This window comes from Streptococcus sp. 79 (assembly GCF_013277425.1).
Taxonomy (GTDB): domain Bacteria; phylum Bacillota; class Bacilli; order Lactobacillales; family Streptococcaceae; genus Streptococcus; species Streptococcus pseudopneumoniae.
In genome coordinates, this window is the sequence record NZ_VMMW01000001.1 from 1 (window position 1) to 57,671 (window position 57,671).

A 57,671-nucleotide genomic window follows, 5' to 3' on the forward strand; every position below is an offset into this window, starting at 1 on the left:
ATAATAAGAGCCATAATCACAAAAAAATAGCAGATGGTCAATTTGACCACCTGTTATTTTTTTACCAATTAACAATTTTATCTACAATATTTTGTTGTTCAGTAGCTGTTTTCCTTAGATAAATTCGAGTAGTTTCTATACTTTCGTGTCCCATCAAATCTGCAAGCAAGGCAATATCATTATACTTCGATAAAAAATTCTTAGCAAATAAATGTCTAAAAGAATGAGGGTAAATTACTTTAGGATTCATTTTGTATTTATCAGCATAATTTTTTAACTGTTGAGCAACTCCTCTTGCTGTAATTGGTTCATTAAATTTATTCAAAAATAAATAACCACTTCGGCGATTTTCTGATTCTAACCAACTAAGACAACTATTTCTTAATTTTTTAGGAATGTACAGTCTACGAATTTTACCACCTTTTGAGTAAATGTCAAAATAACCGATTTCTACATGCTCTACTTTTAGTTTAATAAGCTCACTTACACGAGCCCCAGTTGCACCTAAAAACCAAACGACAAAATGCCATTTTAAAATACCATCTTTTTTCAAACTACGTTTAAGAAAAAGGTAATCAGCATGGCTAATGACATCTTCTAAAAACGGTTTTTGCTGTACTTTGACAAATTTTAATTTCAAATCATCATGACCAATAAAAGTCAGATATTTATTTACTCCTTGTAGTCGCAAATTGACAGTTTTAGGTTTAAAATTGTCTAATAAATATCCCTTGTATTCAAATAAATCTTCCATTTTGAGTTCATAATTCTCCAAGAAAAATCGAACACCATAAAGGTACGAACGCACAGTATTTTCAGCTAAACCAGCTTTCTTCAAATGTAATTCAAATTCTTTCAACGTAAAACTCCTATCTTATGTTTGATAGAAATTCCACCGCACGTAAAACTATTATACTAAATTAGTGCGTCAATATGGGCGAAAAATTGTTCGATTTTATCAACGATTCTGGATTGTTCAGGAAGGGGTGGGAGTGGGATTAGAATAGAAGCAACTTTATCACTATTCAAGTTTTTCACAACAGCTCCACTAATTAGAGATAAAAATTGAGAATAAACTACATTTGATGAAAGAATATAGAATAGGTAATCTCTATTTAATGAGTTTTCATAGTTCGAAATAGCCAACCATCCATCGTGTATTGCACCATCAACATTCAAAATATAAGGTCTACCAAAACTCATAGAATTAGTTAACAAAAATGTACCTTTTTTTACAAATCTAGTTTTGTTAAGCCCTGATTTTTTGATTTTTTCTTTAACATTATTTATATACTTTTCACCCTTTTCAGTATCACCTATTTTTATCCAATTTATTCCATCTACTTCGGAAGTAAGATAATCTTTGATTGGTCGTGGAGAGCCACCTCTGACAATTTCAACCAATGTAGAAAACCTCACCCACTCCCAAGTATCAGGAATATCATAAGGAACATCAATTTCTTGAGTACTTCCATCAGCAAACTTCCCATAATGTTTCCCATCATCACCACGAAATATCTCAGTTTCCTTTTTATCTCGTTTGATTTTTCCTTCACTGATAAGTTTTTCTTTTTCAGCTTTAATTCTCTTTAATAATTCACTTGCAGGTTCGTCATTGGGATTTTGCGGCACTAATTTCCCTTCCATCGCTCTTTGGAGAATACTTGCTTTAAGTTGTTCTGGTGTCATTATTTGTCCTCCAACAACTGCAAAATATCAGCTAATACATTATCAATCTTATGATTTAAAGTTGCTCTTTCCGCTTGATAATTCTGAATCAACTCAAAGGGATTTAAGATTTCCTCTTCCTCTTTTGGAAAGCCACACTGGTCTAAATTATAATTCAACTCAGCCAATTCACTAGGTGTAAATGATTTAGATTTGTAGAACTTACCTTCCAGAATCTCTTCACGATTTTCCCACCAGTCACGAACAGGATTGAAGTGTTCTGACTTCATCGGCTTAGTTTTCGAGAAATTTTTATAACCATCTGGCATATCTAAACGATAAAACCAAGTTTCTTCTGTTTTCTTTGTTTTATCAAAGAAAAGAATGTTCGTATGGATTCCTGTATACGGTGCAAAGACACTATGAGGCAACCTAATAATCGTATGCAAGTTGAACTCATCTACCAGTTTTTGTTTCAAGCGAGTTTTTACACCTTCACCAAATAGAAAACCATCAGGTAAAATAACTCCAACACGACCATTTTCTTTCAAACGATACATAATGACAGCCATAAATAAATCAGCTGTTTCAGAACTCCGTAATTCTGCTGGAAAGTTATTTTTTATTGTTTCTAATTCTGACCCTCCAAAAGGTGGATTCATCATAATAATGTCAAATTTTTCATCATCCGTATATTCACGAACATTTTTCTCCAAAGTATTTCCATGAACAATTTTAGGGTCATCAATTTCGTGAAGAAACAGATTTGTAACTGCTAAAAGATGAGGAAATGCTTTCTTTTCAATACCAAAAACAGCTGTATTATATTTTTTGGTATCTTCACTAGTTTTACGTTGACTACTTAAACGGTTCAGAGTCGAAGTCAAGAAGCCTCCTGTTCCGCAAGCAAGGTCTGCCATTGATTCTCCAAGTTTTGGGTTAAGAACTTCGGCAATAAAATCAGTCGCTGCACGTGGCGTATAAAATTCTCCTGAATTTCCAGCATTTTGAATATCTTTAAGAATTTTTTCGTAAATATCATTAAACGAATGACGATCTTCAGGGCTATTGAAATCAACTTCATCAATAACATTGATGACTTGGCGTAACAAGACGCCATTTTTCATATAGTTGTTCGCATCTTCAAAAGCTGATTTAACAATCGTTTTTCGAATAGGCATATTTGAAGTTATTTCAAGCTCTTTCAACTCTTTGAATAACTTGTTATTGACAAAATCAAGTAATTCATCGCCTGTCAATACCCGCTCTCCATTTTGAGCATGAGCCCAATTCCGCCATTTTAATTCCTCTGGGATAATTGACTCATACTCGTCTTCTTCTAATTCCCAAACCATTTCACGGCTATCATAAATTTTTAAGAATAATAACCAAGACATTTGCTCAATACGTTGAGCATCACCATTAACACCAGCATCGTTTCGAGTGATATCTTGAATTCTTTTTACAAATGATGTAATTGACATACTTTCCTTTCATTAAGCTACTGTAAATAGCTCTTTCTCCAATTCTTTAATTGCTTGTAAATATCGTTTTTTATCTCCAAAATAAGTATTGATGATTTTGAAGGTTCCACCATATATCTGAAATTCTGGAAGTTTTAATGTTTCAATGCTTTCGAGTTCTCCAATACCTTTATCCATGTATTTGTCCAGTAAAATTTCCAAAACAGCACGCGCTTCCTCACTATATTTATATAAATATCCGCTTTGTTTGAGTTTATTGATACGTTCCGTTTTGGTTAATTCTTTTTGACCATAGGCAAGTTTTAGGAGTAAATCAAAATCATCGATTTCTTGTTCTGATATTCCCTCCGACTCTCGAATAGCATCTAGATAAACTCCTTTTTTATAAAGTTCGTCTAAGATAAGCTTCTTTTTATCCGCCGTATGCCAAACTGTGATAAAATCGTTCAAAGTGGCGTAGCTACCTAAGATATTCTTCCGAGTGTAGTCGGTCAGGCTTTCGGTAATCAGTTTCCCGTTTTCATCCAATACTTGAACAGTAGAATTAAGAATGGTAACCTGCTTGTCTGTAACGATATATTTTTCTACTGGGTCACCACCTTCGTTTACAAAACCAGGTGTAGTACCATTGTTTGTTTTTGCGCCCGTTTCCAGAACCTTCACTGGTTCACCATCAAAATCAGGGTCAGCAAACAAATTGGTAACATTTCGAAAATCAATAATCGTAAAAAATTCTTTCCCCTTTTGAGGATAAAGACGTGTGCCACGACCAATAATTTGTTTAAATTCAGTCATGGATTGGATATTAGAGTCTAAAACAATCAAACGACATGTTTTAGCATTAACTCCTGTCGTTAATAATTTAGACGTTGTTACAATAGCGGGAAAATTAGAATTGACATCCATAAAGTTATCCAGTTGAGCTTTTCCTTCAGCGTTGTCACCAGTTACTTGCATGACATAACGATAGTCTTCTTGGACTAAGTCTAGATTCTCTTTTACAAGTGCAGCACGCATTCGCTCGGCATGGTCAATATCAATACAAAAAACAATTGTTTTATCAAATCGTGCATTGTTTTGCTTCATATAATCAGAAACAAACTTGGCAACTCTTTGCGTTCTATCATCAATGACAATGGTTTTGTCAAAATCTTTCCTGCCGTAGTACCTATCTTCTATTAATTGTCCGTTAGCATCAACTTTTCCAGTTTCTGGACGATAACCATCCACATCCACATCTAAATTAACCCTCATAACACGATATGGAGCCAAAAAACCATCCTCGATTCCCTGTTTTAAACTATAAGTATAGATTGGCTCACCAAAGTATTCCGTATTGGAAGCATTCTTGGTTTCTTTAGGAGTAGCGGTCATCCCAATCTGTGTCGCAGAACTGAAATAATTAATCACCTTACGCCAGTTACTGTCTTCCTTAGCTGAACCACGGTGCGCTTCATCAATTACGATTAAATCAAAGAAGTCTTTGTCAAATTTTTGATAATGTGTTTCAGTTCCATCTTCACCAGTTAGTTGCTGATAAAGCCCTAGATAAATTTCAAAAGAATTTAATTTTTCAGGAGCAGTCAAAAGTTTTGGTGTAATTTTCGTCATTACCTTTTCGAATGGCCTAAAGTCTTCAGCCATCGTTTGGTCTACTAAGATGTTTCTATCTGCTAAGAATAAAACTCGTTTAGCCAAACCAGCTTTTCGAAGGCGATGAATAATTTGAAAAGCCATGAACGTTTTCCCCGTTCCTGTTGCCATCACAAACATTACTCGTTTTTGTCCTCTGGCAACTGTTTCAATAGTACGGTTGATAGCTATTTGCTGATAATAGCGTGGCGTTTTCATTGAGAAGGCGTCTGTATAGTATGGAGTTGAGATAGCTTCTGTAATTTCGTACGTCAATCCTTTTTCCTTCGTCATACGAGAAAATAATTCTTCACGAGTAGGGAATTCGTCTAACTCCAGCTCACGTTCTTCTCTCGTGATACGGTCGTGTTCAATAAAGCCATCACCATTCGAAGAATAAACAAATGGAACATCTAAAATCTCTCCATATTCAATAGCTTGTTGTAATCCTGCTCGAACGCTGTGTTTATTATCCTTTGCCTCAACAATTGCAATTCGAGTTCCAAATTGGTAATACAGTGAATAGTCTGATTTTTTTCCTTCTTTACGACGAGCCTTATCTCCTCTAACTTCAATTCGACCATCAGTGAAGTATTCTTCGTAAGCGATATGCTCACCATTTTTCCATCCTTTGGCTACAATAGCAGGAGTGATGAAATTTGCTTTAATATCCTCCTCACTCATTTCTTTCTTAGACTTTATAAACTCAACCATATTGAACCCTCCGCATTCTAAAAATCTACTTCTCCATAAAATAAACTATCAGAACAAATTATACTTCTATTATATCACACTTATAAAAATACTCTGCTAAATTGTTGAAAATAAGTATGCAATATATTTTCGCATCGCGTCAGATTATCTCCGCATAACACCGCTATTTTTCACTGTTTTCGGCAGGCGACTTATTATCATTCTATAAGCACTTTCAGTCGGGCTGGTGAGCTATTTTTCAAAAATAAATAATCACATTTAAACATTTTGAAAGTATAAAATATCTACATCAGCCGTTCAAAAACTGGCGTAAATTTTGCCATAATATTTTCGTTTAAATAAAGATTTTTTTATGCCAAACGGATTTTAACGAGGCGGATGCTTCCTATTTTGCTTCTCTTTTTAGCTCTACTACCGGTTTTCTCAAAGTTTGTCAGTGGAGCTAGTTCTTTCAGTTGGGAAGTATTTTTGATTTTCATAATAGATTGGGTTTTATTGATAGTTTTTGCGGTTCAGATTTCTTATATTTTTTGGAGATTGAGTCAAAAGTGGAAAGAATTATCTAATAAATAACACCAGGCATGTTTTCTAATTTTGGGGTAAGACAATGAATAGCAGAGTAGAATTTCGGATTTTCACCATTGTTGATTTGGACAAGGAAGAAGAGTATTTGCATGAGATGCATTTGAAAGGTTGGAGATATAGAACGGGTCGTTTTGGTTTGTTCTATCTTGACCAATGTCAACCAGACGATGTCATCTACCGTATCTATGATTCTAGATTTCTTAAAAAATATAAGCATGAACTGCAAGATTTTAGAAATAGAGGTTGGGAATTGATAGGAGCAGGTTTTTGTTCGATTCTTCGTAAATTGGCTTCTGATATACTTTCAGAGGATCAAGTCTATATGAGTAATAATCTCAGGTGGGAAGTTATGCGATATAGACTTCGTTCATGTGCAGCTACTTTCTTAGGAGGTTTTGTTGTTTGTATGAGTTTGTTTCGAGAAGAACTGTCGCAATCTTTCTTTGTTATTTTTGCTCTATATGCCTTTATGATTTCTTATCTAATCTATGGTTATTTCAGACTAAAAAGTAAATACCGAGTAGATGGAAGGTAGGGTTCTAGGTCTTCAGACTGATTTTTAGCACTCTTGATAAAAGAGTGCTAATTTTTTGAATTTTTATCTTGACATTCTCTTCTAAGGGTGTATAATAGAATCATAAGTTAGCACTTGAACGTATCGAGTGCTAATTTATCAGACAGAGAGGAGTGATGAGATGGTTACAGAGCGTCAGCAGGATATTTTAAATCTGATTATTGACATCTTTACCAAAACGCACGAACCTGTCGGATCCAAAGCCTTGCAAGAGTCTATTAACTCTAGCAGTGCAACCATTCGTAATGACATGGCGGCTCTAGAAAAGCAAGGTTTGCTTGAAAAGGCTCATACTTCAAGCGGTCGGATGCCAAGTATTGCTGGTTTTCAGTACTATGTAAAACACTCACTGGATTTTGATCAACTGGCTGAAAATGAGGTATATGAGATTGTCAAAGCCTTTGATCAGGAATTCTTCAAACTGGAGGATATTCTGCAAGAAGCTGCTAATCTACTGACAGACCTGAGTGGCTGTACGGTAGTGGCACTGGATGTTGAGCCGAGCAGGCAACGTTTGACAGCCTTTGATATCGTTGTTTTGGGGCAACATACAGCCTTGGCAGTATTCACCCTAGACGAGTCGCGAACGGTTACCAGTCAGTTTCTGATTCCAAGGAACTTCTTGCAGGAAGATTTGCTGAAACTGAAGAGTATCATTCAGGAACGTTTCCTCGGGCACACCGTTCTAGATATTCACTACAAGATTCGGACGGAGATTCCGCAGATTATCCAGCGTTACTTTACAACAACGGATAATGTGATTGATCTCTTTGAACATATCTTTAAGGAGATGTTCAACGAAAACATTGTGGTGGCGGGCAAGGTCAATCTCTTGAATTTTGCCAATCTGGCAGCTTATCAGTTCTTTGACCAACCGCAAAAGGTGGCTCTGGAGATTCGTGAGGGGTTGCGTGAAGATCAGATGCAAAATGTCCGTGTTGCAGACAGTCAAGAGTCCTGTCTAGCAGACCTAGCGGTGATTAGTAGCAAGTTCCTCATTCCTTATCGGGGAGTTGGAATTCTAGCCATTATCGGTCCAGTCAATCTGGATTACCAACAGCTAATCAACCAAGTCAACGTAGTCAACCGTGTTTTGACCATGAAGTTGACAGATTTTTACCGCTACCTCAGCAGTAATCATTACGAAGTACATTAAGATTGAAATCATTAAAGGAGGCGAAAATGGCCCAAGATATAAAAAATGAAGAAGTAGAAGAAGTCCAAGAAGAGGAAGTTGTGGAAACGGTAGAAGAAACAACTCCTGAGAAATATGAGTTGGATTTGGCAAATGAACGTGCAGATGAGTTCGAAAATAAATACCTTCGCGCTCATGCGGAAATGCAAAATATCCAACGCCGTGCCAATGAAGAGCGTCAAAACTTGCAACGTTATCGTAGCCAGGACTTAGCAAAAGCAATCTTGCCATCACTCGACAATCTTGAGCGTGCACTCGCAGTTGAAGGTTTGACAGATGATGTCAAAAAAGGATTGGAGATGGTTCAAGAAAGCTTGATTCACGCTTTGAAAGAAGAAGGAATCGAAGAAATCGCAGCTGACGGCGAATTTGACCATAACTATCATATGGCCATCCAAACTCTCCCAGCAGACGATGAACACCCAGCAGATACCATCGCCCAAGTTTTCCAAAAAGGCTACAAACTCCATGACCGCATCCTACGCCCAGCAATGGTAGTGGTGTATAACTAAGATACAAAGCCCGTAAAAAGCTCACAGTAAAAATAGGAGATTGACGAAGTGTTCGATGAACACAAGAAAATCTATCTTTTTTACTCAGAGCTTAGGGCGTGTTCGATTCGGCAATTCTGACGGTAGCTAAAGCAACTCGTCAGAAAATGGCAATCGCTATGGCATTTGCCTAGCCTCCTTATTAACTCGTCGTCGAAATAAAATCGATTTCGACTTCTCGTGTCGCAATTTACATAATAGAAAACTTGTCCGAAACGACAATAAACTATGAAGAAAGATAAGAGGCAAGCCGGAGGCTTGCAAGGAAGATATTTCCCGCCGTGGTAAAAGTTTCAGTAGCTTTTGCTACTGAAATAGGGGATTTTTGAGACAATAGGCTCAAAAATAAGTGATGAAATCCCGAAGGGAGTTGCTCACGTCCCCACCACTTAAGGGAAATATAAAAAAAGAAAATTAACTAACAAGGAGAAAAACACATGTCTAAAATTATCGGTATTGACTTAGGTACAACAAACTCAGCAGTAGCAGTTCTTGAAGGAACTGAATCAAAAATCATCGCAAACCCAGAAGGAAACCGCACAACTCCATCTGTAGTCTCATTCAAAAACGGCGAAATTATCGTTGGTGATGCTGCAAAACGTCAAGCAGTTACAAACCCAGATACAGTCATCTCTATCAAATCTAAGATGGGAACTTCTGAAAAAGTTTCTGCAAACGGAAAAGAATACACTCCACAAGAAATCTCAGCTATGATCCTTCAATACTTGAAAGGCTACGCTGAAGACTACCTTGGTGAAAAAGTAACCAAAGCAGTTATTACAGTTCCAGCTTACTTTAACGATGCTCAACGTCAAGCAACAAAAGACGCTGGTAAAATCGCTGGTCTTGAAGTAGAACGTATCGTCAACGAACCAACAGCAGCAGCCCTTGCTTACGGTTTGGACAAGACTGACAAAGAAGAAAAAATCTTGGTATTTGACCTTGGTGGTGGTACATTCGACGTATCTATCCTTGAATTGGGTGACGGTGTCTTCGATGTATTGTCAACTGCAGGGGACAACAAACTTGGTGGTGACGACTTTGACCAAAAAATCATTGACTACTTGGTAGCAGAATTCAAGAAAGAAAACGGTATTGACTTGTCTACTGACAAGATGGCAATGCAACGTTTGAAAGATGCAGCTGAAAAAGCGAAGAAAGACCTTTCTGGTGTAACTTCAACACAAATCAGCTTACCATTCATCACTGCTGGTGAAGCTGGACCTCTTCACTTGGAAATGACCTTGACTCGTGCGAAATTTGACGATTTGACTCGTGACCTTGTAGAACGTACAAAAGTTCCAGTTCGTCAAGCCCTTTCAGATGCAGGTTTGAGCTTGTCAGAAATCGACGAAGTGATCCTTGTTGGTGGTTCAACTCGTATCCCAGCCGTTGTAGAAGCTGTTAAAGCTGAAACTGGTAAAGAACCAAACAAATCAGTAAACCCTGATGAAGTAGTTGCCATGGGCGCTGCTATCCAAGGTGGTGTCATCACTGGTGATGTCAAAGACGTTGTCCTTCTTGATGTAACACCATTGTCACTTGGTATCGAAACAATGGGTGGTGTCTTCACAAAACTCATCGACCGTAACACAACAATTCCAACATCTAAATCACAAGTCTTCTCAACTGCGGCAGACAACCAACCAGCCGTTGATATCCACGTTCTTCAAGGTGAACGACCAATGGCAGCAGATAACAAGACTCTTGGACGCTTCCAATTGACAGACATCCCAGCTGCACCTCGTGGAATTCCTCAAATCGAAGTAACATTTGACATTGACAAGAACGGTATCGTATCTGTTAAGGCCAAAGACCTTGGAACTCAAAAAGAACAAACAATTGTGATCCAATCGAACTCTGGTTTGACTGACGAAGAAATCGACCGCATGATGAAAGATGCAGAAGCAAACGCTGAAGCAGATAAGAAACGTAAAGAAGAAGTGGACCTTCGTAACGAAGTAGACCAAGCAATCTTTGCGACTGAAAAGACTATCAAGGAAACTGAAGGCAAAGGCTTCGACGCAGAACGCGACGCTGCCCAAGCTGCCCTTGATGACCTTAAGAAGGCGCAAGAAGACAACAACTTGGACGACATGAAAGCAAAACTTGAAGCATTGAACGAAAAAGCTCAAGGACTTGCTGTTAAACTCTACGAACAAGCAGCAGCAGCCCAACAAGCTCAAGCAGGAGCAGAAGGTGCACAAGCAACAGGAAACGCAGGCGATGACGTCGTAGACGGAGAGTTTACGGAAAAATAAGATGAGTGTATTAACAGAAGAGTATCTAAAAAGTACACGAAAACTTTATAATGATTTTTGTGATAAAGCTGATAGTTATGAATCTGCAAAAGATTTTATAGATAATATTCCAGCAGTATATTTGGCTAGATATAGAGAAATTATATTAGCTGAACATGAGAATTGTGTCAAAAATGATGAAGCGGTAAGGAATTTTGTTACTTCAGTATTGTTGTCAGCGCTAGTATCAGCACTAGTATCAGCAACCATACAAAAACCAGAATTTATAATATCGTTTATAATGGGCATGATTTGGGTTGTCGGTGTATTCCTTCTAATCTATTGGAATTTTATAGCAAATACTAAGAAGAGACAAAAATATATAAATATTTCTGTACTTATAGGATATTTAAAATCAAAATAAAGTTAATTTACTTATTTGCAGAGGTTGCAACCCAGCCTCTGTTTTTCGATAAAAAGGGACGGAATATCATTTGTTTGGGTTTTGTCTCATCAATATGAAAGAAAGGAACAAATGTGTTCAGGGAATTGAACACGGGTTCCCAAATTTCTTACTTAATATAACAGAAAGGAATTGAACCCGACCTAAATTCTCGGAAAAAAGAGAAATCTGCCTAGGAGCATCGCTCCAGCGTCAGATTTCCTATTTTTCAGTCGAATTTTACGGTCTTGGTATCTTGTATGAACAATACTGAATTTTATGATCGTCTGGGGGTGTCAAAAAACGCTTCGGCAGACGAGATCAAAAAGGCTTATCGTAAGCTTTCTAAAAAATACCACCCAGATATCAACAAGGAGCCTGGTGCTGAGGAAAAATACAAGGAAGTTCAAGAAGCCTATGAGACTTTGAGTGACGACCAAAAACGTGCAGCCTATGACCAATATGGTGCGGCTGGAGCCAACGGTGGATTTGGTGGAGCTGGTGGTTTCGGCGGTTTCAACGGGGCAGGTGGCTTCGGTGGTTTTGAGGATATTTTCTCAAGTTTCTTCGGCGGAGGCGGTGCTTCGCGCAATCCAAACGCTCCTCGTCAAGGAGATGACCTCCAGTATCGTGTGAACTTGACCTTTGAAGAAGCTATTTTTGGAGCTGAAAAAGAAGTCAAGTATAACCGTGAAGCAAGCTGTCGTACATGTAATGGCTCTGGTGCTAAGCCAGGAACAAGTCCAGTCACTTGTGGACGCTGTCATGGCGCTGGTGTCATTAACGTTGATACGCAGACTCCGCTTGGTATGATGCGTCGCCAAGTAACCTGTGATGTTTGTCACGGTCGCGGAAAAGAAATCAAAGATCCATGTACAACCTGTCACGGAACAGGCCATGAGAAACAAGCTCATAGCGTACATGTGAAAATCCCTGCTGGTGTGGAAACTGGTCAACAAATTCGCCTAGCCGGTCAAGGTGAAGCTGGATTTAACGGTGGACCTTATGGTGACTTGTATGTAGTGGTTTCTGTGGAAGCCAGCGACAAGTTTGAACGTGAAGGAACCACTATCTTCTACAATCTCAACCTCAACTTTGTCCAAGCGGCTCTTGGTGATACAGTTGATATTCCAACTGTTCACGGTGATGTTGAATTGGTTATCCCAGAGGGAACTCAGACTGGTAAGAAATTCCGCCTACGTGGCAAAGGAGCTCCGAGTCTTCGTGGTGGTGCAGTTGGTGACCAATATGTTACCGTTAATGTCGTAACACCGACAGGCTTGAACGACCGCCAAAAAGCAGCGCTTAAAGAATTCGCAGCTGCTGGTGATTTGAAAGTCAATCCAAAGAAAAAGGGATTCTTTGACCATATTAAAGATGCCTTTGAAGGAGAATAAAGCAAAAAGAGCTGTCGGGCTCTTTTTACTTTATAGATTTTTTAAGACTTTTCTAAGTAATGACGGACGGTAGCGACCTTCTTTGAAGTTCTATACCTAAACTTTGAGCCTAGGTCTCAAAGTTTCCGGACACCTGAAACCAAGCTGTTTCAGGTGTTTTCATTACGGCGGAAAGCCTGGGAAAGTCTTCAATTTAGTTATGAAATGGTGAATAATACTCTTCAAAAATCTCTTCAAACCACGTCAGCGTCGGCTTGTCGTATATATGTTACTGAATTCGTCAGTTCTATCCACAACCTCAAAACGATGTTTTGAGCAGCCTGCGCCTAGCTTTCTAGTTTGCTCTTTGATTTTTATTGAGTATGAGTTGCCTAAATTATGATGTATAGTTGATGGGATATAACTTGTTTACCTTTTAAAAAAGAGCCGTTGGGCTCTTTTTACTTATCTTCGATTTCCTGTGTTTCTTTAATCACAGCTAGTCTAGTCTGGATATCCTTTTCCAAGACCTTAAACTTGTACGTTAGGTCTTCTTGGTATTCCTTGATGAGTTCTTTTTGTTGGTCGATGATTTGCAGGCTATTTTGGATAATATCTACATCGTCCTTGATAGCTTGAACGCGGTCAGTGGTATTCAAGACTTCATCTGTGATGGTTTGGCGATTTTTTGTGACCAGATAACTTCCAGCTGCAGCTCCTGCAAATAGCAGTAGATTAGATAATTTCATGGCAACTCCTTAGGCGTTTTTGATGGTTTCAGCGACTTGAGCGAGTTTGTCAAAGTCTGGTTCGTGGGCGATAAAATCAATCTTGAGGTCATCGTCCACACTGTAACGAGGCACGAGGTGAACGTGGGTATGAAAGACGGTTTGCCCTGCGATTTCTTCACAGTTGGCAATGATATTCATGCCAGCAGCCTTGGTAGCTTTCATGACTTTTTGAGCAATTGTTGGCACTTGGGCAAAGAGTTGGCTGGCGCTAGTGGCGTCCATTTCCAAAAGATTGCGATAGTGCTCTTTTGGTACGACCAAGGTGTGTCCTGGTGTTACTTGAGAGATATCAAGAAAGGCAAGAACCTGCTCATCTTCATATACTTTTGAAGCAGGAATTTCCCCTGCAATGATTTTACAAAAAATGCAATCTGACATAAAATCTACCTCTACTGTATTGAATTTTGATATAATATAGCTACATTATACCAGATTTGGAGAAAATATGTTAGAAATTAAAAACCTGACAGGTGGCTATGTTCATGTTCCTGTCTTGAAAGATGTGTCCTTTACTGTTGAAAGCGGGCAGTTGGTTGGTTTGATTGGTCTCAATGGTGCTGGTAAATCGACGACTATTAATGAGATTATCGGTCTGTTGACACCTTATAGTGGTTCTATCAATATCAATGGCTTGACCCTGCAAGAAGATGCGACAAGTTACCGCAAGCAAATTGGCTACATTCCAGAAACGCCTAGCCTGTATGAGGAATTAACCCTCAGAGAGCATATCGAAACGGTTGCCATGGCGTATGGTATTGAGCAAAAAGTGGCTTTTGAGCGAGTGGAACCTTTGTTGAAAATGTTTCGTCTGGATCAGAAATTAGACTGGTTCCCTGTTCATTTTTCAAAAGGGATGAAGCAGAAGGTCATGATTATCTGTGCTTTTGTGGTGGATCCAAGTCTCTTTATCGTGGATGAGCCTTTCCTTGGTCTTGATCCGCTGGCTATTGCGGACTTGATTCAGCTTTTGGAAGTGGAAAAGCAAAAGGGCAAGTCCATTCTCATGAGTACCCACGTGCTGGATTCGGCGGAGAAGATGTGTGATGCCTTTGTCATTCTCCACAAGGGTGAGGTGCGTGCTAAGGGAAATCTCCTGCAACTGCGCGAAGCCTTTGGTATGCCTGAGGCTAGTTTGAATGATATCTACTTGGCTCTGACCAAAGAGGAGGAGCTATGAAAGACTTGTTTTTAAAGAGAAAGCAGGCTTTTCGTAAGGAGTGTCTTGGTTATTTGCGCTATGTTCTCAATGATCACTTTGTCTTGTTCCTGCTAGTCCTGCTGGGTTTTCTAGCCTACCAGTACAGTCAACTCTTGCAACATTTTCCTGAAAATCATTGGCCTATCCTTTTATTTGTAGGAATTACCTCTGTTTTACTTTTGCTTTGGGGAGGAATTGCCACCTATATGGAGGCTCCAGACAAGCTCTTTCTCTTGGTCGGAGAAGAGGAAATCAAACTCCATCTCAAGCGTCAAACTGGCATTTCCCTAGCCTTTTGGCTCTTTGTCCAGACTCTTTTCTTGCTGTTATTTGCGCCCTTATTTTTAGCCATGGGTTATGGTTTGCCTGTTTTTCTGGTCTATGTGCTTTTATTGGGAGTAGGTAAATATTTCCTCTTTCGTCAAAAGGCTAGTAAATTTTTCACGGAAACTGGACTGGACTGGGACTATGTCATTTCCCAAGAAAGCAAGCGTAAGCAAGTTTTGCTTCGTTTCTTTGCCCTTTTTACGCAGGTCAAGGGAATTTCAAACAGCGTCAAGCGTCGTGTCTATCTGGACTTTATCCTAAATGCCGTTCAGAAGGCGCCTGGGAAGATTTGGCAAAATCTCTATCTGCGTTCTTATCTGCGAAATGGAGACCTCTTTGCCCTCAGTCTTCGTCTTCTCTTGCTTTCCATACTGGCGCAGGTCTTTATCGAGCAAGCTTGGATTGCGACAGCAGTGGTAGTTCTCTTTAACTACCTCTTGCTCTTCCAGTTGCTGGCTCTCTATCACGCCTTTGACTACCAGTATTTGACCCAACTCTTTCCACTGGACAAGGGGCAAAAGGAAAAAGGCTTGCAGGCTGTAGTCCGAGGGTTGACCAGTTTTGTTTTACTGGTGGAATTAGTTGTTGGGCTGATTACCTTCCAAGAAAAACTAGCCCTTCTAGCCTTGCTAGGAGCTGGTTTGGTTTTACTAGTCTTGTACCTACCTTATCAGGTAAAACGTCAGATGCAGGACTAAGATGCTTATATGACACTAAAAAAGAAGTTGAGTTCAGTTTGTCTCAACTTCTTTTATTTTCTACAAGATAATGGTTGGTCCGTAGAGACTCAACTTGGTCTTGACTTGGTCAAAGTGGAAGCGGTCATAGGCTCGCCAAGCAGCGCGAGTTGGAGCATCTGGATCAAGAGCGCTGAGTCCCATGAGAAGACTGGAAGTCTGGTAAAATTTTTCCAGTTCAATCAAGAATCGATTATCCACTGTCTCAGCCTTGGCTAGAAAACCAAGAATAGAGTCTAATTGCTCTTGAAAGCGGACATCGTCAGCGGTTGCCTGTTTGCATGCTTGGTAGGCTTTGTTTAAGTCACTAATCAAAGTCTGAGCTCTTTTGATAGGGTCTGTATCTGTCATGAGAATTCCTCCTTTAATCTGGGTGCCAGTCTTGTTTCTAGCAACTGTGTTTTGATACTGTTAGTCTATCACTTTTATCTCCTTTTTCACCTTCAAATCTTTAATTGTCCTTGAAATGTCTTGAATTGCGCTGAGTGAATTTTATGATAAAATAGTTGTAAGCTCGTCATGATGTTGTAGAAAAATAGTCCTTTTAGGAGTTTTCAAAGACTGTTTAGGATTGGGTGCGCTTGTGTGAGAACTTTTCTGTTATTCTTTTCTTAGGAGGAGAATCCAATGAAACATATGATTATTCAGACACAGAAAACAGTTTATAAAGTAAACATCGACGATGTCTACTATATCCAAACACATCCAACTAAAGCCCATACTGTACAGATTGTTACAGAAGAAGCTAGTTTTAATATGGTTCAAAATTTAAGTGATCTTGAGAACCAATATGGGAAAACCTTGATGAGATGTCATCGAAATTGTTTGGTCAATCTTGATAAAGTGAAATCGATTGATTTTCAAGAAAAAATCCTTTTTCTCGGAGAAGAAGGTCAATACGCTGTCAAGTATGCCAGACGTCGCTATAGAGAAATTCGTCAAAAATGGTTGAAAGAAGGAGAGTAGGAAGATGAGAATATTTGTTTTGGAAGATGATTTTTCCCAACAGACTAGGATTGAAACGACGATTGAGAAACTTTTGAAAGAACATCATATCATTCCCAGCTCTTTTGAGGTCTTTGGTAAGCCAGACCAGCTACTGGCAGAGGTGCATGAGAAGGGCGCACATCAGCTATTCTTTTTGGATATTGAGATTCGAAACGAGGAGATGAAGGGGCTAGAAGTGGCTAGAAAGATTCGAGATCGGGATCCATATGCCCTGATCGTCTTTGTGACGACTCACTCGGAGTTTATGCCCCTGTCCTTTCGCTACCAAGTGTCTGCTTTGGACTATATTGATAAGGCCCTTTCGGCAGAGAAGTTTGAATCTCGTATCGAGACAGCCCTCCTCTATGCCAATGGTCAAGACAGTAAAAGTCTGGCGGAAGATTGCTTTTATTTTAAATCAAAATTTGCTCAATTCCAGTATCCTTTTAAAGAGGTTTACTATCTCGAAACGTCCCCAAAATCTCATCATGTTATTCTCTATACCGAGACGGACAGACTGGAATTTACAGCGAGTTTAGAGGAGATTCTCAAGCAGGAGCCTCGTCTCCTGCAGTGCCATCGCTCTTTTCTTATCAATCCAGCAAATGTGGTGCATTTAGATAAGAAAGAAAAACTGCTTTTCTTTCCCAATGGTGGAAGCTGTCTAATCGCGCGTTATAAGGTCAGGAAAGTGTCTGAAGCTATCAATAACTTACACTGATTAAGGAGAAATTATGGCTGTTGCTTGGATATTGTTGTATACGCTTGTTATTAATGGACTAGAAATTGTCATTTTCTTTAAGGTAGATGGAATTGGTCTCACTTTTGAGAGGATTTTCAAAGCTTTTCTTCTGAAATTTCTTCTAGGAGCCATTTTTGCGACTTTTCAATTTTTGGATGTAAGTGAATATTTGTCCTATTTTATAGAACCTTTGTTCGGTATAGGTCTATCTTTCTTATTGTTAAGAGGGCTTCCTAAAAAAATCCTTATTTTTTATGGTCTCTTCCCAATGATATTAGTAGAGCTCTTTTACAGAGGTGTTTCCTATTTTGTGCTTCCATTTTTGGGGCAAGGAATTGTAGATGGGGATGGCAATCCTATCTTTGTATTGATTATGATATTCGTTTGCTTCATAGTTTTAGTCTTTTTGAAATGGTTAGACTATGATTTCACTAGATTGAGAAAGGAGTTTCTCGATAAAGGTTTTCAAAAGTCTCTTACTAAGATTAACTGGGTAATGGGGTCTTATTATCTAGTGATGCAAAGTCTATCTTACCTTGAATATGAACAAGGTATTCAATCAAAGACTGTTCGCCATCTGATTCTAGTGTTTTACCTCCTCTTTTTTATGGGGGTTATCAAGAAATTAGATACCTATTTGAAGGACAAACTCCATGAGAGATTGGACCAAGAGCAGGCCTTGCGCTATAGAGATATGGAACGCTATAGTCGGCATATAGAGGAGCTTTACAAGGAAGTACGGAGTTTTCGCCATGACTACACCAACCTCTTGACTAGTTTACGTCTGGGTATTGAAGAGGAGGATATGGAGCAGATAAAAGAGGTCTACGGCTCCGTCTTAAAAGATTCCAGTCAGAAATTGCAGGACAATAAATATGACCTTGGGCGATTGTTGAATGTTCGGGACCGCGCCCTCAAAAGTCTCCTAGCAGGGAAATTTCTAAAAGCTAGAGAAAAGAACATTGTCTTTAATGTTGAAGTTCCTGAGGAGATTCAGGTTGAGGGGATGAGCCTACTTGATTTTCTAACCATTGTGTCTATCCTTTGTGATAATGCTATTGAAGCCAGTGCAGAGACTAGTCAACCTCATGTTTCAATTGCCTTTTTTAAAAATGGAGCACAGGAGACCTTTATCATTGAAAACTCCATCAAAAAAGAGAGCATAGATATTTCTGAAATCTTCTCCTTTGGAGCCAGTTCTAAAGGGGAGGATAGAGGAGTTGGTCTCTATACCGTCATGAAGCTTGTGGAAAGCCATCCCAATACCAGTCTAAATACCACCTGCCAAAATCAAGTATTTCGTCAGGTGTTTACTATAATACATACAGAATGATAAAAAATAAGACCGAGAGTGCTTGTTTCTCGGTCTTATTTTTATAGCTGAATAGGTAGTTCAAGTGCTTTTGTGATTTTAAATTTACCTAAAATTGTTTCATGTAAGAGTTCTTCCCACCATCCTCCACCTGTAATCTGGTTGAGTTCAGTAGTTGTTAGTTTTTGAAATGAAGTTAGGTTTTGTTTCTTATCCATGTTATGATTCTCCTTTTTGATAAGATAATAAATAGTTATAGAGTGTTATCTGAAAATTAATCAGAATGGGTTAAAATTTTATCTTTGAAATAATCAAAATATGTTTTCTTTGCAGTTACACTAGTGACGCGACCTTGTAAGCCATATTGGATAAGTTTACTATCCTCATTAGATAGTTTTGCAAGAGCGGTTAATTTAAAGAGATTACCTTGCTCTGTTCTGGTAGGAGTTTGGTCAATTGTCTGAAGTTGGCCGATGATGGTAATGCCGTGATTTCCAATCTTCTCCAGTTTTAATCTTACAGTTTGTCCTTTATCTAGTAGAGGTAGATAGTCAGAAGATACGTAGTAAGTGATTAGTACTTCTCTTGTATCTGTGATGACAGGGAATATTTGAGCAATTTCTGTACCAGTTGGAATTCTATTTTTACCTTCAAATTCGCTGTTCAGATGAACGATACCTTTATTTGGGGCGGTTAAGGTATTGTTTTCTAAGCGCTGTGTCGCTTGATCTAGCTGTACTTTTAATTCTGTTAATTGGTTCTCCACGGTTAGTTGTTGCTGAGAAGCTGTCTGTAAAAACTGAGTGCGGAGTACTTCAATTTTGGTTGCTAAACTATTATCATAAGTTGCTACACTTCCGATACCAGCTTGCTGAATTTTGAGGCTTGCGATAGATGATTCAAGACCTGCAATACTTTGATTAATTTGAGATAAAAATGGCTCCTCTGCAGTTCCTTGTGTTTGTCCTTGTGAGGCTACAAGATAACGATTCAAAATTGACTGGTGCGGATTGCCAGTTGGTAAGCGAGCCCTTTTATTTATGATAGTATCTCTCAATTCTCGATATTCTCCAATTTGTTGTTGAACTTTTGTAATTTCTTGTTCGATGGCTGATGAACTGCTATTGGCAAGATTAGCTTGATTTGAAACCTCAGTGTTAGTCTTTGTGATACCCAGTTCAATATCATGAGCTTGTTTAGTAAAATTCCTAAAGGTATTATGGTAGCCAAATTCATCCTCGCCAGAAAAAAGATCAGTCGCTTTTTCTAAGCTTTGTTTCAAAATTCCAAGTCCTTCTTTTTGCTTCTCAAGTCTTTGTAATTGAGTTTCTAAGGCAGTTTTCTGACTTTCTTCCATTGTTTCAGAGTATTTGATGAGTAAGTCACCTTTTTCAACTACTTGATTTGCCACTAAATGATTAGCAAGGATAGGATTATCACTGGTTGACTGAATGGATGCAATGACACTTGTAGGGGCGATTTCTCCTTGGGAAGTAACAGTAATTTCTTTTGTGGCAACAAGGGAGAAAATCAAGATGAAAGTAAATAGTAATGAAAGAGGTATAATTAACATTGTCGCATAGTTATGGTAACGTCTCTGATAAAACTCGACGCTTCTAAAAAGATTAGGATTCATGACATTCTCCTTATTTATTGAACAGATGATGGTAGAAGCCTTGCGCCTGCATTAACTCTTGGTGACTACCAACTTCAATGATTTTCCCCTGGTCAAGAACAATGACACGGTTGGTTCGTTCGGCTATACTGAGACGATGGGCTACAAAGAGAATGGTTTTATCAGTTAGGGACATAAGATTATCTATAACTTTTTTCTCAGTCAAGACATCAAGACCGCTAGTAGCTTCATCTAGTATTAGAACAGGAGCTTTAGTTAAAAGAGCACGAGCGAGGGCTATTCGTTGCTTTTGTCCTCCTGATAGACCAGCTCCATCAGAGAGCTGAGTTTGATAGCCCATAGGCATTCTTTCAATGTCTTGACGGATTTCAGCTAATTCACAAGCTCTTAGAATATCTTCTTGGCTAATCATATGATTACCGCCCAAGGTTAAGTTTTCCAAGATAGAGCCATTAAAGATATAGGCTTGTTGAGGTAGGTAATTAATATGACGGCGCAAGACTTTTTTATCAATGTTTTTAATATCCTGATGATTGATGGAAATATGTCCTTTGTAAGGTTCAAAGAAATTGACAATCATTTTGGCTAAAGTTGTTTTACCAGAACCACTAACTCCAACTAGGCTAACCTTATCTCCTTGTTTAATCGTGAGATTAATATCTGTTAAGGTATCTCGTCCAAAACCATACTTATAAGAAAGGTCATCAAATTCAATATCGCCCATCAAAAAATGTGAATGAACAGGGTTTTCTTGAACTTTAAATTCAGATTCGACTAGATAGACTTCGTTCAAACGGTTATTAGCAACCTTCGCAGATTGGAGTTTGGTTTGGAGGTTGATAATATTTTCCATAGGAGTTGTAAAGTAAGAAAGAAGCGTGTTAAAGGTAATCAGCTGACCGATAGAAATTTTACTCGACATGACTAATTGAGCGCCAAACCATAGGATAAGGATATTCAGAACTAATTTTGTTCCCTGCTTTAAACTCGTTTGTAAAATAGAATATTTACTGAGCTTAAAGGATTTTTCCAAATAATCTACAAATTCGCTGTCTATATTTTGATAGCGATTTTCTTCACTCGTGAGCGACTTGATAGTTTCAATCCCGTTGATATCTTCGATAATGGCAGAGCTAACCATAGAATTACTTTGCATGACATCATGGTTCATTTTTTCGAAAGGCTTCATAAAAGAAAAGATGATGAACATGTATATAGGAATGGAAATAAGAGAAAGAAGGAAGAGATTAGGGTTTTGTGCCAGTAAGACTCCCCCTACAAGAATCAGAATGGAAACATCCAGAAAAAGAGAAAGAATGGTAGAAGCCAAGGCATCTATAATAGAGTTAGCATCTGTGAACCGTGAAATGATTTCTCCTGTACGGCGTGTCGCAAAGAAAGACATAGGAAGTTCAAAAATATGGCGAATATAGGATAAAATCACATCAATGCTTAATCTCTGACTCAGAACAGTTAGGAGATAATCTCTGGAGAAGCCCATGACTTGTTGGAGGATATAGGTGATAACCAGACCAACTGAGACGATTCCTAAAGTTGATTTCATCTGATTTGGAATGTATTCATCCAAGATTCCTTGAAGATAATAAGAACCACCTATATTGATAATCGTGACCAATAAGCTTGAGAGAACGATGTAAGCAATGAGAGATTTTTGTTTGAAAATCAGAGGAAGGAAGCTTAGTAGACCATTCTTTTTATCTTTATGGGGTTGATAGCTGGGTTTGGGAGCTAGAAAAATAGCTACTCCAGTCCATTCAGAGAAAAAGCGTTCTTTTGACATTTTAGTGATTTTTACAGAAGGGTCAGGATCACCAATAATCAGATAGTCTTTCTTTGTTTGATAGACAACATAGTAATGTTGGAGTTTTCCTTCTTTGTTAACGTGAACGATAAATGGATAGGGGACATCACTCATGTCAAAGAGCGTTTTATCTGCTTGGACAGGTCTTGTTTCAAAGCCCATTTCATCAGCGGCTTTTACAATGCCAAGAGCAGTCGTTCCTTCTTTATTGGTCTTTGCAAGTTCTCTCAAGTGAGCTAGAGAAAAATCTGAACCATAGAATTTAGCAATCGAGGCTAAGGCAGCAACACCGCAGTCTCTAGCATCTATTTGAGGAACAAATGTACGTTTATAAGAAGTCATTGGCAATTCCTTTCATATAGTAGATAGGTATATTATGCCATAAAAATAAGTTCATATTTTATGAAATCTTGAATAGTCATTGAAAGTTCCTGAATGGTAAAAAAAGTGATTAGAAATTATCTTTTTAAAAAAATTTAGAGGTAGTTTTAAATAAAAAAGCTAATTTAAGACGTTTCGATGACAATTCAAGATTTGGATGAAAAATTTTAAAAAACAATGATATACTAAACTTGTCAAAGTTGCAACAAGACAAAAATTAAAAATAAAAAAGGAGGGATTCATCATGAATACTCTAGTATTTGATACTTCAACATTTATGACACTTAGTCAAGAAGAGTTAATGGAAATTGAAGCAGGAGCCAATTGGGATCGTGTTTTTGGAGGCACCTCAGTTTATTTAGGGGCTACAATGGCTGTATTAATGACAAGTACTCCAATTGGTTGGGGGGCAGCAGCAGCTTATCTTGCTACATGTGCAGCATCAGGAGCTTATGTAGGCTACGGATTGGCAACATGATACTACCATAAAATATAGAATTCGAGGTGAAAACAGTGCGAAATAAGAGTTATTTTATCATTTGCTCTGCAATCGTGATACTCACTAATGTTCTAATGTTTTCTTTATTTAATAACGGCGAAGAGATTGGTTCAAATTTGTTTGTCATAGCAGTTACATTGATTTTATTACCATCGTTCTTATTTTCAGTTGAAAAGCAAGGGACTTATTTTATCAGATTGGAATCATCAGGACTACTCTTAATGACTGCTTTATCTTTAATTCGTTTTGTTAATCGAATTGATAGAACACCTACTATATTAAATTCTTTAATAGTTGTTCTAGCTTTGGGCTGTGGTATTGTCTTGATTAGTGCTTATATTGCAAGAATATATTTAAGCAAGAAGAAGTAAGAATAATTTCAGTTGTCTGTTACATTTATTATCTTTTTGCTTCTAGATTTCATTTTGTCAAGTTCCCTTAGGGCAAGTATGTTTTTCATGCTTGCTTTTTAAATTTTTAACAATTCAAGATGTTTTGATGACTATTTATGATTTGAGTGATTCAAGGTCAAAATGAGTGCTATACTAGCAGTGTAAAGGTTCTTGCTCAACTAATACTCTTCGAAAATCTCTTCAAACCGCGTCAACTTCGCCTTGACGTATATATGTTACTTATTTCGTCAGTTCTATCCACAACCTCAAAACGGTGTTTTGAGCAGCCTGCGGCTAGTTTCCTAGTTTGCTCTTTGATTTCCATTGAGTATAAGATAAAGCGTACATTTAGGAGGAAATTTTATGAAGAAAAAAATACTGATTATTTTCATCTTGTATTTGATCATGTCCATCTTTCTTTATCCGCTTAGAGAGAGTATTTGGTATAATCTATTTTATACCATAACCTATTTGATTGCAGTTAAGATCTATTTTGCTTTAACTAAAAAGAAAGGAGCAAAGAAATGAAAACTTTTCTTGCTAAAAAACGGAATATCTTCCTTGCGAGATTGTTCCTAGGTCAGTTGCCCTTGCTTGTCTCTACTTATCTATTTCTATCTCGTCAGTTTTTAAATTTTTCCTTGGTTTTCCAATTTCTCTTAGTGGTTATTAACTTGGCTTCTATTTTGGTCACTGTTTATCTCACTAGGGAAATGAGGATAAGAGAGTTTGAAGATGATGATTTGGTTAGTCCTAGAACCAATCAACTCATGTTCATCGGCTTGACAGGTTTCATGTCAATTATTTGTTTGTATAGAGGTATCACAGCAGGAGAATTCTACCAACAACTAATCGCTTATATTGGTGCTATTCTATGCTTGATTATTATGCTTTTGCTCATTTGGGGCTTGAAGTATTATAAAAAGTAGAGCTTAATGAAGTATAAAAGAAAAGGGTAAGTGTTTTCGCAATACTTACCCTTTTATAATGAAGTTTTTGCAATTCAAGATGTTTTGATGACAATTCAAGATTTGGATGAAAAATTTTAAAAAACAATGATATACTAAACTTGTCAAAGTTGTAACAGGACAAAAATTAAAAATAAAAAGGAGTATTTGTCATGAATACAAAAATGATGGAACAATTTGAGATTATGGATACTGATATGCTTACTTGCGTTGAAGGTGGCGGATGCAATTGGGGAGATTTTGCCAAAGCAGGTGTTGGAGGAGGAGTAGCACGAGGTCTTCGGCTAGGAATTAAAACAAGAACATGGCAAGGTGCAGCAGCTGGTGCTGCAGGAGGAGCTATACTTGGAGGTGTAGCTTATGCAGCCACATGTTGGTGGTAATTATGGATTTTAAAAGTTTTATTATTGGTTTAGTAGTTGGTATGTTAGGCCCCTATATGGATGATTTAATTAGAAAAATATTTTCAAAATCTCCCAAAAAGAATAAGGATAGTACTTTCTAAAGAATCAATTTCTCCCCTGTATTTGCTAGATTAATTTACAGGGGAGTTTCTTTAATATTATTTCGTCTGTCAAAGTGATATGGGATAGCAGGGTGAAAAGTTTACCAACAAGTCGGTATCAAGACAATATAAAGAGGAAAGTATGTTTTTCATGCTTGCTTTTTTTAATTTTTTTACAATTCAAGATGTTTCGATGACAATTCAAGATTTGGATGAAAAACTTTAACAAATAGTGCTATACTGAAATTGTCAAAGTTGCAACAGGACAAAAATTAAAAATAAAAAAGGAGTATTTGTCATGAATACAAAAATGATGGAACAATTTGAGATTATGGATACTGATGTGCTTGCTTGTATTGAAGGTGGCGGTTGGATAAAATGTGGACTCGGTGTAGTTGGAGGTGCATTGACTGGAGGAGTTGCTGGTGGTGCTGTGGGCACTGTAACGCTACCTATCATTGGTACTGTATCTGGAGCGGCTGCTGGTTTTTGGGGTGGAGGTGCAACGGGTGCTGCTACCTTCTGTTAAAAATCGCTCTTCGTTGATAAGATGGACTGACTTGGAATGGAGTGAATAATTATGGATAAGAAAAAAATAGTTTCGACTATAGTATTGTTAGTATTTCTTATAGTGTCAGTGGCTAATTTTTTTAGAGACTTAAACCCATTACTGTTCATTTTAAATATTATTGGCCTGTCTTGCTTTTCAGTGCTAACATACATTAACATAAAAGAAATGCTCTTAAATATACGTAAATGATGATTTGGTTAGTCCTAGAACCAATCAACTCATGTTCGTCGGCTTGACAGGTTTTATGTCTATTATTTGTTTGTATAGAAGTATCACAGCAGGAAAATTCTACCAACAAATAATCGCCTATATTGGTGATATTCTCTGCTTGATTGTCATGTTTTTACTCATTTGGGGCTTGAAGTATTATAAAAAGTAGAGCTTAATGAAGTATAAAAGAAAAGGGTAAGTGTTTTCGCAATACTTACCCTTTTATAATGAAGTTTTTGCAATTCAAGATGTTTCGATGACCATTTAAGATTTAGATGAATTTGTAATCTTAAATAAGGTAAGATAAAGATAACAAATGTAAAGGAGTATTCTTATGAAGAAACAAAATATAAAATCGCTATTACTTGTACCACTTGTATTTGCATCTATTACTACGGGTGTTGTATATGCAGAAGAACATCCTACTACTTCATCTATCCAGGCGAATGATAGTTCTGTTGTGGCACCAGATTTGCCATCGGCTAAGGAAAAGGTGGAGCATAAACCTTCTGTTGTAACTCCAGAAGAATATGAGAAGAATGTTACGGACTTTAAAAAGATAGATATTGAAGCTGTTCGTCAATCTTTTACAGAGGATCAATTGGAACATACTATTTATTTTGGTAGAAAAACTTGCTCTCATTGTCGTCAATTTTCTCCTGAATTGAAAGAATTTAATAACTTGATTGAAAAGAAGTTAGAGTATTATGATTTGGATGGTAAGGATTTTGATGAGGAAGCGAGAGAGTTTCTATTTAAAAAAGTCGGTATTCCAGGAACACCAACAATTTTGTATTTAAGAAATGGACATCCGACATCTGGATGGGTTGGTGGCGGAGCAACTGCACAACAGGTGTATGATTATATGTACTCGAGAAACTCACCTAAGCAAACGGAGACAGTGAAATCTTCTGAGGAAACAGTAACTGAAAGTGTCCGTGATGAGAATACTAGAAGTGACAGCATGAATATTAGTGATAAAGTTGTAAGTGACAGCAAAGGTATGAGTGATGAAAAAAGAACTGAAATGAAAATATCCAATGTTAATCCCAATTCTAATAGTGAAAATAGTGGGAAAGTGAAGAGTACAAACTCAACTTCTGAAGCTAAAACTACTCAATCTGACAATTTAGCAATGTTAGACAATAAGAATCAATTGGAAACTCCTAAACCTATTTTTGATGTTGCTCAAGAAAATAAAACTCCTTCAACTGATGTTAAGGGGACTGATTATGTAAGCAAATCTATTACTTCGAATGAAAAATTATTACCGAAAACAGGAGAGGAAGAAAGTTACCAACTGCTTCGGCTGGCTGTCGCGTTTTTTATGACTTCTGTAATGATTAAAGTGAAACAAAAAATTCATAAATAAAAATAGATGGTAAACAGGTGCAATGATACTATTTGTTTGTAATAATATATGGCTAACATTTGCCTATAGACAAGAGTGAAAGGGCAAGTATGTTTTTAATGCTTGCTTTTTAAATTTTTTAACAATTCAAGACGTTTCGATGACAATTCAAGATTTGGATGAAAAAAATTAATAAACGATGATATACTAAACTTGTCAAAGTTGCAACAAGACAAAAATTAAAATTAAAATTAAAATTAAAAATAAAAAAGGAGGTATTCCTCATGGAAACAAAAACAACGACTCAATTTGCAGTTATGGATAATGAAATGCTTGCTCGTATAGAGGGTGGGGATGTATCTGATATTTATAGAGGGTACGCTAATCAGGTAAGTCCATTCGGTTCTTACCCTCCTATATTAAAAAATTCAGGTCCTTTTCCAGTAAGTGGTTACTGCCCGCGCGGTTATCATGACCGTGGTTATATAGGAGCGGGTTTTCATTTATGTGGAATATAGGCTGAAATACAAGAAATGAGGAAGAATTTCTATGAAAAAGTATCAACTTCTATTCAAAATAAGTGCAGTCTTCTCTTACTTATTTTTCGTATTTGGTCTTTCTCAGCTGACGCTTATCGTCCAAAATTATTGGCAATTTTCTTCCCAGATTGGCAATTTCGTCTGGATTCAAAATATCTTGAGTTTACTATTTAGCGGAGTCATGATTTGGATTCTGGTTAAGACAGGTCATGGTTATCTCTTTCACATTCCAAGAAAAAAATGGCTTTGGTATTCGATTTTGACAGTATTAGTGCTAGTGCTCCAGATCTCTTTTAACGTTCAGATAGCTAAACATGTTCAGTCAACTGCTGAAGGTTGGGCCGTATTGATCGGTTATAGTGGGACCAACTTTGCTGAGCTAGGTATCTATGTAACCCTGTTTTTCCTGACTCCACTAATGGAAGAGTTGATTTATAGAGGATTACTGCAACACGCCTTTTTTAAGTATTCGAGATTTGGCCTTGATTTGCTTCTTCCGTCAATTTTATTTGCTCTTCCTCATTTTTCAAACTTACCTAGTCTGTTAGATATTTTCGTCTTTGCGACATTTGGCATCATCTTTGCCGGTTTGACCCGCTATACCAAGAGTATTTATCCATCCTATGCGGTGCATGTGATCAATAATATTGTAGCGACCTTCCCGTTTTTGCTGACTTTTCTACATAGGGTCTTGGGGTAAAAAAAGCAAAAGGCTTGCTTTTCAGCCATAGAGGAGGTTATCATGTATAAACGCTTATTTTTCCTAGATTCCAAAACCTTAGACTGGTTGACACCCTATATTCTAGTCTTGGCTTCTGACACCATTGCCTTTAATGTTTTTGTGCTAACCTTTGTATCTGCGGTGGTCTTTAATTTCCTAAACCCCATGCTATCTTTAATGGCTATCTTTTTAGGGGGTGGTTATGTGGTCGGATTTTGGTTACTCAAATGGTTTGTTTTGGAAAGGCTAGAACTAAAGAATAACGCGTAGGAAGTCTGTTTGGTGAGGAGGATAATTTTATGGAGTTTTTTGATAAATTTCATGCCTTGTGCTTTGGATTTTTAGTACTAATAATCGTCATTACAGTTCCTTATACGATTAACCATGGGGACTTTTTTCAAAATGAATTTGCATTGATTCTTGTAAGTCTTCTAGTAACCTCGCTGAGCGTTGCTTATGCTAGAAAGTTTGATATAATTTCTTTTGGGATGTTAAGCAAGAAAGACCTTTTGCTTTTCATTGCAATCTTTCTTCTAAGTGTACTTGAGACGCTGGTTTATATTCATTTCTTCGCTATTTCTTCTGGCGCAGGAGTTCAACACTTGGCGGAAGTCAGCAGAGGAATTTCTCTGTCTTTGATTTTGACTTCCTCAGTTTTTGGCCCCATCCAGGAGGAACTCATTTTCAGAGGACTTCTTCAAGGTGCGGTTTTTGACAATTCTTGGTTAGGGCTTGTGCTAACTTCCTCTCTCTTTTCTTTTATGCATGGTCCTTCTAATGTCCCTTCGTTTATTTTTTATCTACTTGGGGGCTTGTTACTGGGATTTGCTTATAAAAAGAGCCAAAACCTATGGGTTTCTACTCTAGTTCACATGTTTTACAATGCTTGGCCACTCTTATATTATTTATAAAAATCATGAAAGGTAAGCAGAAGACGGTGCTTGCCTTTTTCTTTCTATAATGATACCCAAGCCAATCCAGAGGCTTTTCTTTGAGAATCGGGTGTGGAGCGGTTGACGAATAGGCCAAAAACTAGTAGAATAGTAAGGAAACTTTATACGGAGGAAAGAAATGGATTTGGGTGATAATGAGCTAACACTGACTCCCATACCTGGGAAAAGTGGCAAGGCTTATATGGGTAGCTATCCTGATGGGAAGCGCATCTTTGTAAAAATGAACACCTCTCCAATCCTACCTGGTCTAGCTAGAGAACAAATTGCTCCACAATTATTATGGAGTCGCCGTTTGGCAGATGGGCGTGATATGTGTGCTCAAGAATGGTTGACAGGCAAGATATTGACCCCCTATGATATGAATCGTAAACAAATCGTCAATATTTTAACCCGCCTTCATCGCTCACGTCCTTTGATGACACAGTTGAGTCGTTTGGGCTATGCCATGGAAACACCTGTAGATTTACTACAGTCTTGGCAGGAAACGGCTCCAGATGCTTTGCGTAAAAATCATTTTATCAGTGAAGTGATGGCTGATTTACGTCAGACTATTCCAGGATTTAGAGAGGACTATGCGACCATTGTCCATGGAGATGTACGACATAGTAATTGGATTGAGACAGATAGTGGCTTGATTTATTTGGTAGATTGGGATTCGGTTCGCTTGACCGACCGCATGTTTGATGTGGCCCATATGCTCTGCCATTATATTCCAGAACATCAGTGGAAGGAATGGTTGACCTACTACGGTTACAAGTATAATCAAACGGTATTAAGTAAATTGTATTGGTACGGTCAATTGTCTTATTTGAGCCAGATTTCCAAGTATTATATGAACCAAGATTTAGAAAATGTTAATCGGGAGATTCATGGCTTGCGTCACTTCCGAGACAAGTATGGAAAGAGAAGATGAGAGTTAGAAATCGTAAAGGGGCGACAGAATTACTAGAGGCAAATCCCCAGTATGTGGTCCTCAATCCCTTGGAAGCCAAGGGGAAATGGCGGGACTTGTTTGGCAATGACAATCCCATTCATGTGGAAGTTGGAAGTGGGAAGGGTGCCTTTGTTTCAGGTATGGCAAAGCAGAACCCTGACATCAACTATATCGGGATTGATATTCAAAAGTCTGTTTTAAGCTATGCTTTAGACAAGGTTCTTGAAGTTGGAGTGCCTAACATCAAGCTCTTGTGGGTAGATGGTTCTGACTTGACTGACTACTTTGAAGACGGTGAGATTGATCGCTTGTATCTGAACTTTTCAGATCCATGGCCGAAAAAACGCCATGAAAAGCGTCGTTTGACCTACAAGACCTTCTTGGATACCTTCAAACGTATCTTGCCTGAAAATGGAGAAATTCATTTCAAGACGGATAACCGTGGCTTGTTTGAGTACAGTTTAGTGAGCTTTTCTCAGTATGGCATGAAGCTCAATGGTGTCTGGCTAGACTTACATGCCAGTGATTTTGAAGGCAATGTCATGACAGAATACGAGCAAAAATTCTCCAATAAGGGGCAAGTTATCTACCGAGTTGAGGTAGAATTTTAAGAAATAGCCTGAAATCAGGCTGTATAAGTGCTTTTGCTTTACATAAGTTAGCAAATGTGATATACTAAGAGTAAGAATATGAAAAGTGAGGCGGGGAAATATCTTCGCCTCTTGCTTATGAGGAGGTGGACGCAATCGCAACAATCGTAGAATTAGTCAGAGAAGTTGTAGAACCTGTCATAGAAGCTCCTTTTGAACTCGTGGATATCGAGTATGGAAAGATTGGCAGTGACATGATTCTCAGTATTTTTGTAGATAAACCCGAAGGAATTACCTTGAACGACACGGCAGACTTGACAGAAATTATCAGTCCTGTCCTAGACACCATCAAGCCAGATCCCTTCCCAGAACAATATTTCCTAGAAATTACCAGTCCAGGTTTGGAACGTCCTTTGAAAACCAAGGATGCCGTCGCTGGAGCGGTTGGAAAATACATCCATGTCGGGCTCTACCAAGCCATCGATAAGCAAAAGGTCTTTGAAGGAACCTTGTTGGCCTTCGAAGAGGACGAGTTGACTATGGAATATATGGACAAGACGCGTAAGAAAACCGTCCAAATTCCATACAGTTTAGTATCAAAAGCACGTTTAGCAGTTAAATTATAGAAAAAGAAAGGATAGCTTTTGAGGATTCAAAAGTGAAGAAAACATGAGTAAAGAAATGCTAGAGGCCTTCCGCATTTTGGAAGAAGACAAGGGAATCAAAAAAGAAGACATCATCGACGCAGTAGTAGAGTCGCTTCGTTCCGCTTATCGCAGACGCTATGGTCAGTCAGACAGCGTAGCTATTGACTTCAACGAAAAAACAGGTGACTTTACAGTTTATACTGTCCGTGAAGTTGTTGATGAAGTATTTGATAGCCGTTTGGAAATCAGCTTGAAAGATGCTCTTGCCATTAATTCAGCTTATGAACTTGGAGACAAAATCAAGTTTGAAGAAGCACCAGCTGAGTTTGGTCGTGTAGCAGCCCAATCTGCCAAACAAACCATCATGGAAAAAATGCGCAAGCAAACACGTGCCATCACTTACAATACTTACAAAGAACATGAGCAAGAAATCATGTCTGGTACAGTAGAACGCTTTGACAACCGCTTTATCTATGTCAACCTTGGTAGCATCGAAGCCCAATTGTCAAAACAAGACCAAATTCCTGGAGAAGTTTTTGCTTCTCATGATCGTATCGAAGTTTATGTTTACAAGGTTGAAGACAACCCTCGTGGTGTGAACGTCTTTGTTAGCCGTAGCCATCCAGAAATGATCAAACGTTTGATGGAGCAAGAAATTCCAGAAGTTTATGATGGAACTGTTGAAATCATGAGCGTGGCTCGTGAAGCAGGTGACCGTACGAAGGTTGCTGTTCGTAGCCACAATCCAAACGTGGATGCTATCGGTACAATCGTTGGACGTGGTGGTGCTAATATTAAGAAGATTACTAGCAAATTCCACCCAGCTCGTTACGATGCTAAAAATGACCGCATGGTACCAATCGAAGAAAATATCGATGTTATCGAGTGGGTAGCAGATCCAGCTGAATTTATCTACAATGCCATCGCTCCTGCTGAGGTTGACCAAGTTATCTTTGATGAAAACGACAGCAAACGTGCCTTGGTGGTTGTTCCAGATAACAAGCTTTCTCTTGCCATTGGTCGTCGTGGACAAAACGTGCGCTTGGCGGCTCACTTGACTGGTTACCGTATCGATATCAAGTCTGCTAGCGAATTTGAAGCCATGGAAGAAGCTGGTTCGGTAGATTTGGAAGCAGAAAACGATACTGTAGAAGAATAAAAGCTGCTAGAGGAGGGAAAGATGAAAACAAGAAAAATCCCTTTGCGCAAGTCTGTCGTGTCCAACGAAGTGATTGATAAGCGTGATTTGCTCCGCATTGTCAAGAACAAGGAAGGACAAGTCTTTATTGATCCTACGGGCAAGGCCAATGGCCGCGGCGCTTATATCAAACTAGACAATGCAGAAGCCCTAGAGGCGAAAAAGAAGAAGGTCTTTAACCGCAGCTTTAGCATGGAAGTGGAAGAAAGCTTTTATGACGAGTTGATCGCTTATGTGGATCACAAAGTGAAAAGAAGAGAGTTAGGACTTGAATAAGCAAAAGATAAGTAATCTCTTGGGACTTGCTCAGCGAGCAGGGCGGATTATATCGGGTGAAGAATTGGTGGTCAAGGCCATTCAAGACGGCAAGGCCAAGTTGGTCTTTCTAGCTCATGATGCTGGACCCAATCTGACCAAGAAGATTCAAGATAAAAGTCATTATTATCAAGTGGAAATTGTAACCGTGTTTTCAACACTGGAATTAAGCATAGCAGTCGGGAAATCGAGAAAGGTTTTGGCTGTAACAGATGCTGGATTTACAAAGAAAATGAGGTCTCTTATGGAATAGAAGAGGAGGACATGATTTGTCTAAGAAAAGATTGTACGAAATCGCAAAAGAACTTGGAAAAGAAAGTAAAGAAGTTGTAGCGCGTGCAAAAGAGTTGGGCTTGGATGTGAAAAGCCACTCATCAAGTGTGGAAGAAGCTGTCGCTGCAAAAATTGCTGCCAGCTTTAAGCCTGCAGCTGCTCCGAAAGTAGAAGCAAAACCTGCAGCACCAAAAGTAAGTGCAGAAAAGAAAGCCGAAAAATCTGAGCCAGCTAAACCAGCTGTAGCTAAGGAAGAGGCAAAACCTGCTGAGCCAGTCGCTCCGAAAACAGAAAAAGTAGCAGCTAAACCGCAAAGTCGTAATTTCAAGGCTGAGCGTGAAGCTCGTGCCAAAGAACAGGCAGAACGACGCAAGCAAAATAAGGGCAATAACCGTGACCAACAACAAAACGGAAACCGTCAGAAAAACGACGGTCGCAATGGTGGAAAACAAGGTCAAGGCAACCGCGATAATCGTCGCTTTAATGATCAAGCTAAGAAACAGCAAGGTCAGCAAAATCGAGGAAATGAACGCCGTCAACAAGAGGATAAACGTCCAAATCAAGCGGCTCCACGTGTTGACTTTAAAGCCCGTGCAGCAGCCCTAAAAGCAGAGCAAAATGCTGAATATGCACGTTCAAGTGAGGAACGTTTCAAGCAGTATCAGGCTGCTAAAGAAGCCTTGGCTCAAGCTAACAAACGCAAGGAACCAGAGGAAATCTTTGAAGAAGCGGCTAAGTTAGCTGAACAAGCGCAACAAGCACAGCAAGTTCAAGCAGTGGTTGAAGTCGTCCCTGAGAAAAAAGAACCTGCAGTGGATACACGTCGTAAAAAACAAGCTCGACCAGACAAAAATCGTGACGATTATGATCATGAAGAAGATGGTCCTAGAAAACAACAAAAGAATCGAAGTAGTCAAAATCAAGTGAGAAATCAAAAGAATAGTAACTGGAATAACAACAAAAAGAACAAAAAAGGCAATAACAAGAACAACCGCAATCAGACTCCAAAACCTGTTACAGAGCGTAAATTCCATGAATTGCCAACAGAATTTGAGTATACAGATGGTATGACCGTTGCGGAAATCGCAAAACGTATCAAACGTGAACCAGCTGAAATCGTTAAGAAACTCTTTATGATGGGTGTCATGGCCACACAAAACCAATCCTTGGATGGGGAAACCATCGAACTCCTCATGGTGGATTACGGTATCGAAGCCAAACAAAAGGTTGAAGTGGATAATGCTGACATCGAACGTTTCTTTGTCGAAGATGGTTATCTCAATGAAAATGAATTGGTTGAGCGTCCACCAGTTGTAACTATCATGGGACACGTTGACCACGGTAAAACAACACTCCTAGATACCCTTCGTAATTCTCGTGTTGCGACAGGTGAAGCAGGTGGTATCACTCAGCATATCGGTGCCTACCAAATCGTGGAAAATGGCAAGAAGATTACTTTCCTTGATACACCGGGACACGCGGCCTTTACATCTATGCGTGCGCGTGGTGCTTCTGTTACCGATATTACGATTTTGGTCGTAGCGGCAGATGACGGGGTTATGCCTCAGACTATCGAAGCCATCAACCACTCAAAAGCGGCCAATGTTCCAATCATCGTAGCTATCAACAAGATTGATAAACCAGGTGCTAACCCAGAACGCGTTATCGGTGAATTGGCAGAGCATGGAGTTATGTCAACTGCTTGGGGTGGAGATTCTGAATTTGTTGAAATCTCAGCTAAATTCAACCAAAACATCGAAGAATTGTTGGAAACAGTCCTTCTTGTAGCTGAAATCCAAGAACTCAAGGCAGACCCAACAGTGCGTGCAATCGGTACGGTTATCGAAGCGCGCTTGGATAAAGGAAAAGGTGCGGTCGCAACCCTTCTTGTACAACAAGGTACCTTGAATGTTCAAGACCCAATCGTTGTCGGAAATACCTTCGGTCGTGTCCGTGCTATGACCAACGACCTTGGTCGTCGTGTTAAAGTTGCTGGACCATCAACACCAGTCTCTATCACAGGTTTGAACGAAGCACCGATGGCGGGTGACCACTTTGCCGTTTACGAGGATGAAAAATCTGCGCGTGCAGCAGGTGAAGAGCGTGCCAAACGTGCCCTCATGAAACAACGTCAAGCTACCCAACGTGTTAGCCTTGAAAACCTCTTTGATACCCTTAAAGCTGGGGAACTCAAATCTGTTAATGTTATCATCAAGGCTGATGTACAAGGTTCTGTTGAAGCCCTTTCTGCCTCACTTCAAAAGATTGACGTGGAAGGTGTCAAAGTTACCATCGTTCACTCAGCGGTCGGTGCCATCAACGAATCAGACGTGACCCTTGCCGAAGCTTCAAATGCCTTTATCGTTGGTTTCAACGTACGCCCTACACCACAAGCTCGTCAACAAGCTGAAGCTGACGATGTGGAAATTCGTCTCCACAGCATTATCTATAAGGTTATCGAAGAGATGGAAGAAGCCATGAAAGGGATGCTTGATCCAGAATTCGAAGAAAAAGTTATTGGTGAAGCGGTTATCCGTGAAACCTTCAAGGTGTCTAAAGTGGGAACTATCGGTGGATTTATGGTTATCAACGGTAAGGTTGCCCGTGACTCTAAAGTCCGTGTTATCCGTGATGGTGTCGTTATCTATGATGGTGAACTCGCAAGCTTGAAACACTATAAAGACGACGTTAAGGAAGTTACAAACGGCCGTGAAGGTGGATTGATGATCGACGGCTACAATGATATTAAGATGGATGATGTGATTGAGGCCTATGTCATGGAAGAAATCAAGAGATAATAGAGAAACGATAGCTCATTTGACTCGTCGTCAACAGCGCCTTGATGAACTTCAGTTCTATCTAAGGCTTGTTTCCTAGATTCAAATGGCTCTAGTTCCTCTATCTAATAAAAATAGCTAGGTCTGCTGGCCTAGCTTTTGGTTCAAAGTAGAGAAAGGAATATCATGGCAAATCATTTCCGTACAGATCGTGTGGGCATGGAAATCAAGCGTGAAGTCAATGAGATTTTGCAAAAGAAAGTCCGTGATCCACGTGTCCAAGGTGTGACCATCACAGATGTTCAGATGCTGGGTGACTTGTCTGTTGCCAAGGTTTATTACACCATTTTGAGTAACCTTGCTTCGGATATCCAAAAAGTCCAAATCGGGCTTGAAAAAGCAACTGGTACCATCAAACGTGAACTTGGTCGCAATTTGAAATTGTACAAAATCCCAGATTTGACCTTCGTCAAAGACGAGTCCATCGAGTATGGAAACAAGATTGACGAGATGCTACGCAATCTGGATAAGAACTAAAGAAGAGGGGCAACCCTCTTTTTTGGTGGAGAAAAAGGCAATAAAACATGATGGGGGAATCTTTCTAGACTTATACTCAATGAAAATCAAAGAGCAAACTAGGAAACTAGCCGCAGGCTGTACTGGAGTAGGGCAAGGTGAAGCTGACGTAGTTTGAATTTGATTTTCGAAGAGTATTAAAAATTATTAAAAAGATTTATAAAATTTAGATAGTGTGATATTATGAGATAAAGATACAAGAGAAAGAGGTATTTATATGGCTGAACAAGACTTAGCTATGCAAGTATTGCAACAAGTGGTGAAACTACCTGTTGTTAAGGTTGATCGTTCGAAGTTTTTAGTGGATAAGTTTTCCAAAGAATTAGATTCACAGGACATTCCTACCTTATTAGAACAAGGCCCAACGTCTCTCTTATCTTAAGAAATCTTAGATCGAGTGGCTAATGTCTGTATTAGGGATAATGTTTTATTAGCGAGTGGGACTTCTGTTGTTGCAGGATTACCAGGTGGACTTGCCATGGCAATTACCATACCAGCGAATATAGCTCAATTTTATGCTTTTTCTTTAAAATTAGCTCAAGAACTAGGGTATATTTTATGAGATATGTGAGAAGGAAATATAAAAGAGAATGATGAAATACAAATGTAATAGGTACATATATGTGGTATGCTAGTTATAGTAGATTTTAATTGCTTATATCGAGTGAATTCTCATATTAGTGAGGAATTTTTAAATGGAATTACAATTTAATTTAGAACTAGTAGAAACCTATAAAAGTAATAGTCAGAAGGCACGTATCTTAATGGAGGATTGGGTTTATCGTCAGTCTTATTGCCCTAATTGTGGGAAAAATCCTTTAAATCATTTTGAAAATAATAGACCTGTAGCAGATTTTTACTGTAATCATTGTAGTGAGGAGTTTGAACTAAAGAGCAAAAAAGGAAATTTTTCATCAACAATCAATGATGGTGCTTATGCAACGATGATGGAGCGTGTGCAGGTAGATAATAATTCTAATTTCTTTTTTAACTTATACAAAAAATTTTGAGGTAAATAATTTTCTTGTCCTTCCGAAGCAATTTGTTACACCGAAATCAATTATTCAAAGGAAGCCACTTGCGCCAACTGCTAGACGAGCAGGTTGGATTGGTTGTAACATTGATTTATCACAAGTACTTTCTAAAGGAAGAATATTTTTTGTGAAAAATGGACAAGTTAGAGATCCAGAAAAAGTTACAAAAGAATTTAAGCAAAGTTTATTTTTAAGGAAGAACTCTCTTTCAGTAAGAGGTTGGACAATAGAAATTCTAAATTGTATAGATAAGATAGAGGGTTCAGAATTTACCCTTGAAGATATGTATCGTTTTGAAAGTGACCTAAAAAATATCTTTGTTAAGAACAATCATATCAAAGAAAAGATTAGGCAACAGCTTCAAATATTAAGAGACAAAGAAATAATAGAATTTAAAGGTAGAGGAAAGTATCGGAAATTATGAAAACTTATGTGTAATGGTTTATACTTTATCAGACCCTGATTGTGTGAGGTGGTTGTCTGAAAATATGGAGTTTGGTGATGAGAAACAACTTTTTTTATTGAATAAAAAATATAGCTGGGAATATGGAGATGAATTACCAGAGTGGTTGGAAAGCCCAAAACTATATAGATTATTGCTAATAAGTGAATGATTGGAAAGCAATTTAAAACTGAAAAAGTATACAGTAGAAATTACAGAAACTTTATCACGTTTAGTAAGTATAGAGGCTGAAAATCCAGATGAAGCCGAACGACTTGTAAGAGAAAAGTATAAGAGTTGTGAAATTGTTCTTGATTCAGATGATTTTCAGAACTATGACACTAGCATATATGATTAGATAGATGTTTTTATTTTGTCACACAAAAAAGAGGCTCGCACCTCTTTTTTAGTTTCAGATAAATCAATCAATTTCTTTAATAAACTTAGCAATTTCCTTTACAATCTCAGTAACCAAAGCATTTCCCATAAAAAACATTCTCATTTTATCAGATACCTCTACAATAGAACCATCAGATAATTTCTTTTTAGCTGTCCAATCATCTGGGAAATCCTGAAGTCGTTCAGCTTCAATGGGGGTAATTAATCTATATTTATTGTTTACAAATAATAAATGTGTAGAACGATTAACCGTTCCTTCGGATGTAAGCATTGTTCGTCCAGGAAGGTTTAAATCATCATAAGGGGACATTCCTCCTTCTGAATAGATGTATTGATGTCCGTCAGAGGATGTTCGTTCAATTTTCTTAGGTCCTCTAAGATATTGAAATTTTTCCAATTTTGACTGATCAGTTAAAAAATATTTTTCAGGTACTTCAGACTCATCTTGAAGAATTTCTCCTAGAGTGATAGGATTGCCATTGTAATTAGGTTCTGTATCAATAGAATAGTATTTTCCATGTCTCATAATTCCTGTATTCCAAACAGTACCAGTAAAAGTATCTGAAACTTCAACTATATCATTTGGTAACTCATAAAACACATGACGATTTTTAACTGCTATAGGTTTAATAGGAAATTGTTTTGCAAATAGACCTTGATTGAAAATATAGTCATCATACCTATTATCTTCAAAGATTTCTTCATTTTTTTCGTAAAGATTGTCATTTTTTTGGGCAAAGACTGTATCATTTCGATATACGAAAAAGAATACACGACGTCTTCGTTGGCTTCTTCCATACTCAGCAGCATTAATAACTCTCCACTCTACAGAATATCCAAGGTTATTAAAAGCTGTTAGCATGATTGCAAAATCACGTCCTCTCTGTTTTGAGGGCGCTTTTAAAAGCCTATCCACGTTTTCCAGAATTAAGTATTTGGGTTTAATGATTTCAGTTGCTCTAATGATTTCCCAAAATAAAACTCCTTTTTTTCCTTCAATACCTTTTTCATCTTTCTTGCTACGCGCAACAGAGTAATCTTGGCAAGGAAAACCACCGACAATCATATCGGCATCCATTTTGGAAAATTGTTCGTCTGTTACATCAGAGATACTAATATTGATGTTTTCGCTATTGGGGAAGTGATAATCATAGACCTCAAATGCGTCTTGAGATTTACGAGATGGTTCCCATTGGTTTGCCCATTTTGTTTTAAAGAGTTGCTTATCGGCATTTTCTAATCCTATCCGAAAACCGCCAACTCCAGCAAATAGTTCGAGAACTTTCATCTTTTCTCCTTCATTTTTTTACAGTTTAATCCATTATATACTATTTTCAATGATTGATCAAGTATTAATGTTTGCTTTAGTTTAATTTGATATAATATAAAAGATAGGAGAAGAAAATGGATTAAAACTTATTTAACTATAACGATGAAGATATCGATAGTGTTATTGAATATTCTCACAAACTATTAAATAGAAAATTTTCCGATGTTATGGAGGAGTATAATCGTTCGCTTTATAAATCATATGACGATTATAATGATAGAGTAGTCTCTGAGGTACAAGATAAAGCAATTAGTATGAAGTCAAAAGGGCAGTATGGAAATTATATTGAAAAATATTTCTATGGTTACCAGCCAAATAGTGACTCGGAAGCTGACTTTGAAAAAATAGGTGTAGAGTTAAAAGTTACTCCTTTTAAGATAAACAAAAATGGGACACTTAGTGCAAAAGAACGACTTGTATTAACAATACTAAACTATATGGAGGAAAATTTAGAGGATTTTTACTCCACTCATTTATGGAAAAAATGTGCAAAGATTTTGTTATTGTTTTACAATGGCTTAATTCCTAATCAAACAATGAAGGACTATGTCATTGAAAAAATATTTTTATATGAATGGTTTGAGGAAGATATGGCAGTCATCCTTGAAGACTATCAGAAGATTACAGATAAAATCAAAAATGGAAAGGCACATGAATTATCAGAATCAGATGGAAACTATTTATCAACTTGTACAAAAGGGGCAGGTAAAGGAAAGGATTTAAGACAACAACCTTTTAGTCATGAATTAGCAAAACAAAGAGCTTGGGAATTAAAATCAAGTTATATGACCTATCTGATAAATCATAAAATCTTTAATCAATCAGATCAAGAAAGTGTTCTGGCTAATTTTAGGGGTGAGAAAAAATCATTTACTGAGGTTATTGCAGAGAAGATTCTTTCCTACAAAGGTTTTTCTGAACAAGAGTTATATGATAGATTTGAAGTGAATTCCAAAGCAAAAGGTAAGAATAGTACTCTGATTAGAAAAATTTTAGGCTTAACAGGGGATTTAGATAAGACAAAAGAATTTCAAAAAGCAAACATGAATTTGAGAGTTATTCGAGTAGATAAGAATAATTTACCTAAGGAAGACTCTCCATTTAAAACTTATTGTTTTAAAGAATTAGCAGAAACAGATAGTTGGGAATCATCACATGTTTATAATGAAATTTATAATAAACGATTCCTTTTCGTTATTTTTAAGGAAATTGAACCTAAGCTATTTGTATTAGATTCTATCAAATTTTGGGGATTTCAGGATAGACAATTAGAAGAAATCGAAAGAGTGTGGCAGGAAACTAGACAAATTATTTCTGACGGAGTTAAATTAACTCAAAATGGTAATAAAGTTTCAACTAATTTCCCTCAAAGTAAGATAAATAGAATTCTATTTACGAAATTACATGCTACCAATGCTTACTATGAAATTGAAAAAGGAAAATTTGTTGGGAAAGGCTCATTATCTGATACAGATGAACTTCCAGATGGACGTAGGATTACAAAACACTCCTTTTGGATGCCTAAGAAGTTTATAAAAGAAATATTAGATGGGAATTGGGATTGATAGTATTTATAATCAATTTGTGATAAACAAAAAAAGAGGCTCGCACCTCTTTTTCTTATTGCTTTTTATGATTTAATACAGCATTGAGTACAATGGCGAGTAGGCTAGCTACGACGATTCCGTTTGAGAAGAACATTTGGAAGGCTGTCGGCATGCTGATGAAGAGATTACTATTGTTGAGTCCGACACCTGCAGCGATGGATACAGCTGCGATAAGGAAGTTATGTTCATTGTTAGCAAAGTCAACACGGGCGAGGATTTGCATTCCTTGAATGGATACAAAACCAAACATCACCAGCATGGCACCACCGAGGACAGGGCTCGGAATGATTTGGGCAAGGGCGCCAAACTTAGGAAGGAGTCCAAGGAGAACCAGGAAACCAGCTGCGTAGTAGATTGGCAGGCGAGTCTTGATACCTGACAATTTAACCAAACCAACGTTTTGTGAAAATCCGGTGTAAGGGAAGGTGTTAAAGATTCCTCCGAGAAGTACGGCCAAACCTTCTGCGCGGTAACCGTTGCGAAGTCGCGTGCTGTCGATTGGATCCTTTGTGATATCAGACAAGGCCAGATAAACACCAGTTGACTCAACCATAGAAACCGTTGCGATGATACACATCATGACAATAGATGAGATTTCAAAGGTTGGCATCCCAAAGTAGAGGGGAGTTGGGACATGGACAAGTGGTGCTGCCGCAACAGGCGAGAAGTCAACCAAGCCCATGCTAGCAGCAATGGTAGTTCCAACAACCAGACCAATCAAAATAGAGATAGACTTGATAAATCCTTTGGTAAAGATGTTAATCAAGAGGATAATCAAAACAGTGATAGCTGCAAGCAAGAGACTTTGACCAGTTGGCTCTGGAACGTTATTTCCCATATTTCCAATAGCGACAGGAATCAAGGTTAAACCAATCGTGGTAATAACAGATCCTGTTACGATAGATGGGAAGAGATTGGCCACTTTTGAGAAGATGCCTGAAACAAGAACAACGTAAATCCCTGATGCGATAAGGGCACCAAACATAGCACCACTACCATGGCTTTGCCCAATCATAATCAAGGGAGCGACCGACTGAAAGGCGACTCCAAGAACGACTGGTAGCCCAATACCAAAGTGTTTGTTGAGTTGGAGTTGGAGGAAGGTTGCCACACCACACATGAAGATATCTGTGGAAATCAGGTAGGTCAACTGCTCCGTTGAATAGCCAAGGGCTGTCGCAATCATGATGGGAACCAGGATGGATCCTGAGTACATGGCTAGTAAGTGCTGCAAGCCAAGAACGGCTGCTTGCGAATGTTTTTCTTGAGTTTGCATTAGAGATTTGCCTCCTTAAATACGACTTGACCATTTTCAAAACGATCCAAACGAGCGAGTGATAGAACAGGGTAACCTGCTTTTTCAAGCAAATCACGGCCATCTTGGAAAGATTTTTCAATTACGATACCGATAGCTTCGACTGTGGCTCCAGCCTGTTCGATGATCTGAATCAAGCCTTTAGCAGCTTGGCCGTTAGCAAGGAAATCGTCGATAATCAATACCTTGTCCTCTGGTGAGAGGAATTTTCCAGCGATAGAAACGGTGCTGGTCACCTGTTTGGTAAAGGAGTAGACTTGAGCAGTTAAGATGCCTTCATTCATGGTGATGTTCTTAGCTTTTTTGGCGAAAATCATGGGAACGTTTAAGGCTTCAGCTGTAAAAACGGCTGGGGCAATACCCGACGCTTCAATGGTCACAACCTTAGTAATGCCAGCAGCAGCAAATTTTTCCGCAAAAACCTTACCAATCTCTCGCATCAAGCTAAAGTCAACTTGGTGGGTTAAAAAGGAATCCACCTTGAGGATGTTATCACCCAAGATATGCCCATCCTTGAGGATGCGCTCTTCTAATAATTTCATAAGACCTCCTAAAGTCTAAAAGCCAATCCTTTTGCTTGTTTCAGATTTCTATCCAGTAAAACGGATAGAAAAAGAACCTACTTAATCTCTAAGTAAGTCCCCAAAATAGGCATGGCAAAAACGGCCATATCTCACTGCTGACTTACTTATTGTTAGGTGTTCCGGCACCTTGTAGAAACGTCGTGCCAATTCACGACATAAACAAGTAAAATGATATTCAATTTTAAATAGGCTTGAGCCAATGTTTTTATTTTACACTAAATCACTTTAGAAATCAACTGTTTTGTTAGCGTTTTGGTTTAAAAAACGAACAAATATAATAAAAATGGGGAAAAATCAACTTATTGGCTAACATTTATACTCAATGAAAATCAAAGAGCAAACTAGGAAGCTAGCCGCAGGCTGTACTTGAGTACGGTAAGGCGACGCTGACGTGGTTTGAAGAGATTTTCGAAGAGTATTAGAAGATTTTTTCATCATAAAAGACATATTATCAAGATTTTTCAAGACTTGACAATATGCCTTTCTCTAACTTTAAAGATTTTTTCCCAATCTTTATTATTCTACTCGCTAAATCTTAAAAAATAACCATCAGGATCCAAAATCGCAAATTCATGAGGGTAAATAAAGCTATCTCCCACTCGAAATTCTCTTTTAGTCAAAGGACGATGAATAGGATAGTTAGCTTCCAGCAGTTTTTGGTGGAGCTGAGGAACATCTGTAATGCCAAAGGAAATATTGACACCGCGCCCGAATGGATAGGTCAGCTGAGCTAATTCTTCTGCGCTGCCTTCTTCTAGCATAAGTTGGCAGTCTTCAAGCGAGAGGAAGAGAAATTTCTCCTCTGGACGCTCGTATTCGACAGAGAATCCTAGCAGGTCGCAGTAGAAGTGGCGTGATTTTTCGATGTCAGATACTACAAGTTCAGGAATGACAGCTTGATAGTCCATTCGTTTTCTCCTTAGAGTTCAATCTCCATGACAATGGGTGTATGGTCTTGGCGAGCACCTGAGTCAATCATATCAGATTTAGTGACCTTGTCAGTGATACGGTTACTTGTGAGCCAGTAGTCGATTCTCCAGCCTGTATTGTTGATTTTAGAAGTCTTGCTGCGCTGTGCCCACCAAGTGTAGCGTTCAGGAACATCGCCATGAACATGGCGGAAGGTATCAGTAAATCCAGTTGCCAATAGGTTGGTAAATCCAGCACGTTCCTCGTCAGTAAATCCAGGTGAACTGCGGTTGCTAGCAGGATTTGCAAGGTCAATCTCATTGTGGGCCACGTTGTAGTCACCGGTTGCAAGGACTGGTTTTTCTTTGTCTAGTTCAGCCAAGTATTCAGCATATTTGACATCCCAGACTTGACGTTCTTCCAAGCGTTTGAGACCATCGCCAGCGTTTGGAGTGTAAACTTGGGTCACGAAAAATTTATCAAATTCCAAAGTGATGATGCGGCCTTCCAAGTCCATGGTAGAAGGGGCACCGATTTCTGGGAAAGTGACAGTAGGTGTGAGTTCTTTCTTATAGAGGAACATAGTACCAGCATAGCCTTTGCGGGCAGGTTCTTGAGAAGAGCGCCACGTGTTTTCGTAGCCTGGGAAGAGTTCTTCTAAAATTTCCAAGTGTTTCTTTGTAGGCCCTTTGGCAGAAAGCTTGGTTTCTTGGATAGCGATAATATCAGCATTTTCAGCGACCAAGGTTTGTAGGACTTCTTGGGACAATTTGGCACGAGCTGAATCACTAGTTAGGGCAGCGTTTAGGGAATCAATATTCCATGAGATAAGTTTCATAAAGTTACCTTTTTCATTCAGATTATAGATTTTATTATACCAAAAAAAGGTCTATTTCCCCAACGTATGGTTTGAAAAATCACTCTTTAGACTTTATCCTGAGAAAATAAAAATTCCCTAAACTATTTAGAAAAAAATCTAAATAGCTCTTGTGTTTAGAATAGAAAGGTGTATAATGTTATTTAGAAAAATATCTAAATAGAAAGTGAAGTTACATATATGTCAAATAAGAGAACAATCCTTCTTTTTGTGGTCTTGGCTTATGCCCTTGCTTGGATAATATGGTTGGCACTATGGATAGGTGGTGTTGGTCTAAATTCTCCATGGAGTCAACTTGCTAGTATTGTAGCCATGTGGATGCCTGCGCTTGCAGTCTTTCTCTTAGGGAAAATCACGAATCAACCTAGTGGAATCAAATCTAAATTAGTTGTAAATCTCAAGAGCAACTGGCGCTTTTACTTACTAGCTATCTGGTTACCAGCAGTTATCAGTTTTTTAGGAGCGGGACTTTATTTTCTTGTATTTCCTAGCAATTTCAGCCTTGGTTTTGAATCTATTCAAGCTATTTTACAAGAAAAAGGTGTCTCTCAATCAGCCATTCCCTTATCTTTCTTGGCTTTGATTCAAATCCTAGCTAGTTTGACTTACGCTCCTTTTCTTAATAGTTTCTTTGCATTAGGGGAGGAAATTGGTTGGCGTGGCTATCTTTACCCAGTGCTAAGAGGACGCTTTTCAAGAGTCCAGACTCATGTCTTGCTTGGTCTCATTTGGAGTCTTTGGCATCTACCAATCAATTTGCAAGGCTATAATTATGGACTATCTTATTTTTCTTATCCCGTTTTAGGAGTTGTCGCCATGTTTCTATTTTGTTTTAGCCTAGGAATATTGTTAAGCTGGTTGTTGGAAAAGACAGGCTCTATCTGGGCTTCAGTCCTATTTCATGGGGCAATCAATGCAACTGCAGGTATTGGGTTACTCTTTCAATTACCAGGAGAAAAAGTTTCAAGCCTCTTGATTTTAGATCCATCACCGACAGGAATGCTATCAGTTCTACCTTGCTTAGTCCTAGCCCTACTAATATTACAAAGGGAAAGGAGTCATTATGAGTTTTGCAAATAGCTTTAAAGCCTTATCTCATTCAGTTAGGAGAGAGATTTTGAATTTACTCAAAACAGGTAGATTACCTGCAGGAGAAATTGCCAGTCAATTCGAGTTGACTAGTGCAACTATTTCACACCATCTCACGATTTTGAAAGCAGCGGATTTGATTCATGAAATGAAAGAAAAAAACTTTATTTATTATGAGTTAAATACATCGGTTTTAGAGGATATAATGGTTTGGTTAGCAGATCTGAAAGGAGATCATTTTGATGAAGATAAAAATCAATAAGAAATTGCTATTATTTACGAGCATTCTCATCCTACTACCTTCCCTTGTAGGTTGTGTTTTCTGGAATCAATTACCAGAGGAGATACCCACTCATTTTAATCTACTGGGTCAAGCAGATGGCTACAATCATAAAATGTCTGCTATCTTTGGATTACCGACTCTCATGCTTTTGATGCATTGGTTGCTTCTATTTTTAATGATTAAGGATCCTAAATCTAGCAATATCAGTTCAAAAATACAAGTTTTGATTTACTGGATTATTCCTTTTGTATCTTGTCTATTAATGATTTCTATCTTCGGAGAATCTTTGGGTTATTCCATGATGAGCGGGATTCTAGCTCAGATTTTTATGGGAGTCGTGATGATCGTAATTGGAAATTATCTACCAAAAACACACCGAAATTATATAATCGGTATTCGACTTCCGTGGACCTTGGAGAGTGATAAAAACTGGAGAAAAACACATCGATTAGCTGGAAAAATTTGGGTATTAGGAGGATTGTTATTGTTTCTAAACTCCTTTGTGCAACTATATGTTTACTGGGTATTCTTCTTGACACTTTTCTTTGTAGTGATAATTCCTAGTGTCTATTCTTATCAATTATCAAAATTAGAATCTTGAAACAGGTATTTGAGTCATTAGTTAGAGAAGTTGGTCTGATAAGTCTATTTCCCCAACGTATGGTTTGAAAAATCATCCTCTTTTGTTTATAATTAAGAATGATTTTATGAAAGGGAGTGAAAATACATGAAATTCTACTCTTATGACTATGTACTCAGCCAAATCGGTCAGCAAAATGGTATCATGGTTGGCTTTGGGATTGTGCTCCTAGCTATCACAGGATTTTTTGCCTTCAAGGCGTATCGTGATAAAAAAGGTGACTAGATTTTGTGAATTGGTCATGATTTTTGTCTTGACTTTGATAGCCATGCTTTTGGTGACAATCTCAAAATACCAGACCAATTAAGCCTCTAACAACCAATTTCAAACTTCATTTCATAGAGGTTGTTTCTAAAGACTTGGGAGTGGATAAATCAGAAGTTTACGTCAATACTTCTGCAGTTACTGATGGAGAACTTGTCAAGGTCGGTTCAGATTTCTACCACGCCATGAACGAGAGCGAATTAGACAAGTATCTTTTAAAGAAATTAGAATTGCATCAAACAGACGTTATTGAATTGGTGAAGGTAAACAAGTGACACTCAACTGTATGGAAATTGTAATCGAACTGGCCTTGGGGCTCTTCTCACTTGTTTTGTTATCAATGTGACAGGAAAGGGGAACTTAGCACCTAACTCTGCGACAGATTAAATTCAGAATTATGTTCTCTGTGCTATCATTGGTGGGGTGATTTACAATAGTTCTATCAGCATTTTGCAGTACGAGGTGATTTTACTGATGTGGACTATTTTGGTTTTGACCCTCAAGTGGCTTCATAATATTCGTTTTGTGAAATGTTTGATTGATGGTAAGCCAACTCTCCTCATCAAACATGAGAAGATTGACCTAGAAGCCTGTCGTTCGGTTGATTTGTTTGGGGTGGATGTAACCCTCAAACTTCGTAGCCAAGGGATTTTCCAGATGAAGCAAGTTGAACGAGCTGTGCAGGAGCAAAATGACCAACTCATCGTGGTCCAAATGGGAGATGAAAATCCTAAGTATCTAATTGTGACTGATGGTGTTATCCAAGTAGAAGTCTTGGAATCGCTTGGCTGTAGCGAAGAGTGGTTGATTGATAATCTCGGCAAACAAGGGCATGACAATGTAGCCAATATCTTTATCGCTGAGTATGACAAAGGTGACGTTACAGTTGTAACCTATGAATAAGAAAAACCTGGGGTCGGGGTCTCAGGTTTCCATTTGGAACTAGAAAGGAATTTTATGTCCATTATTCAAAAACTCTGGTGGTTTTTTAAGCTAGAAAAACGCCGTTATCTAGTCGGAATTGTGGCCTTGGTCTTGGTTTCTGTCCTTAACCTCATTCCCCCAATGGTCATGGGGCGAATCATTGATGCTATCACATCGGGGCAATTAATTCAGAATGAACTACTTATTTACCTATTTTACTTGCTTCTTGCGGCCTTTGGTATGTACTATCTGCGCTATGTTTGGCGTATGTATATTCTTGGGACATCCTACCGTCTGGGGCAGATTATGAGGTCTCGCTTGTTTGAGCATTTTACAAAGATGTCTCCAGCCTTTTATCAAACCTATCGGACGGGGGACTTGATGGCACACGCAACCAATGATATCAATTCTTTGACGAGTCTTGCAGGTGGTGGTGTTATATCTGCGGTGGATGCCTCTATTACAGCTTTAGTGACTTTGCTGACCATGCTCTTTAGCATTTCCTGGCAGATGACTCTAGTTGCAATTTTGCCCCTGCCTTTTATGGCATATGCGACCAGTCGTTTGGGAAGAAAGACTCATAAGGTCTTTGGAGAGTCACAGGATGCCTTTTCTGAACTCAATAACAAGGTTCAGGAGTCTGTATCAGGTATCAAAGTGACCAAGTCTTTTGGTTATCAGGCAGATGAGCTGGAGTCCTTTCAGGCAGTCAATGAATTAACCTTCCAAAAGAACCTCCAAACCATGAAATACGATAGACTCTTTGACCCAATGGTTTTCTTGTTTGTTGGATTATCCTATGTTTTAACACTCTTAGTCGGCTCTTTGATGGTTCGGGAGGGGCAGATTACAGTTGGAAATTTGGTCACTTTTATTAGTTATTTGGATATGATGGTCTGGCCTCTCATGGCTATTGGTTTCCTCTTTAATATCACTCAGCGAGGAAAGGTTTCTTACCAGCGGATTGAGAATCTTTTGTCTCAGGAATCATCTGTAAAAGACTCCGAGTTTCCTCTGGATGGTATTGAAAACGGGCGCTTGGAGTATGCTATTGATAACTTTGCTTTTGAAAACGAGGAAACGCTAATGGATATTCACTTTAGTTTGGAAAAAGGGCAAACTCTGGGCTTGGTTGGGCAGACAGGCTCTGGGAAAACATCCTTGATTAAACTCCTCTTGCGTGAGTACGATGTGGATAAGGGAGGCATTTATCTAAATGGTCACGATATTCGCGATTATCGTTTGACAGAGCTTCGTAGTCTTATGGGCTACGTCCCTCAGGACCAGTTCCTCTTTGCGACTTCGATTTTAGACAATATTCGCTTTGGCAATCCTAACTTGCCCATTTCAGCGGTCGAGGAAGCGACTAAGCTAGCTCAAGTTTACCAAGACATTGTAGCCATGTCACAGGGATTTGATACGTTGATTGGTGAAAAGGGAGTCAGTCTTTCTGGTGGGCAAAAGCAGCGGCTGGCTATGAGTCGGGCTATGATTTTAGACCCTGATATCTTGATTTTGGATGATTCTTTGTCGGCCGTGGATGCCAAGACAGAGTATGCGATTATCGACAACCTTAAGGAGACGCGAAAGGACAAGACAACCATTATTACGGCTCATCGCCTCAGTGCAGTTGTCCATGCAGATTTGATTTTAGTCCTGCAAAATGGTCAAATCATCGAACGAGGCAGGCACGAAGACTTGCTAGCTTTGGATGGCTGGTATGCCCAAACCTACCAGTCTCAGCAGCTGGAAATGAAGGGAGAAGAAGATGCAGAATAAACAAGAACAATGGGCTGTATTGAAGCGCTTGATATCTTATCTCAAGCCTTATGGTCTTCTGACCTTTTTGGCACTCAGCTTTCTCCTAGCGACTACGGTCATTAAAAGTGTCATTCCCCTTGTGGCTTCCCACTTTATCGACCAGTATCTCAGCAATCTCAATCAACTCGCTGTGACAGTGTTGCTGGCCTACTATGGTCTCTATATCCTGCAAACTCTGGTTCAGTATGTCGGAAATCTTCTCTTTGTACGGGTGTCTTACAGTATTGTGAGGGATATTCGTCGCGATGCCTTTGCCAATATGGAGAAGCTAGGCATGTCTTATTTTGACAAGACGCCAGCAGGCTCTATCGTCTCTCGTTTGACTAATGATACCGAGACAATCAGTGATATGTTTTCGGGGATTTTATCCAGTTTTATCTCAGCAATTTTTATCTTTTTGACAACCCTTTATACCATGTTGGTGTTGGATTTTCGTTTGACAGCATTAGTCCTGCTCTTTCTCCCTTTGATTTTCCTTTTGGTCAATCTCTATCGTAAAAAATCAGTCAAGATTATCGAGAAAACCAGAAGTCTCTTGTCAGATATCAATAGTAAGCTGGCAGAAAATATCGAAGGAATTAGGATTATCCAGGTCTTTAATCAAGAAAAGCGCCAGCAGGCAGAATTTGATGAGATTAACCAAGAACACTTGGTCTATGCCAACCGCTCTGTAGCCTTTGATGCCCTCTTGTTGCGCCCTGCTATGAGTTTGTTGAAACTCCTAGGTTATACTGTCTTAATGGCCTATTTTGGCTACCGTGGTCTTTCTATCGGGATAACGGTCGGGACTATGTATGCTTTTATCCAGTACATCAATCGTCTCTTTGATCCTCTGATTGAAGTAACGCAAAACTTTTCAACCCTGCAAACGTCTATGGTGTCTGCAGGCCGTGTCTTTGCCTTGATTGACGAGGCAACCTATGAGCCTCTTCAAGAAAATAGTCAGGTTGAGGTTGAAGAAGGCAATATTCGTTTTGAACATGTGTGTTTCTCATATGATGGCAAACATCCTATTCTGGATGATATTTCTTTTTCGGTCAACAAGGGTGAAACCATTGCCTTTGTAGGTCATACAGGTTCGGGGAAATCTTCGATTATAAATGTTCTCATGCGCTTTTATGAATTCCAGTCAGGGAGAGTTCTCTTGGATGATGTGGATATCAGGGATTTCAGTCAAGAAGAGCTGAGAAAAAACATCGGTTTGGTCTTGCAGGAACCCTTTCTCTATCATGGAACTATTAAGTTCAATATCGCCATGTACCAAGAAATCAGTGATGATCAGGTTCAGGCTGCGGCAGCCTTTGTGGATGCAGATTCCTTTATTCAAGAACTTCCTAAGGGGTACGACTCCCCTGTGTCTGAGCGTGGATCGAGTTTTTCAACTGGTCAGCGACAGCTTCTTGCCTTTGCCAGAACAGTTGCCAGCCAGCCTAAAATCCTGATTTTGGATGAAGCGACCGCCAATATTGACTCTGAAACAGAAAGCTTGGTTCAAGCTTCTCTGGCGAAGATGAGACAGGGCCGAACAACTATTGCTATCGCTCACCGCCTTTCTACTATTCAAGACGCCAACTGCATCTATGTTTTGGACAAGGGGCGCATTATCGAGAGTGGAACTCATGAAGAACTCTTGGCCTTGGGAGGAACCTATCACAAGATGTATAGCTTGCAGGCAGGGGCCATGTCCTAACACTCTTTGATTTTCATTGAGTAAAAGAAGGAAATCCTTCAAATTACAGATTTCTTTCACCGCCTTTTCCATTTTGTGGTATAATGAAAAATGTTGACAAATAGTATAATAAAAACAAAGGAGAACAGCATGCTGAAATGGGAAGACTTGCCTGTGGAAATGAAATCAAGCGAGGTTGAGTCTTACTACCAGCTTGTCTCTAAAAGGAAGGGTTCGCTGATTTTCAAGCGTTGCTTGGACTGGGTTTTGGCCTTGGGCTTACTGGTTCTGACCTCTCCCATCTTTCTCATCTTGAGCATTTGGATCAAGTTGGATAGCAAGGGGCCAGTGATTTACAAGCAAGAGCGTGTGACCCAGTACAACCGTCGGTTCAAGATTTGGAAGTTCCGTACCATGGTGACGGATGCGGATAAAAAAGGAAGTCTGGTGACTTCTGCTAACGATAGCCGCATTACCAAGGTTGGAAATTTCATCCGACGTGTCCGTTTGGACGAACTGCCTCAGTTGGTCAATGTCCTTAAAGGTGAGATGTCCTTTGTCGGTACACGACCTGAAGTGCCACGTTATACAGAGCAGTATAGCCCTGAAATGATGGCAACCTTGCTCTTGCAAGCAGGAATTACCTCTCCAGCCAGCATCAACTACAAGGATGAGGACACCATCATCAGTCAAATGACGGAGAAAGGTCTGTCAGTTGATCAGGCCTATGTGGAGCATGTTCTTCCTGAAAAGATGCGCTATAACCTCGCCTATCTCCGAGAGTTTAGTTTCTTTGGGGACATCAAAATCATGTTTCAAACCGTGTTTGAGGTACTAAAATAAAGTAGTCATAAGAAAATGAGTACAGATAAAAGGAGCAAATCAATGCCAAATTACAATATTCCATTTTCACCGCCTGATATCACAGAAGCAGAAATTGCTGAAGTAGCGGATACCCTGCGTTCTGGTTGGATCACAACAGGTCCTAAAACAAAAGAACTGGAGCGCCGCTTGTCTCTTTACACACAGACACCTAAGACTGTTTGTCTCAACTCTGCGACAGCTGCTCTGGAGTTGATTTTACGCGTTTTGGAAGTGGGACCTGGTGATGAAGTCATCGTTCCAGCCATGACCTATACGGCTTCATGTAGTGTCATTACGCACGTGGGAGCAACCCCTGTCATGGTGGATATCCAAGCAGATACGTTTGAGATGGACTATGACCTGCTTGAGCAAGCTATCACTGAGAAAACTAAGGTGATTATCCCAGTAGAGCTCGCAGGGATTGTTTGCGATTATGACCGTTTGTTCCAAGTCGTGGAGAAAAAACGTGACTTCTTCACCGCTTCAAGCAAGTGGCAAAAGGCCTTTAACCGTATTGTCATTGTCTCTGATAGTGCCCACGCTTTGGGATCTACTTATAAAGGACAACCTTCTGGTTCTATCGCTGACTTTACTTCCTTCTCATTCCACGCCGTTAAGAACTTTACAACGGCAGAAGGTGGAAGTGCGACTTGGAAGGCCAATCCAGCGATTGACGACGAAGAGATGTACAAGGAATTCCAAATCCTTTCCCTTCACGGGCAAACTAAGGATGCCCTTGCCAAGATGCAACTGGGGTCATGGGAATACGATATCGTCACACCAGCCTACAAGTGCAATATGACTGATATCATGGCATCGCTTGGTTTGGTACAATTGGACCGTTACTCTGGTTTGCTAGAACGTCGTAAGGACATCGTGGACCGCTATGATCGTGGTTTTGCAGGTTCTCGTATCCATCCATTGGCACACAAGACTGATACTGTAGAATCTTCACGCCACCTCTACATCACCCATGTAGAAGGAGCGAGCTTAGAGGAACGCAATCTTATCATCCAAGAATTAGCTAAAGCAGGAATTGCAAGTAATGTTCACTACAAACCGCTTCCTCTCTTGACAGCCTATAAGAATCTTGGATTTGATATGACGAACTATCCTAAGGCCTATGCCTTCTTTGAAAATGAAATTACGCTCCCTCTTCACACTAAATTAAGCGATGAAGAAGTGGACTATATCATTGAGACTTTCAAAACAGTTTCTGAAAAAGTACTAACTTTATCAAAAAAATGACAAACTACAGACAAGCGAAAGTAATACTGTCCCTAAAAAGTCTAATTGAGTGTAAAAACTGTTGTTTTCAATTGATAATAGTTTACACCTGTAGTTGAGGCCCCTTTCTCCTCAGAGAGAGAATTTTTATAGGATTTTCCTTTCTTGTGGGAGTCCCGTGGTTTGAAATAAGATGTGAGCAATTTGGTGTAGCATTTAGAATCCTTACTAGACATCATTTAGAAAATATAGTGTCTTGTTCTAGTTTTCAATTCACCCTATTTTTTGAAAGACGTGAGTTTCCATGAGTGAGATTGTGGAAACTCGCGTCTTTTTTTGTTTTCAGAATATTGTTCAAAGTTTTGTGCCTGTCTTTCATGTTCTAGTCATTCTTTTGCATGATAGAATTTATAGCGTTTTGATATTATAATAATACAAATATCCCATATGTTTAGTGAAGCTTGCTATACATCATTAGATCTCCTGCGAGACAATCTATAAAACACTTGTCTACGATTACCTATATACCCTATTCCAGTATTTTAGAAGCACTGCATCTATTTTTATCGAGGTTAAATCTAGCTTTTATAGAAGGTCTATTTAATAAATATATTGTAGTGTTTTAGTTTCAATCCGCCATATGAGCGATATTCAGGTAAATATCCCTGGCGAATGCTTGTATGACAAGGTATTTGTTCTTTCATTTATAATTTACAACATATCAATAAATTTAAATATAGTAAATGGGATATTTTATATTCAAGTTAAGAAAGATAGCATCACTTTTGAATGGAAGGCTAAAGAGCAAACTAGGAAGTTGGCCATAGATAGCTCAAAACCCTGCTTTGAGGTTGTAGATATAGTAAAATGAAATAAGAATAGGACAAATCGATCGGGATAGTCAAATCGATTTCTAACAATGTTTTAGAAGTAGAGGTGTACTATTCTAGTTTCAATCTACTATAGAACTGACCAAGTCAGTAACCTAGACTTAGGGCAAGGCGGCACTGACCTAGTTTGAAGAGATTTCCGAAGAGTATAAATTTTAATATTTTCTTGTGTTATTCCTTGACAATTCAATTTGGAAAATATATGATAAAGATAATGACAGCGGTGTCATTTTCTGGTATGGAATTTATATGAATATTAAATTAGGACATAATATTTTTAATTGGAGGCTAATATGAAATCTTTTCAACAAAATGAGGTTTTCTCTATTCGTAAGTCTAAGGTGGGAGTTTGCTCAGTTCTCTTAGCGGTTTTATTTATTGGAACACAAAGTGTTTTAGCTAATGAAGTAGTTGGTGAAACTTCTTCGTCTAAAGATAATATGCAAATGAACTCTTTGTTGAGTAGCACATCTACATCATTATCTGCGCAACCCCATTCTGATACTCTCAGTCTTGATAACAATTCAAGTTTAAGTACTGATAATAATGGAGGAGTGAGTATTAATCAAAATAAACCTGATATAACAAATGATACTATGATGGGTAACATCTCTGGGATGGAAGTGAATACTATTTTAAGTACTAATCTGAACGAACACGTAGCTTTGAATGTTAAAGATTATGGAGCAATAGGTGACGGGGTTAATGATGATCGACAAGCAATTCAAGATGCAATAGATGCTGCAGCTCAAGGGCTAGGTGGAGGAAATGTATATTTTCCGGAAGGAACTTATTTAGTAAAAGAAATTGTTTTTTTAAAAAGTCATACACACTTAGAATTGAATGAGAAAGCTACCATTCTAAATGGTATAAATATTAAGAATCACCCTTCTATTGTTTTTATGACAGGTTTATTTACGGATGATGGTGCGCAAGTAGAATGGGGCCCAACAGAAGATATTAGTTATTCTGGTGGTACTATTGATATGAACGGTGCTTTGAATGAAGAAGGAACTAAAGCAAAAAATCTACCACTTATAAATTCTTCAGGTGCATTTGCTATTGGGAATTCAAATAAGGTAACTATAAAAAATGTAACATTCAAGGATAGTTATCAAGGGCATGCTATTCAAATTGCAGGTTCGAAAAATGTATTAGTTGATAATTCTCGTTTTCTTGGGCAAGCCTTACCCAAAACGATGAAGGATGGGCAAATCATAAGTAAGGAGAGCATTCAGATTGAACCATTAACTAGAAAAGGTTTTCCTTATGCCTTGAATGATGATGGGAAAAAATCTGAAAATGTGACTATTCAAAATTCCTATTTTGGCAAAAGTGATAAATCTGGGGAATTAGTAACAGCAATTGGCACACACTATCAAACATTGTCGACACAGAACCCCTCTAATATTAAAATTTTAAATAATCATTTTGATAACATGATGTATGCAGGTGTACGTTTTACAGGATTCACTGATGTATTAATCAAAGGAAATCGCTTTGATAAGAAAGTTAAAGGAGAGAGTGTACATTATCGAGAAAGCGGAGCAGCTTTAGTAAATGCTTATAGCTATAAAAACACTAAAGACCTATTAGATTTAAATAAACAGGTGGTTATCGCCGAAAATATATTTAATATTGCCGATCCTAAAACAAAAGCGATACGAGTTGCAAAAGATAGTGCAGAATATTTAGGAAAAGTATCAGATATTACTGTAACAAAAAATGTAATTAATAATAATTCTAAGGAAACAGAACAACCAAATATTGAATTATTACGAGTTAGTGATAATTTAGTAGTCTCAGAGAATAGTATATTCGGTGGTAAAGAAGGAATTGTTATTGAGGATTCAAAGGGTAAAATAACCGTTTTAAATAACCAATTTTATAATTTATCCGGTAAGTATATATCATTCATCAAATCTAATGCAAATGAGAAAGAACCTGTTATACGTGATAGCGATGGTAATTTCAATATTGTAACGGAGAATGGGCTTTACAAAATTGTAACAAATAATTTAAGTGATAAAAACGAAAAAGAAAAAAACAAAGAGGAAAAACAATCTAATTCAAATAATGTAATTGATAGTAACCAGAAGAACGGAGAGTTTAACTCAAGTAAAGATAATAGACAAATGAATGACAAGATCGACAATAAACAAGATAATAAGACAGAAGAAGTAAACTATAAAATAGTTGGAGATGGCAGAGAAACTGAAAATCATATTAATAAATCTAAAGAAATAGTAGATGTAAAACAAAAATTACCAAAGACTGGTTCGAACAAGATTATGGAACTATTCTTAACAGTGACAGGAATTGGTTTACTTTTGACACTAAAAGGGTTGAAGTATTATGGTAAAGATAAATAAAATTTGTTCGATACAAGGAAGTTCTGTAGAAAATGAGGATACTGTAGGTTCACAAAATCAGTATTTTTGGATTATCGATGGAGCTACAGATTTATATAATTCTAAAGAGGAGATAGGTTATTCAGTCTCAGAAGTTGTACATATTTTATCAGAAAGTTTGTCGGTTAATTGTAAAGAATCAAAAACTCTTAAACAAATATTTGAAACTGCTTTACTAGAGGTTAAAGATGAAATCGGTTTAAACTCATATGAATTAACAGAGTATTATCGCTTACCAACATTTGCTTTTATATTTGCTAAACTTTCAGAAAAAAGTTGGAGTATATGATGCTAGGTGACTGCGTCATGTTAGTAAACGAAATGGAAATAACTGATCATAGAGTAGATAACTTATTTGAAAAAGGAAAAAATGAGATAAAAGATTCAATTGGTACAAATAGTGTTTTAAATAAAAAAATTATTTTACAAAAAATCAGAAAATTATCTAATCAACCGAGTGGGTACTGGATAGGTTCGTTGGATGAGAGATTTTTAGACCATGCTATTATTAATCAAATAGATGTTACTAGTGAACAAATTGTTTTAATGAGCGATGGCTTTTATGAATTCTATCAAAATAATCAAAATAAGACTTTTGAAGAGTTAATTAAGATGAGATTTAATTCTTCTGCTATTGATCCAATCTATGGAAAGAAGGATGATGCAAGTATTCTAGTTA

At 38.3% G+C, this 57,671-nt stretch carries 56 protein-coding genes, 6 pseudogenes and 1 riboswitch (1 of these 63 running past the window's edge); of the genes and pseudogenes, 47 read left to right on the forward strand and 15 right to left on the reverse strand.

All coding sequences use genetic code 11. The features are described from left to right. Positions 1-61 precede the first annotated feature (61 nt). From psrA to HT729_RS00020, 4 genes and pseudogenes are all read right to left on the reverse strand, one after another. Positions 62-859 carry a tyrosine-type DNA invertase PsrA gene (gene psrA, locus HT729_RS00005; RefSeq protein WP_023934726.1) on the reverse strand — a complete coding sequence of 266 codons (798 nt, stop codon included), beginning with the start codon at positions 857-859 and terminating at the stop codon, positions 62-64. Between the two features lie 89 nt (positions 860-948). After that, positions 949-1,689 (reverse strand): annotated as a pseudogene (locus HT729_RS00010) (restriction endonuclease subunit S); the annotation flags it as partial. Beyond that, positions 1,689-3,152 (reverse strand): class I SAM-dependent DNA methyltransferase, encoded by a 1,464-nt coding sequence (locus HT729_RS00015; protein WP_016397115.1) that lies wholly within the window; start codon positions 3,150-3,152, stop codon positions 1,689-1,691. The gene HT729_RS00015 and the pseudogene HT729_RS00010, both read right to left, overlap by 1 nt. Before the next feature lie 12 nt (positions 3,153-3,164). Beyond that, the gene (locus HT729_RS00020; protein WP_172926093.1) at positions 3,165-5,498 is read right to left on the reverse strand and encodes a DEAD/DEAH box helicase family protein; all 2,334 of its coding nucleotides are present in this window, start codon (positions 5,496-5,498) and stop codon (positions 3,165-3,167) included. Between the two features lie 607 nt (positions 5,499-6,105). On the opposite strand from HT729_RS00020, the gene HT729_RS00025 reads away from it, so the two are divergent. From HT729_RS00025 to dnaJ, 6 genes are all read left to right on the forward strand, one after another. Then, complete coding sequence (locus tag HT729_RS00025; protein WP_054393179.1) at positions 6,106-6,618, forward strand: DUF2812 domain-containing protein; 513 nt, start codon at positions 6,106-6,108, stop codon at positions 6,616-6,618. 160 nt (positions 6,619-6,778) lie between these two features. Then, positions 6,779-7,813 (forward strand): heat-inducible transcriptional repressor HrcA, encoded by a 1,035-nt coding sequence (gene hrcA / locus HT729_RS00030; protein ID WP_054393181.1) that lies wholly within the window; start codon positions 6,779-6,781, stop codon positions 7,811-7,813. A 26-nt stretch (positions 7,814-7,839) separates the two neighbouring features. Continuing rightward, entirely contained in the window at positions 7,840-8,364 is a 525-nt protein-coding gene (gene grpE / locus HT729_RS00035) for a nucleotide exchange factor GrpE (RefSeq protein ID WP_054393182.1), read from the forward strand. A 476-nt stretch (positions 8,365-8,840) separates the two neighbouring features. Continuing rightward, positions 8,841-10,664, forward strand: coding sequence for a molecular chaperone DnaK (dnaK, locus tag HT729_RS00040; protein WP_049493655.1), 1,824 nt, complete (start codon positions 8,841-8,843; stop codon positions 10,662-10,664). Between the two features lies 1 nt (position 10,665). Continuing rightward, positions 10,666-11,067 (forward strand): hypothetical protein, encoded by a 402-nt coding sequence (locus tag HT729_RS00045; protein ID WP_054393183.1) that lies wholly within the window; start codon positions 10,666-10,668, stop codon positions 11,065-11,067. Between the two features lie 278 nt (positions 11,068-11,345). Beyond that, positions 11,346-12,482, forward strand: a complete 1,137-nt coding sequence (dnaJ, locus tag HT729_RS00050) for a molecular chaperone DnaJ (RefSeq protein ID WP_001066319.1) — start codon at positions 11,346-11,348, stop codon at positions 12,480-12,482. Positions 12,483-12,922: 440 nt separating this feature from the next. On the opposite strand, the gene HT729_RS00055 is transcribed toward dnaJ, so the two are convergent. Both HT729_RS00055 and HT729_RS00060 read right to left on the reverse strand, forming a co-directional pair. Continuing rightward, the gene (locus HT729_RS00055) at positions 12,923-13,210 is read right to left on the reverse strand and encodes a hypothetical protein (protein WP_000777754.1); all 288 of its coding nucleotides are present in this window, start codon (positions 13,208-13,210) and stop codon (positions 12,923-12,925) included. Between the two features lie 9 nt (positions 13,211-13,219). Beyond that, positions 13,220-13,630, reverse strand: coding sequence for an HIT family protein (locus HT729_RS00060; RefSeq protein WP_050082483.1), 411 nt, complete (start codon positions 13,628-13,630; stop codon positions 13,220-13,222). Between the two features lie 67 nt (positions 13,631-13,697). Here HT729_RS00060 and HT729_RS00065 point away from each other — a divergent pair, with 67 nt between their 5' ends. Together HT729_RS00065 and HT729_RS00070 are read left to right on the forward strand one after the other, a co-directional pair. After that, positions 13,698-14,429, forward strand: a complete 732-nt coding sequence (locus HT729_RS00065; protein WP_172926091.1) for an ABC transporter ATP-binding protein — start codon at positions 13,698-13,700, stop codon at positions 14,427-14,429. Continuing rightward, the gene (locus HT729_RS00070) at positions 14,426-15,475 is read left to right on the forward strand and encodes an ABC transporter permease (protein WP_172931542.1); all 1,050 of its coding nucleotides are present in this window, start codon (positions 14,426-14,428) and stop codon (positions 15,473-15,475) included. The genes HT729_RS00065 and HT729_RS00070 overlap by 4 nt, the downstream gene beginning before the upstream one ends. 60 nt (positions 15,476-15,535) lie before the next feature. On the opposite strand, the gene HT729_RS00075 is transcribed toward HT729_RS00070, so the two are convergent. After that, complete coding sequence (locus tag HT729_RS00075; protein ID WP_172926089.1) at positions 15,536-15,865, reverse strand: helicase BlpT; 330 nt, start codon at positions 15,863-15,865, stop codon at positions 15,536-15,538. A 276-nt stretch (positions 15,866-16,141) separates the two neighbouring features. On the opposite strand from HT729_RS00075, the gene HT729_RS00080 reads away from it, so the two are divergent. The 3 genes from HT729_RS00080 to HT729_RS00090 are packed head-to-tail and all read left to right on the forward strand — an operon-like array spanning position 16,142 to position 18,576. After that, a complete protein-coding gene (locus HT729_RS00080) occupies positions 16,142-16,480 on the forward strand; it encodes a LytTR family DNA-binding domain-containing protein (protein ID WP_172931543.1) in 339 nt (112 codons plus the stop codon). Positions 16,481-16,484: 4 nt separating this feature from the next. Further along, positions 16,485-17,222, forward strand: coding sequence for a LytTR family DNA-binding domain-containing protein (locus HT729_RS00085; RefSeq protein ID WP_001219132.1), 738 nt, complete (start codon positions 16,485-16,487; stop codon positions 17,220-17,222). Positions 17,223-17,235: 13 nt separating this feature from the next. Continuing rightward, on the forward strand, positions 17,236-18,576 hold the full coding sequence (locus HT729_RS00090; protein WP_000257455.1) for a sensor histidine kinase: 1,341 nt from the start codon (positions 17,236-17,238) through the stop codon (positions 18,574-18,576). A gap of 41 nt (positions 18,577-18,617) precedes the next feature. Here the strand turns inward: HT729_RS00090 and blpC are convergent, their stop codons facing one another. The 3 genes from blpC to blpA are packed head-to-tail and all read right to left on the reverse strand — an operon-like array spanning position 18,618 to position 22,355. Next, a complete protein-coding gene (gene blpC, locus HT729_RS00095) occupies positions 18,618-18,773 on the reverse strand; it encodes a quorum-sensing system pheromone BlpC (protein WP_000358818.1) in 156 nt (51 codons plus the stop codon). Positions 18,774-18,829: 56 nt separating this feature from the next. Next, positions 18,830-20,191 carry a bacteriocin secretion accessory protein gene (locus tag HT729_RS00100; protein WP_172926088.1) on the reverse strand — a complete coding sequence of 454 codons (1,362 nt, stop codon included), beginning with the start codon at positions 20,189-20,191 and terminating at the stop codon, positions 18,830-18,832. 10 nt (positions 20,192-20,201) lie between these two features. After that, positions 20,202-22,355, reverse strand: a complete 2,154-nt coding sequence (blpA, locus tag HT729_RS00105; protein ID WP_172931544.1) for a peptide cleavage/export ABC transporter BlpA — start codon at positions 22,353-22,355, stop codon at positions 20,202-20,204. Between the two features lie 283 nt (positions 22,356-22,638). Here blpA and HT729_RS00110 point away from each other — a divergent pair, with 283 nt between their 5' ends. The 23 genes and pseudogenes from HT729_RS00110 to HT729_RS11825 all read left to right on the forward strand — a co-directional run. Continuing rightward, positions 22,639-22,872, forward strand: coding sequence for a bacteriocin-type signal sequence (locus HT729_RS00110; protein ID WP_084890719.1), 234 nt, complete (start codon positions 22,639-22,641; stop codon positions 22,870-22,872). Between the two features lie 95 nt (positions 22,873-22,967). Next, positions 22,968-23,264 carry a hypothetical protein gene (locus HT729_RS00115; protein ID WP_191995005.1) on the forward strand — a complete coding sequence of 99 codons (297 nt, stop codon included), beginning with the start codon at positions 22,968-22,970 and terminating at the stop codon, positions 23,262-23,264. Positions 23,265-23,809: 545 nt separating this feature from the next. Beyond that, positions 23,810-24,214, forward strand: coding sequence for an immunity protein (locus tag HT729_RS00120; protein ID WP_084861863.1), 405 nt, complete (start codon positions 23,810-23,812; stop codon positions 24,212-24,214). A gap of 191 nt (positions 24,215-24,405) precedes the next feature. Next, a complete protein-coding gene (locus HT729_RS00125) occupies positions 24,406-24,636 on the forward strand; it encodes a bacteriocin class II family protein (protein WP_001093251.1) in 231 nt (76 codons plus the stop codon). 2 nt (positions 24,637-24,638) lie between these two features. Next, the gene (locus HT729_RS00130; RefSeq protein WP_007284953.1) at positions 24,639-24,758 is read left to right on the forward strand and encodes a PncF family bacteriocin immunity protein; all 120 of its coding nucleotides are present in this window, start codon (positions 24,639-24,641) and stop codon (positions 24,756-24,758) included. 298 nt (positions 24,759-25,056) lie between these two features. Then, positions 25,057-25,287, forward strand: coding sequence for a Blp family class II bacteriocin (locus HT729_RS00135; RefSeq protein ID WP_033679712.1), 231 nt, complete (start codon positions 25,057-25,059; stop codon positions 25,285-25,287). A 235-nt stretch (positions 25,288-25,522) separates the two neighbouring features. Continuing rightward, complete coding sequence (locus HT729_RS11755) at positions 25,523-25,708, forward strand: hypothetical protein (protein ID WP_078156111.1); 186 nt, start codon at positions 25,523-25,525, stop codon at positions 25,706-25,708. Between the two features lie 165 nt (positions 25,709-25,873). Further along, positions 25,874-26,911, forward strand: coding sequence for a thioredoxin domain-containing protein (locus HT729_RS00140; RefSeq protein ID WP_172926082.1), 1,038 nt, complete (start codon positions 25,874-25,876; stop codon positions 26,909-26,911). Positions 26,912-27,174: 263 nt separating this feature from the next. Next, on the forward strand, positions 27,175-27,408 hold the full coding sequence (locus HT729_RS12530; RefSeq protein WP_050222911.1) for a ComC/BlpC family leader-containing pheromone/bacteriocin: 234 nt from the start codon (positions 27,175-27,177) through the stop codon (positions 27,406-27,408). 31 nt (positions 27,409-27,439) lie between these two features. Next, positions 27,440-28,129, forward strand: coding sequence for a CPBP family intramembrane glutamic endopeptidase (locus HT729_RS00150; RefSeq protein ID WP_172926081.1), 690 nt, complete (start codon positions 27,440-27,442; stop codon positions 28,127-28,129). Between the two features lie 42 nt (positions 28,130-28,171). Then, positions 28,172-28,420, forward strand: a complete 249-nt coding sequence (blpZ, locus tag HT729_RS00155) for an immunity protein BlpZ (protein WP_000278083.1) — start codon at positions 28,172-28,174, stop codon at positions 28,418-28,420. A 29-nt stretch (positions 28,421-28,449) separates the two neighbouring features. Further along, on the forward strand, positions 28,450-29,061 hold the full coding sequence (locus tag HT729_RS00160) for a type II CAAX endopeptidase family protein (RefSeq protein WP_172926080.1): 612 nt from the start codon (positions 28,450-28,452) through the stop codon (positions 29,059-29,061). A gap of 160 nt (positions 29,062-29,221) precedes the next feature. Then, the gene (locus HT729_RS00165) at positions 29,222-30,016 is read left to right on the forward strand and encodes a phosphotransferase family protein (RefSeq protein ID WP_000363006.1); all 795 of its coding nucleotides are present in this window, start codon (positions 29,222-29,224) and stop codon (positions 30,014-30,016) included. Further along, the gene (gene trmB / locus HT729_RS00170; RefSeq protein ID WP_001266096.1) at positions 30,013-30,648 is read left to right on the forward strand and encodes a tRNA (guanosine(46)-N7)-methyltransferase TrmB; all 636 of its coding nucleotides are present in this window, start codon (positions 30,013-30,015) and stop codon (positions 30,646-30,648) included. The genes HT729_RS00165 and trmB overlap by 4 nt, the downstream gene beginning before the upstream one ends. Positions 30,649-30,773: 125 nt before the next feature. Then, positions 30,774-31,253, forward strand: coding sequence for a ribosome maturation factor RimP (gene rimP, locus HT729_RS00175; protein ID WP_001808691.1), 480 nt, complete (start codon positions 30,774-30,776; stop codon positions 31,251-31,253). 43 nt (positions 31,254-31,296) lie between these two features. Next, complete coding sequence (nusA, locus tag HT729_RS00180; RefSeq protein ID WP_000032274.1) at positions 31,297-32,433, forward strand: transcription termination factor NusA; 1,137 nt, start codon at positions 31,297-31,299, stop codon at positions 32,431-32,433. 21 nt (positions 32,434-32,454) lie between these two features. Beyond that, entirely contained in the window at positions 32,455-32,748 is a 294-nt protein-coding gene (locus HT729_RS00185; RefSeq protein WP_000857562.1) for a YlxR family protein, read from the forward strand. Then, the gene (locus HT729_RS00190; protein WP_001041390.1) at positions 32,741-33,040 is read left to right on the forward strand and encodes a YlxQ-related RNA-binding protein; all 300 of its coding nucleotides are present in this window, start codon (positions 32,741-32,743) and stop codon (positions 33,038-33,040) included. The genes HT729_RS00185 and HT729_RS00190 overlap by 8 nt, the downstream gene beginning before the upstream one ends. A gap of 16 nt (positions 33,041-33,056) precedes the next feature. Then, complete coding sequence (infB, locus tag HT729_RS00195; protein ID WP_138707128.1) at positions 33,057-35,858, forward strand: translation initiation factor IF-2; 2,802 nt, start codon at positions 33,057-33,059, stop codon at positions 35,856-35,858. A 165-nt stretch (positions 35,859-36,023) separates the two neighbouring features. Beyond that, entirely contained in the window at positions 36,024-36,374 is a 351-nt protein-coding gene (rbfA, locus tag HT729_RS00200; protein WP_001273597.1) for a 30S ribosome-binding factor RbfA, read from the forward strand. 256 nt (positions 36,375-36,630) lie between these two features. Then, positions 36,631-36,969, forward strand: a pseudogene (locus tag HT729_RS11820) (hypothetical protein); the annotation flags it as partial. Between the two features lie 139 nt (positions 36,970-37,108). Then, positions 37,109-37,871 (forward strand): annotated as a pseudogene (locus HT729_RS00210) (DpnI domain-containing protein). Beyond that, a pseudogene (locus tag HT729_RS11825) lies at positions 37,867-38,247 on the forward strand (DpnD/PcfM family protein); the annotation flags it as partial. The pseudogenes HT729_RS00210 and HT729_RS11825, both read left to right, overlap by 5 nt. A 63-nt stretch (positions 38,248-38,310) precedes the next feature. On the opposite strand, the gene dcm reads toward HT729_RS11825, so the two are convergent. Next, a complete protein-coding gene (gene dcm, locus HT729_RS00225) occupies positions 38,311-39,576 on the reverse strand; it encodes a DNA (cytosine-5-)-methyltransferase (protein WP_172931545.1) in 1,266 nt (421 codons plus the stop codon). A 152-nt stretch (positions 39,577-39,728) separates the two neighbouring features. Between dcm and HT729_RS00230 the strand changes: the two genes are divergently transcribed. Next, positions 39,729-41,183 (forward strand): Sau3AI family type II restriction endonuclease, encoded by a 1,455-nt coding sequence (locus HT729_RS00230; RefSeq protein ID WP_345890458.1) that lies wholly within the window; start codon positions 39,729-39,731, stop codon positions 41,181-41,183. A gap of 55 nt (positions 41,184-41,238) precedes the next feature. Here HT729_RS00230 and HT729_RS00235 read toward each other — a convergent pair whose 3' ends face one another. From HT729_RS00235 to HT729_RS00250, 4 genes are all read right to left on the reverse strand, one after another. Further along, positions 41,239-42,501: a nucleobase:cation symporter-2 family protein gene (locus tag HT729_RS00235; RefSeq protein WP_050207412.1), complete on the reverse strand. Its 1,263-nt coding sequence runs from the start codon at positions 42,499-42,501 to the stop codon at positions 41,239-41,241. Then, positions 42,501-43,082 carry a xanthine phosphoribosyltransferase gene (locus HT729_RS00240; protein ID WP_172931546.1) on the reverse strand — a complete coding sequence of 194 codons (582 nt, stop codon included), beginning with the start codon at positions 43,080-43,082 and terminating at the stop codon, positions 42,501-42,503. The genes HT729_RS00235 and HT729_RS00240 overlap by 1 nt, the downstream gene beginning before the upstream one ends. Positions 43,083-43,211: 129 nt before the next feature. Further along, positions 43,212-43,307: riboswitch (purine riboswitch) on the reverse strand. 338 nt (positions 43,308-43,645) lie between these two features. Then, positions 43,646-44,032 carry a VOC family protein gene (locus HT729_RS00245; protein WP_050207413.1) on the reverse strand — a complete coding sequence of 129 codons (387 nt, stop codon included), beginning with the start codon at positions 44,030-44,032 and terminating at the stop codon, positions 43,646-43,648. 11 nt (positions 44,033-44,043) lie between these two features. Beyond that, on the reverse strand, positions 44,044-44,871 hold the full coding sequence (locus HT729_RS00250) for an exodeoxyribonuclease III (protein ID WP_172931547.1): 828 nt from the start codon (positions 44,869-44,871) through the stop codon (positions 44,044-44,046). 219 nt (positions 44,872-45,090) lie between these two features. On the opposite strand from HT729_RS00250, the gene HT729_RS00255 reads away from it, so the two are divergent. From HT729_RS00255 to HT729_RS11830, 12 genes and pseudogenes are all read left to right on the forward strand, one after another. Then, positions 45,091-45,990 (forward strand): type II CAAX endopeptidase family protein, encoded by a 900-nt coding sequence (locus HT729_RS00255; protein WP_119942890.1) that lies wholly within the window; start codon positions 45,091-45,093, stop codon positions 45,988-45,990. Next, the gene (locus HT729_RS00260) at positions 45,974-46,261 is read left to right on the forward strand and encodes an autorepressor SdpR family transcription factor (RefSeq protein WP_050222921.1); all 288 of its coding nucleotides are present in this window, start codon (positions 45,974-45,976) and stop codon (positions 46,259-46,261) included. Before HT729_RS00255 ends, HT729_RS00260 begins: the two co-directional genes overlap by 17 nt. Continuing rightward, complete coding sequence (locus HT729_RS00265; protein ID WP_078934249.1) at positions 46,242-46,883, forward strand: SdpI family protein; 642 nt, start codon at positions 46,242-46,244, stop codon at positions 46,881-46,883. The genes HT729_RS00260 and HT729_RS00265 overlap by 20 nt, the downstream gene beginning before the upstream one ends. Before the next feature lie 126 nt (positions 46,884-47,009). Then, positions 47,010-47,461, forward strand: a pseudogene (locus HT729_RS00270) (DUF3290 family protein). Next, a pseudogene (locus HT729_RS00275) lies at positions 47,458-48,089 on the forward strand (DUF421 domain-containing protein). The pseudogenes HT729_RS00270 and HT729_RS00275 overlap by 4 nt, the downstream one beginning before the upstream one ends. A gap of 54 nt (positions 48,090-48,143) precedes the next feature. After that, positions 48,144-49,889 carry an ABC transporter transmembrane domain-containing protein gene (locus tag HT729_RS00280; RefSeq protein ID WP_172925938.1) on the forward strand — a complete coding sequence of 582 codons (1,746 nt, stop codon included), beginning with the start codon at positions 48,144-48,146 and terminating at the stop codon, positions 49,887-49,889. Next, positions 49,879-51,621, forward strand: coding sequence for an ABC transporter ATP-binding protein (locus HT729_RS00285; RefSeq protein WP_172925939.1), 1,743 nt, complete (start codon positions 49,879-49,881; stop codon positions 51,619-51,621). Before HT729_RS00280 ends, HT729_RS00285 begins: the two co-directional genes overlap by 11 nt. Positions 51,622-51,750: 129 nt before the next feature. Next, entirely contained in the window at positions 51,751-52,443 is a 693-nt protein-coding gene (locus tag HT729_RS00290) for a sugar transferase (protein ID WP_001861841.1), read from the forward strand. 42 nt (positions 52,444-52,485) lie between these two features. Next, positions 52,486-53,712, forward strand: a complete 1,227-nt coding sequence (locus HT729_RS00295) for a DegT/DnrJ/EryC1/StrS aminotransferase family protein (RefSeq protein ID WP_050089759.1) — start codon at positions 52,486-52,488, stop codon at positions 53,710-53,712. Between the two features lie 1,162 nt (positions 53,713-54,874). Then, positions 54,875-56,953: a glycosyl hydrolase family 28-related protein gene (locus tag HT729_RS00300; RefSeq protein WP_172931548.1), complete on the forward strand. Its 2,079-nt coding sequence runs from the start codon at positions 54,875-54,877 to the stop codon at positions 56,951-56,953. Continuing rightward, positions 56,937-57,281, forward strand: a complete 345-nt coding sequence (locus HT729_RS00305; protein ID WP_050492292.1) for a hypothetical protein — start codon at positions 56,937-56,939, stop codon at positions 57,279-57,281. The genes HT729_RS00300 and HT729_RS00305 overlap by 17 nt, the downstream gene beginning before the upstream one ends. A 17-nt stretch (positions 57,282-57,298) precedes the next feature. Next, positions 57,299-57,671 carry the 5' portion of a hypothetical protein gene (locus HT729_RS11830; protein WP_001812628.1) on the forward strand. It continues 11 nt past the right edge of the window, so 373 of the gene's 384 nt are visible here — the first part of the coding sequence; the start codon lies at positions 57,299-57,301; the stop codon falls past the right edge of the window.

Excerpts from the sequence above, each read along its gene's own strand:
- HT729_RS00120 (WP_084861863.1), top strand. The coding sequence starts at position 23,810 with ATGAAAACTTTTCTTGCTAAAAAACGGAATATCTTCCTTGCGAGATTG.
- HT729_RS00065 (WP_172926091.1), top strand. The coding sequence starts at position 13,698 with ATGTTAGAAATTAAAAACCTGACAGGTGGCTATGTTCATGTTCCTGTC.
- HT729_RS00140 (WP_172926082.1), top strand. The coding sequence starts at position 25,874 with ATGAAGAAACAAAATATAAAATCGCTATTACTTGTACCACTTGTATTT.
- HT729_RS00285 (WP_172925939.1), top strand. The coding sequence starts at position 49,879 with ATGCAGAATAAACAAGAACAATGGGCTGTATTGAAGCGCTTGATATCT.
- HT729_RS00160 (WP_172926080.1), top strand. The coding sequence starts at position 28,450 with ATGGAGTTTTTTGATAAATTTCATGCCTTGTGCTTTGGATTTTTAGTA.
- grpE (WP_054393182.1), top strand. The coding sequence starts at position 7,840 with ATGGCCCAAGATATAAAAAATGAAGAAGTAGAAGAAGTCCAAGAAGAG.
- HT729_RS00020 (WP_172926093.1), bottom strand. The coding sequence starts at position 5,498 with ATGGTTGAGTTTATAAAGTCTAAGAAAGAAATGAGTGAGGAGGATATT.
- HT729_RS00290 (WP_001861841.1), top strand. The coding sequence starts at position 51,751 with ATGCTGAAATGGGAAGACTTGCCTGTGGAAATGAAATCAAGCGAGGTT.
- HT729_RS00165 (WP_000363006.1), top strand. The coding sequence starts at position 29,222 with ATGGATTTGGGTGATAATGAGCTAACACTGACTCCCATACCTGGGAAA.
- blpA (WP_172931544.1), bottom strand. The coding sequence starts at position 22,355 with ATGACTTCTTATAAACGTACATTTGTTCCTCAAATAGATGCTAGAGAC.
- HT729_RS00115 (WP_191995005.1), top strand. The coding sequence starts at position 22,968 with ATGTTTTCTTTATTTAATAACGGCGAAGAGATTGGTTCAAATTTGTTT.
- HT729_RS00150 (WP_172926081.1), top strand. The coding sequence starts at position 27,440 with ATGAAAAAGTATCAACTTCTATTCAAAATAAGTGCAGTCTTCTCTTAC.
- HT729_RS00295 (WP_050089759.1), top strand. The coding sequence starts at position 52,486 with ATGCCAAATTACAATATTCCATTTTCACCGCCTGATATCACAGAAGCA.
- nusA (WP_000032274.1), top strand. The coding sequence starts at position 31,297 with ATGAGTAAAGAAATGCTAGAGGCCTTCCGCATTTTGGAAGAAGACAAG.
- HT729_RS00265 (WP_078934249.1), top strand. The coding sequence starts at position 46,242 with ATGAAGATAAAAATCAATAAGAAATTGCTATTATTTACGAGCATTCTC.
- HT729_RS00015 (WP_016397115.1), bottom strand. The coding sequence starts at position 3,152 with ATGTCAATTACATCATTTGTAAAAAGAATTCAAGATATCACTCGAAAC.
- HT729_RS00300 (WP_172931548.1), top strand. The coding sequence starts at position 54,875 with ATGAAATCTTTTCAACAAAATGAGGTTTTCTCTATTCGTAAGTCTAAG.
- HT729_RS00250 (WP_172931547.1), bottom strand. The coding sequence starts at position 44,871 with ATGAAACTTATCTCATGGAATATTGATTCCCTAAACGCTGCCCTAACT.
- blpC (WP_000358818.1), bottom strand. The coding sequence starts at position 18,773 with ATGGATAAGAAACAAAACCTAACTTCATTTCAAAAACTAACAACTACT.
- HT729_RS00280 (WP_172925938.1), top strand. The coding sequence starts at position 48,144 with ATGTCCATTATTCAAAAACTCTGGTGGTTTTTTAAGCTAGAAAAACGC.
- HT729_RS00240 (WP_172931546.1), bottom strand. The coding sequence starts at position 43,082 with ATGAAATTATTAGAAGAGCGCATCCTCAAGGATGGGCATATCTTGGGT.
- HT729_RS00055 (WP_000777754.1), bottom strand. The coding sequence starts at position 13,210 with ATGAAATTATCTAATCTACTGCTATTTGCAGGAGCTGCAGCTGGAAGT.
- HT729_RS00090 (WP_000257455.1), top strand. The coding sequence starts at position 17,236 with ATGGCTGTTGCTTGGATATTGTTGTATACGCTTGTTATTAATGGACTA.
- HT729_RS00070 (WP_172931542.1), top strand. The coding sequence starts at position 14,426 with ATGAAAGACTTGTTTTTAAAGAGAAAGCAGGCTTTTCGTAAGGAGTGT.
- HT729_RS00080 (WP_172931543.1), top strand. The coding sequence starts at position 16,142 with ATGAAACATATGATTATTCAGACACAGAAAACAGTTTATAAAGTAAAC.
- HT729_RS00135 (WP_033679712.1), top strand. The coding sequence starts at position 25,057 with ATGAATACAAAAATGATGGAACAATTTGAGATTATGGATACTGATGTG.
- dcm (WP_172931545.1), bottom strand. The coding sequence starts at position 39,576 with ATGAAAGTTCTCGAACTATTTGCTGGAGTTGGCGGTTTTCGGATAGGA.
- HT729_RS00085 (WP_001219132.1), top strand. The coding sequence starts at position 16,485 with ATGAGAATATTTGTTTTGGAAGATGATTTTTCCCAACAGACTAGGATT.
- HT729_RS00255 (WP_119942890.1), top strand. The coding sequence starts at position 45,091 with ATGTCAAATAAGAGAACAATCCTTCTTTTTGTGGTCTTGGCTTATGCC.
- HT729_RS00235 (WP_050207412.1), bottom strand. The coding sequence starts at position 42,501 with ATGCAAACTCAAGAAAAACATTCGCAAGCAGCCGTTCTTGGCTTGCAG.
- blpZ (WP_000278083.1), top strand. The coding sequence starts at position 28,172 with ATGTATAAACGCTTATTTTTCCTAGATTCCAAAACCTTAGACTGGTTG.
- HT729_RS00075 (WP_172926089.1), bottom strand. The coding sequence starts at position 15,865 with ATGACAGATACAGACCCTATCAAAAGAGCTCAGACTTTGATTAGTGAC.
- HT729_RS00185 (WP_000857562.1), top strand. The coding sequence starts at position 32,455 with ATGAAAACAAGAAAAATCCCTTTGCGCAAGTCTGTCGTGTCCAACGAA.
- rbfA (WP_001273597.1), top strand. The coding sequence starts at position 36,024 with ATGGCAAATCATTTCCGTACAGATCGTGTGGGCATGGAAATCAAGCGT.
- HT729_RS12530 (WP_050222911.1), top strand. The coding sequence starts at position 27,175 with ATGGAAACAAAAACAACGACTCAATTTGCAGTTATGGATAATGAAATG.
- HT729_RS00045 (WP_054393183.1), top strand. The coding sequence starts at position 10,666 with ATGAGTGTATTAACAGAAGAGTATCTAAAAAGTACACGAAAACTTTAT.
- HT729_RS00130 (WP_007284953.1), top strand. The coding sequence starts at position 24,639 with ATGGATTTTAAAAGTTTTATTATTGGTTTAGTAGTTGGTATGTTAGGC.
- HT729_RS00245 (WP_050207413.1), bottom strand. The coding sequence starts at position 44,032 with ATGGACTATCAAGCTGTCATTCCTGAACTTGTAGTATCTGACATCGAA.
- dnaK (WP_049493655.1), top strand. The coding sequence starts at position 8,841 with ATGTCTAAAATTATCGGTATTGACTTAGGTACAACAAACTCAGCAGTA.
- HT729_RS00100 (WP_172926088.1), bottom strand. The coding sequence starts at position 20,191 with ATGAATCCTAATCTTTTTAGAAGCGTCGAGTTTTATCAGAGACGTTAC.
- trmB (WP_001266096.1), top strand. The coding sequence starts at position 30,013 with ATGAGAGTTAGAAATCGTAAAGGGGCGACAGAATTACTAGAGGCAAAT.
- HT729_RS00110 (WP_084890719.1), top strand. The coding sequence starts at position 22,639 with ATGAATACTCTAGTATTTGATACTTCAACATTTATGACACTTAGTCAA.
- hrcA (WP_054393181.1), top strand. The coding sequence starts at position 6,779 with ATGGTTACAGAGCGTCAGCAGGATATTTTAAATCTGATTATTGACATC.
- HT729_RS00025 (WP_054393179.1), top strand. The coding sequence starts at position 6,106 with ATGAATAGCAGAGTAGAATTTCGGATTTTCACCATTGTTGATTTGGAC.
- dnaJ (WP_001066319.1), top strand. The coding sequence starts at position 11,346 with ATGAACAATACTGAATTTTATGATCGTCTGGGGGTGTCAAAAAACGCT.
- HT729_RS00125 (WP_001093251.1), top strand. The coding sequence starts at position 24,406 with ATGAATACAAAAATGATGGAACAATTTGAGATTATGGATACTGATATG.
- HT729_RS00060 (WP_050082483.1), bottom strand. The coding sequence starts at position 13,630 with ATGTCAGATTGCATTTTTTGTAAAATCATTGCAGGGGAAATTCCTGCT.
- HT729_RS00305 (WP_050492292.1), top strand. The coding sequence starts at position 56,937 with ATGGTAAAGATAAATAAAATTTGTTCGATACAAGGAAGTTCTGTAGAA.
- HT729_RS00260 (WP_050222921.1), top strand. The coding sequence starts at position 45,974 with ATGAGTTTTGCAAATAGCTTTAAAGCCTTATCTCATTCAGTTAGGAGA.